At 69.0% G+C, this 51,302-nt stretch carries 64 protein-coding genes, 1 other RNA gene and 2 pseudogenes (2 of these 67 only partly in view); 32 read left to right on the top strand and 35 right to left on the bottom strand.

Features of this window, described 5'->3' with window-relative positions:
- Positions 1–324, top strand: partial view of a hypothetical protein gene (locus ACSVDD_RS17130; protein WP_448190587.1) — the 3' portion only. 30 nt of this gene lie to the left of the window's left edge; only the last 324 of its 354 coding nucleotides appear in the window; its start codon lies off the left edge, out of view; it ends in the stop codon at positions 322–324.
- A gap of 177 nt (positions 325–501) precedes the next feature.
- Complete coding sequence (locus ACSVDD_RS17125) at positions 502–984, top strand: hypothetical protein (protein ID WP_448190586.1); 483 nt, start codon at positions 502–504, stop codon at positions 982–984.
- A gap of 53 nt (positions 985–1,037) precedes the next feature.
- On the opposite strand, the gene ACSVDD_RS17120 is transcribed toward ACSVDD_RS17125, so the two are convergent.
- Positions 1,038–3,602 carry a TIGR02302 family protein gene (locus tag ACSVDD_RS17120; RefSeq protein WP_448190585.1) on the bottom strand — a complete coding sequence of 855 codons (2,565 nt, stop codon included), beginning with the start codon at positions 3,600–3,602 and terminating at the stop codon, positions 1,038–1,040.
- A 56-nt stretch (positions 3,603–3,658) separates the two neighbouring features.
- Positions 3,659–4,078: a bacteriohemerythrin gene (locus ACSVDD_RS17115; protein WP_448190584.1), complete on the bottom strand. Its 420-nt coding sequence runs from the start codon at positions 4,076–4,078 to the stop codon at positions 3,659–3,661.
- A 77-nt stretch (positions 4,079–4,155) separates the two neighbouring features.
- On the opposite strand from ACSVDD_RS17115, the gene ACSVDD_RS17110 reads away from it, so the two are divergent.
- Positions 4,156–4,644: a putative toxin-antitoxin system toxin component, PIN family gene (locus tag ACSVDD_RS17110; protein ID WP_448190583.1), complete on the top strand. Its 489-nt coding sequence runs from the start codon at positions 4,156–4,158 to the stop codon at positions 4,642–4,644.
- The gene (locus tag ACSVDD_RS17105) at positions 4,641–4,916 is read left to right on the top strand and encodes a toxin-antitoxin system HicB family antitoxin (protein ID WP_448190582.1); all 276 of its coding nucleotides are present in this window, start codon (positions 4,641–4,643) and stop codon (positions 4,914–4,916) included. Before ACSVDD_RS17110 ends, ACSVDD_RS17105 begins: the two co-directional genes overlap by 4 nt.
- A 3-nt stretch (positions 4,917–4,919) precedes the next feature.
- Here the strand turns inward: ACSVDD_RS17105 and lysA are convergent, their stop codons facing one another.
- The 3 genes from lysA to argH are packed head-to-tail and all read right to left on the bottom strand — an operon-like array spanning position 4,920 to position 7,800.
- A complete protein-coding gene (lysA, locus tag ACSVDD_RS17100; protein ID WP_448190581.1) occupies positions 4,920–6,185 on the bottom strand; it encodes a diaminopimelate decarboxylase in 1,266 nt (421 codons plus the stop codon).
- Positions 6,182–6,391 carry a hypothetical protein gene (locus ACSVDD_RS17095; RefSeq protein WP_448190580.1) on the bottom strand — a complete coding sequence of 70 codons (210 nt, stop codon included), beginning with the start codon at positions 6,389–6,391 and terminating at the stop codon, positions 6,182–6,184. Before ACSVDD_RS17095 ends, lysA begins: the two co-directional genes overlap by 4 nt.
- The gene (gene argH / locus ACSVDD_RS17090; RefSeq protein ID WP_448190579.1) at positions 6,388–7,800 is read right to left on the bottom strand and encodes an argininosuccinate lyase; all 1,413 of its coding nucleotides are present in this window, start codon (positions 7,798–7,800) and stop codon (positions 6,388–6,390) included. Before argH ends, ACSVDD_RS17095 begins: the two co-directional genes overlap by 4 nt.
- Before the next feature lie 39 nt (positions 7,801–7,839).
- Between argH and ACSVDD_RS17085 the strand changes: the two genes are divergently transcribed.
- Complete coding sequence (locus tag ACSVDD_RS17085; RefSeq protein WP_448190578.1) at positions 7,840–8,472, top strand: TlpA family protein disulfide reductase; 633 nt, start codon at positions 7,840–7,842, stop codon at positions 8,470–8,472.
- Positions 8,473–8,479: 7 nt separating this feature from the next.
- On the opposite strand, the gene ACSVDD_RS17080 is transcribed toward ACSVDD_RS17085, so the two are convergent.
- Positions 8,480–8,833: a type II toxin-antitoxin system PemK/MazF family toxin gene (locus ACSVDD_RS17080; RefSeq protein ID WP_448190577.1), complete on the bottom strand. Its 354-nt coding sequence runs from the start codon at positions 8,831–8,833 to the stop codon at positions 8,480–8,482.
- Between the two features lie 2 nt (positions 8,834–8,835).
- A complete protein-coding gene (locus tag ACSVDD_RS17075) occupies positions 8,836–9,075 on the bottom strand; it encodes a YlcI/YnfO family protein (RefSeq protein WP_448190576.1) in 240 nt (79 codons plus the stop codon).
- 253 nt (positions 9,076–9,328) lie between these two features.
- Here ACSVDD_RS17075 and ACSVDD_RS17070 point away from each other — a divergent pair, with 253 nt between their 5' ends.
- Positions 9,329–9,577, top strand: a complete 249-nt coding sequence (locus ACSVDD_RS17070; RefSeq protein ID WP_448190575.1) for a hypothetical protein — start codon at positions 9,329–9,331, stop codon at positions 9,575–9,577.
- 48 nt (positions 9,578–9,625) lie between these two features.
- On the opposite strand, the gene ACSVDD_RS17065 is transcribed toward ACSVDD_RS17070, so the two are convergent.
- The 7 genes from ACSVDD_RS17065 to ACSVDD_RS17035 form a co-directional block, all read right to left on the bottom strand.
- Positions 9,626–10,732, bottom strand: a complete 1,107-nt coding sequence (locus tag ACSVDD_RS17065; protein WP_448190574.1) for a TRAP transporter substrate-binding protein — start codon at positions 10,730–10,732, stop codon at positions 9,626–9,628.
- A 124-nt stretch (positions 10,733–10,856) separates the two neighbouring features.
- On the bottom strand, positions 10,857–11,426 hold the full coding sequence (locus tag ACSVDD_RS17060; RefSeq protein ID WP_448190573.1) for a DUF4142 domain-containing protein: 570 nt from the start codon (positions 11,424–11,426) through the stop codon (positions 10,857–10,859).
- A gap of 117 nt (positions 11,427–11,543) precedes the next feature.
- Entirely contained in the window at positions 11,544–12,422 is an 879-nt protein-coding gene (locus ACSVDD_RS17055; RefSeq protein ID WP_448190572.1) for a 3-hydroxybutyryl-CoA dehydrogenase, read from the bottom strand.
- Between the two features lie 47 nt (positions 12,423–12,469).
- Positions 12,470–13,408 carry an electron transfer flavoprotein subunit alpha/FixB family protein gene (locus ACSVDD_RS17050; protein ID WP_448190571.1) on the bottom strand — a complete coding sequence of 313 codons (939 nt, stop codon included), beginning with the start codon at positions 13,406–13,408 and terminating at the stop codon, positions 12,470–12,472.
- Position 13,409: 1 nt separating this feature from the next.
- Complete coding sequence (locus ACSVDD_RS17045) at positions 13,410–14,159, bottom strand: electron transfer flavoprotein subunit beta/FixA family protein (protein WP_448190570.1); 750 nt, start codon at positions 14,157–14,159, stop codon at positions 13,410–13,412.
- Between the two features lie 158 nt (positions 14,160–14,317).
- A complete protein-coding gene (locus tag ACSVDD_RS17040) occupies positions 14,318–14,887 on the bottom strand; it encodes a cob(I)yrinic acid a,c-diamide adenosyltransferase (protein WP_448190569.1) in 570 nt (189 codons plus the stop codon).
- Positions 14,888–14,889: 2 nt separating this feature from the next.
- On the bottom strand, positions 14,890–15,087 hold the full coding sequence (locus tag ACSVDD_RS17035) for a twin transmembrane helix small protein (protein ID WP_448190568.1): 198 nt from the start codon (positions 15,085–15,087) through the stop codon (positions 14,890–14,892).
- A 160-nt stretch (positions 15,088–15,247) separates the two neighbouring features.
- Here ACSVDD_RS17035 and ACSVDD_RS17030 point away from each other — a divergent pair, with 160 nt between their 5' ends.
- Positions 15,248–16,666, top strand: coding sequence for a GH1 family beta-glucosidase (locus tag ACSVDD_RS17030; RefSeq protein WP_448190567.1), 1,419 nt, complete (start codon positions 15,248–15,250; stop codon positions 16,664–16,666).
- Between the two features lie 4 nt (positions 16,667–16,670).
- On the opposite strand, the gene ACSVDD_RS17025 is transcribed toward ACSVDD_RS17030, so the two are convergent.
- Entirely contained in the window at positions 16,671–17,261 is a 591-nt protein-coding gene (locus ACSVDD_RS17025; RefSeq protein ID WP_448190566.1) for an NAD(P)H-dependent oxidoreductase, read from the bottom strand.
- Positions 17,262–17,364: 103 nt separating this feature from the next.
- On the opposite strand from ACSVDD_RS17025, the gene ACSVDD_RS17020 reads away from it, so the two are divergent.
- Positions 17,365–17,766 carry a hypothetical protein gene (locus ACSVDD_RS17020; protein ID WP_448190565.1) on the top strand — a complete coding sequence of 134 codons (402 nt, stop codon included), beginning with the start codon at positions 17,365–17,367 and terminating at the stop codon, positions 17,764–17,766.
- 7 nt (positions 17,767–17,773) lie between these two features.
- On the opposite strand, the gene ACSVDD_RS17015 is transcribed toward ACSVDD_RS17020, so the two are convergent.
- Positions 17,774–18,028 (bottom strand): hypothetical protein, encoded by a 255-nt coding sequence (locus ACSVDD_RS17015; RefSeq protein WP_448190564.1) that lies wholly within the window; start codon positions 18,026–18,028, stop codon positions 17,774–17,776.
- 212 nt (positions 18,029–18,240) lie between these two features.
- On the opposite strand from ACSVDD_RS17015, the gene ACSVDD_RS17010 reads away from it, so the two are divergent.
- Positions 18,241–19,107, top strand: a complete 867-nt coding sequence (locus ACSVDD_RS17010; RefSeq protein WP_448190563.1) for a peptidoglycan-binding domain-containing protein — start codon at positions 18,241–18,243, stop codon at positions 19,105–19,107.
- Here ACSVDD_RS17010 and ACSVDD_RS17005 read toward each other — a convergent pair whose 3' ends face one another.
- From ACSVDD_RS17005 to efp, 7 genes are all read right to left on the bottom strand, one after another.
- Positions 19,108–19,347 (bottom strand): DUF1178 family protein, encoded by a 240-nt coding sequence (locus tag ACSVDD_RS17005; RefSeq protein WP_448190562.1) that lies wholly within the window; start codon positions 19,345–19,347, stop codon positions 19,108–19,110.
- Between the two features lie 74 nt (positions 19,348–19,421).
- Positions 19,422–20,126 (bottom strand): endonuclease III domain-containing protein, encoded by a 705-nt coding sequence (locus ACSVDD_RS17000; protein ID WP_448190561.1) that lies wholly within the window; start codon positions 20,124–20,126, stop codon positions 19,422–19,424.
- 47 nt (positions 20,127–20,173) lie between these two features.
- Positions 20,174–21,451, bottom strand: coding sequence for a peptidoglycan -binding protein (locus tag ACSVDD_RS16995; RefSeq protein WP_448190560.1), 1,278 nt, complete (start codon positions 21,449–21,451; stop codon positions 20,174–20,176).
- Between the two features lie 3 nt (positions 21,452–21,454).
- Positions 21,455–22,615, bottom strand: a complete 1,161-nt coding sequence (locus ACSVDD_RS16990) for a flagellar motor protein MotA (protein ID WP_448190559.1) — start codon at positions 22,613–22,615, stop codon at positions 21,455–21,457.
- Between the two features lie 55 nt (positions 22,616–22,670).
- Positions 22,671–23,516 (bottom strand): OmpA family protein, encoded by an 846-nt coding sequence (locus tag ACSVDD_RS16985; RefSeq protein WP_448190558.1) that lies wholly within the window; start codon positions 23,514–23,516, stop codon positions 22,671–22,673.
- Positions 23,517–23,676: 160 nt separating this feature from the next.
- The gene (locus ACSVDD_RS16980) at positions 23,677–24,513 is read right to left on the bottom strand and encodes an inositol monophosphatase family protein (protein ID WP_448190557.1); all 837 of its coding nucleotides are present in this window, start codon (positions 24,511–24,513) and stop codon (positions 23,677–23,679) included.
- Positions 24,514–24,523: 10 nt separating this feature from the next.
- The gene (gene efp / locus ACSVDD_RS16975) at positions 24,524–25,090 is read right to left on the bottom strand and encodes an elongation factor P (RefSeq protein ID WP_448190556.1); all 567 of its coding nucleotides are present in this window, start codon (positions 25,088–25,090) and stop codon (positions 24,524–24,526) included.
- Between the two features lie 202 nt (positions 25,091–25,292).
- On the opposite strand from efp, the gene epmA reads away from it, so the two are divergent.
- Entirely contained in the window at positions 25,293–26,342 is a 1,050-nt protein-coding gene (gene epmA, locus ACSVDD_RS16970) for an EF-P lysine aminoacylase EpmA (RefSeq protein WP_448190555.1), read from the top strand.
- A 43-nt stretch (positions 26,343–26,385) separates the two neighbouring features.
- Here the strand turns inward: epmA and ACSVDD_RS16965 are convergent, their stop codons facing one another.
- The gene (locus ACSVDD_RS16965) at positions 26,386–27,381 is read right to left on the bottom strand and encodes an MDR family oxidoreductase (protein WP_448190554.1); all 996 of its coding nucleotides are present in this window, start codon (positions 27,379–27,381) and stop codon (positions 26,386–26,388) included.
- 133 nt (positions 27,382–27,514) lie between these two features.
- Positions 27,515–28,822, bottom strand: a complete 1,308-nt coding sequence (locus ACSVDD_RS16960; RefSeq protein ID WP_448190553.1) for an OmpP1/FadL family transporter — start codon at positions 28,820–28,822, stop codon at positions 27,515–27,517.
- Positions 28,823–29,038: 216 nt separating this feature from the next.
- On the opposite strand from ACSVDD_RS16960, the gene ACSVDD_RS16955 reads away from it, so the two are divergent.
- The gene (locus ACSVDD_RS16955) at positions 29,039–30,043 is read left to right on the top strand and encodes a sodium:calcium antiporter (RefSeq protein ID WP_448190552.1); all 1,005 of its coding nucleotides are present in this window, start codon (positions 29,039–29,041) and stop codon (positions 30,041–30,043) included.
- Positions 30,044–30,060: 17 nt separating this feature from the next.
- Positions 30,061–30,411: a hypothetical protein gene (locus ACSVDD_RS16950; RefSeq protein ID WP_448190551.1), complete on the top strand. Its 351-nt coding sequence runs from the start codon at positions 30,061–30,063 to the stop codon at positions 30,409–30,411.
- Here ACSVDD_RS16950 and ACSVDD_RS16945 read toward each other — a convergent pair.
- The 7 genes and pseudogenes from ACSVDD_RS16945 to ACSVDD_RS16915 form a co-directional block, all read right to left on the bottom strand.
- Entirely contained in the window at positions 30,408–31,214 is an 807-nt protein-coding gene (locus tag ACSVDD_RS16945; RefSeq protein ID WP_448190550.1) for a TSUP family transporter, read from the bottom strand. The genes ACSVDD_RS16950 and ACSVDD_RS16945 overlap by 4 nt on opposite strands.
- Before the next feature lie 4 nt (positions 31,215–31,218).
- Positions 31,219–31,872, bottom strand: a complete 654-nt coding sequence (gene thiE, locus ACSVDD_RS16940) for a thiamine phosphate synthase (RefSeq protein WP_448190549.1) — start codon at positions 31,870–31,872, stop codon at positions 31,219–31,221.
- A 2-nt stretch (positions 31,873–31,874) separates the two neighbouring features.
- Positions 31,875–32,804 (bottom strand): class I fructose-bisphosphate aldolase, encoded by a 930-nt coding sequence (locus ACSVDD_RS16935; RefSeq protein WP_448190548.1) that lies wholly within the window; start codon positions 32,802–32,804, stop codon positions 31,875–31,877.
- A gap of 147 nt (positions 32,805–32,951) precedes the next feature.
- A complete protein-coding gene (locus ACSVDD_RS16930; RefSeq protein WP_448190547.1) occupies positions 32,952–33,080 on the bottom strand; it encodes a type II toxin-antitoxin system RelE/ParE family toxin in 129 nt (42 codons plus the stop codon).
- Between the two features lie 16 nt (positions 33,081–33,096).
- Positions 33,097–33,246 (bottom strand): annotated as a pseudogene (locus ACSVDD_RS16925) (type II toxin-antitoxin system RelE/ParE family toxin); the annotation flags it as partial.
- 3 nt (positions 33,247–33,249) lie between these two features.
- The gene (locus ACSVDD_RS16920) at positions 33,250–33,522 is read right to left on the bottom strand and encodes a hypothetical protein (RefSeq protein ID WP_448190546.1); all 273 of its coding nucleotides are present in this window, start codon (positions 33,520–33,522) and stop codon (positions 33,250–33,252) included.
- A 49-nt stretch (positions 33,523–33,571) separates the two neighbouring features.
- A complete protein-coding gene (locus tag ACSVDD_RS16915; RefSeq protein ID WP_448190545.1) occupies positions 33,572–34,003 on the bottom strand; it encodes a hypothetical protein in 432 nt (143 codons plus the stop codon).
- A gap of 101 nt (positions 34,004–34,104) precedes the next feature.
- On the opposite strand from ACSVDD_RS16915, the gene ACSVDD_RS16910 reads away from it, so the two are divergent.
- Positions 34,105–34,467, top strand: a complete 363-nt coding sequence (locus tag ACSVDD_RS16910; RefSeq protein ID WP_448190544.1) for a type II toxin-antitoxin system HicB family antitoxin — start codon at positions 34,105–34,107, stop codon at positions 34,465–34,467.
- A 13-nt stretch (positions 34,468–34,480) separates the two neighbouring features.
- Here ACSVDD_RS16910 and ACSVDD_RS16905 read toward each other — a convergent pair whose 3' ends face one another.
- From ACSVDD_RS16905 to tkt, 3 genes are all read right to left on the bottom strand, one after another.
- Positions 34,481–35,056 (bottom strand): hypothetical protein, encoded by a 576-nt coding sequence (locus ACSVDD_RS16905; RefSeq protein WP_448190543.1) that lies wholly within the window; start codon positions 35,054–35,056, stop codon positions 34,481–34,483.
- A gap of 140 nt (positions 35,057–35,196) precedes the next feature.
- On the bottom strand, positions 35,197–36,204 hold the full coding sequence (gap, locus tag ACSVDD_RS16900; protein ID WP_448190542.1) for a type I glyceraldehyde-3-phosphate dehydrogenase: 1,008 nt from the start codon (positions 36,202–36,204) through the stop codon (positions 35,197–35,199).
- Between the two features lie 59 nt (positions 36,205–36,263).
- Positions 36,264–38,249: a transketolase gene (tkt, locus tag ACSVDD_RS16895; protein ID WP_448190541.1), complete on the bottom strand. Its 1,986-nt coding sequence runs from the start codon at positions 38,247–38,249 to the stop codon at positions 36,264–36,266.
- A gap of 276 nt (positions 38,250–38,525) precedes the next feature.
- Here tkt and ACSVDD_RS16890 point away from each other — a divergent pair, with 276 nt between their 5' ends.
- From ACSVDD_RS16890 to tilS, 19 genes and pseudogenes are all read left to right on the top strand, one after another.
- Positions 38,526–38,750 (top strand): hypothetical protein, encoded by a 225-nt coding sequence (locus tag ACSVDD_RS16890; RefSeq protein WP_448190540.1) that lies wholly within the window; start codon positions 38,526–38,528, stop codon positions 38,748–38,750.
- Positions 38,751–38,754: 4 nt separating this feature from the next.
- Positions 38,755–39,090, top strand: coding sequence for a cell division protein ZapA (locus ACSVDD_RS16885; protein ID WP_448190539.1), 336 nt, complete (start codon positions 38,755–38,757; stop codon positions 39,088–39,090).
- Between the two features lie 14 nt (positions 39,091–39,104).
- A non-coding RNA gene (gene ssrS / locus ACSVDD_RS16880) (6S RNA) lies at positions 39,105–39,268 on the top strand.
- A 49-nt stretch (positions 39,269–39,317) separates the two neighbouring features.
- Entirely contained in the window at positions 39,318–39,905 is a 588-nt protein-coding gene (locus ACSVDD_RS16875; protein WP_448190538.1) for a 5-formyltetrahydrofolate cyclo-ligase, read from the top strand.
- Positions 39,902–40,723, top strand: coding sequence for a TIGR00282 family metallophosphoesterase (locus ACSVDD_RS16870; RefSeq protein ID WP_448190537.1), 822 nt, complete (start codon positions 39,902–39,904; stop codon positions 40,721–40,723). The genes ACSVDD_RS16875 and ACSVDD_RS16870 overlap by 4 nt, the downstream gene beginning before the upstream one ends.
- A gap of 19 nt (positions 40,724–40,742) precedes the next feature.
- The gene (locus tag ACSVDD_RS16865; protein WP_448190536.1) at positions 40,743–41,222 is read left to right on the top strand and encodes a DUF29 domain-containing protein; all 480 of its coding nucleotides are present in this window, start codon (positions 40,743–40,745) and stop codon (positions 41,220–41,222) included.
- Between the two features lie 223 nt (positions 41,223–41,445).
- A complete protein-coding gene (locus ACSVDD_RS16860) occupies positions 41,446–42,195 on the top strand; it encodes a YebC/PmpR family DNA-binding transcriptional regulator (protein ID WP_448190535.1) in 750 nt (249 codons plus the stop codon).
- Positions 42,196–42,229: 34 nt separating this feature from the next.
- Positions 42,230–42,703, top strand: a pseudogene (gene ruvC, locus ACSVDD_RS16855) (crossover junction endodeoxyribonuclease RuvC); the annotation flags it as partial.
- A 9-nt stretch (positions 42,704–42,712) separates the two neighbouring features.
- The gene (locus ACSVDD_RS16850) at positions 42,713–43,267 is read left to right on the top strand and encodes an endonuclease domain-containing protein (protein ID WP_448190869.1); all 555 of its coding nucleotides are present in this window, start codon (positions 42,713–42,715) and stop codon (positions 43,265–43,267) included.
- A complete protein-coding gene (gene ruvA, locus ACSVDD_RS16845; RefSeq protein WP_448190534.1) occupies positions 43,264–43,893 on the top strand; it encodes a Holliday junction branch migration protein RuvA in 630 nt (209 codons plus the stop codon). Before ACSVDD_RS16850 ends, ruvA begins: the two co-directional genes overlap by 4 nt.
- Positions 43,890–44,963, top strand: coding sequence for a Holliday junction branch migration DNA helicase RuvB (ruvB, locus tag ACSVDD_RS16840; RefSeq protein ID WP_448190533.1), 1,074 nt, complete (start codon positions 43,890–43,892; stop codon positions 44,961–44,963). The genes ruvA and ruvB overlap by 4 nt, the downstream gene beginning before the upstream one ends.
- Positions 44,956–45,441 (top strand): tol-pal system-associated acyl-CoA thioesterase, encoded by a 486-nt coding sequence (gene ybgC / locus ACSVDD_RS16835; RefSeq protein ID WP_448190532.1) that lies wholly within the window; start codon positions 44,956–44,958, stop codon positions 45,439–45,441. Before ruvB ends, ybgC begins: the two co-directional genes overlap by 8 nt.
- Complete coding sequence (gene tolQ, locus ACSVDD_RS16830; protein WP_448190531.1) at positions 45,438–46,148, top strand: protein TolQ; 711 nt, start codon at positions 45,438–45,440, stop codon at positions 46,146–46,148. The genes ybgC and tolQ overlap by 4 nt, the downstream gene beginning before the upstream one ends.
- 1 nt (position 46,149) lies before the next feature.
- Positions 46,150–46,635 carry a protein TolR gene (gene tolR, locus ACSVDD_RS16825; protein ID WP_448190530.1) on the top strand — a complete coding sequence of 162 codons (486 nt, stop codon included), beginning with the start codon at positions 46,150–46,152 and terminating at the stop codon, positions 46,633–46,635.
- 16 nt (positions 46,636–46,651) lie between these two features.
- Positions 46,652–47,713: a cell envelope integrity protein TolA gene (gene tolA / locus ACSVDD_RS16820; RefSeq protein WP_448190529.1), complete on the top strand. Its 1,062-nt coding sequence runs from the start codon at positions 46,652–46,654 to the stop codon at positions 47,711–47,713.
- 2 nt (positions 47,714–47,715) lie between these two features.
- Positions 47,716–49,050, top strand: a complete 1,335-nt coding sequence (gene tolB, locus ACSVDD_RS16815; protein WP_448190528.1) for a Tol-Pal system beta propeller repeat protein TolB — start codon at positions 47,716–47,718, stop codon at positions 49,048–49,050.
- A gap of 163 nt (positions 49,051–49,213) precedes the next feature.
- Positions 49,214–49,681: a peptidoglycan-associated lipoprotein Pal gene (pal, locus tag ACSVDD_RS16810; RefSeq protein WP_448190527.1), complete on the top strand. Its 468-nt coding sequence runs from the start codon at positions 49,214–49,216 to the stop codon at positions 49,679–49,681.
- Positions 49,682–49,881: 200 nt separating this feature from the next.
- Positions 49,882–50,763 carry a tol-pal system protein YbgF gene (ybgF, locus tag ACSVDD_RS16805; RefSeq protein ID WP_448190526.1) on the top strand — a complete coding sequence of 294 codons (882 nt, stop codon included), beginning with the start codon at positions 49,882–49,884 and terminating at the stop codon, positions 50,761–50,763.
- A 32-nt stretch (positions 50,764–50,795) separates the two neighbouring features.
- Positions 50,796–51,302: the beginning of a tRNA lysidine(34) synthetase TilS gene (gene tilS / locus ACSVDD_RS16800; protein ID WP_448190525.1), read on the top strand. 774 nt of this gene lie beyond the right edge of the window; only the first 507 of its 1,281 coding nucleotides appear in the window; the start codon lies at positions 50,796–50,798; its stop codon lies off the right edge, out of view.

Here is a 51,302-nt window from a genome sequence, read left to right as displayed (position 1 = left end):
GTCACCGCCGCGCTGACCACAAGCGCACAGGCCCAGACGCTCAAGTTCTGGAACCTGACCTCGGACGTCATCACCGAACTCAAGCTCGCCAAGCCCGGCAGCAACGCGTGGGGCAAGAATCAGACGCTCAACGACAAGGACAAGACGGTCGAGCCCGACGAACGCCTGAAACTCAGCGACGTGACGCCCGGCACCTGGGATGTCAGCGTCAAGAACAAGAAGGGGCGGACGTGCATTCTCCGCAACGTCACCCTCTCGGGGACGGACGCGTACGCTTTCTCCATCGGCGAGGAAGACATGAAGGCATGTGCCCGAAAGCCGTAGGGATATCGGGGCGCCGCGGCGGTGCGTTTTTTCCTTGACGTTGAGCGATTACTTTGAATGACAGCTTTTCCGCTGTGATAAACCGTGCTTTTGCTCCGCTTGACTGGACGAAATCTGAATTATCACGTTATCGTCCCCGGGCGGGCAACAGGCTCGAACATTCTCTGGGAGATCAGCATGCGTGGACTCGTCGTTGGCACCCTGGGCGCGGTGGCGCTGATGCTGTCGAGCCCGGTTCAGGCCCAATCCACGATCGGCGTCTGGACGGTGGAACTCGGCAAGAAGTGCGCCATCACCCAGATGTGGAAGGGTGACACCAAGAACGATCTCGGGATCATGATCTCCTACCTGGCCAAGGGGCAGGCCCTCCTTCTCGCGTTCTACGACACCGACACGACGTTCAAGGACAAGGAAGAGTTCAAGGTCACGCTTGAGGTCGACAAGAAGTGGAAGGCGAAGGTTGACGGCTTCGGCGCCGACAAGAACACCGCCGGTGTCGTGTTGCCGGCCAGCTCCGACGCCGTCAACGCGCTGATGAACGGCAACTCCCTGTACATGGAAGTCGCCGACAAGCCGGACAATTACTCGGGCACCTACTCGCTGGACGACACGCGCAAGGCCATCGCCGCGCTCGACTCCTGCCGCGCCCAGGCCGACTGATCTTCGCCGCCGTCACGCGCGCCCCCCGGTTCCGCCGAGGGCGCGCGTGACGATCAGAACTGCCGCAACAGACGGTCGATGTACTCGCGCTCGAACTGCGGGCGGATGTACTGCTGGGAGCGGCGGCGCAGCTCGTCGAGGATCTCGCGCGAGCGTTGCAGATCGGCCTTTTCGGGGATCTTCGTGCCGTCCTGGCCCATGCTGTAGCCGCCCTCGCGGCCACGGTTCAGCGGGTCGCGGTTGCGGCCCGTGCGGCCCTGTTGCTGCTGGCCGCCGGGCTGCATCCCCTGCTGCATCCCCATCATCTGCTGCATGAGCTGCTCGGCGTAGCTCTGCAACCCCTGCTGCAACTCGTCCATCGCCTGCCCCTGCGACGGCAGCGCCGCGTCCGGCTGGCCCTGTTGCAGCGACTGGCCGGCGTCGCGCATGGCGCGCTCGGCACGGCCCAGCGGGCGGGGGATGTCGCCGTTCATCTCGCCCATGCGGCGCATCAGCTCACCCAACTGGCGGCGCAGCGCTTCCTGCTGCTCGCCCTGGCGCTGCATGGTCGGGCTGCCCCCCTGTCCCTGACCTTGCCCCTGCTGGCCCTGGCCCCGCTGCTGGCCGCGGCCGCGCGGGCTCTGCTGGCCGCCGGGCTGCTGCATGCCCTGCTGCCCCTGTTGGCCTTGCTGGCCCTGCTGCGACTGCTGGAAGGTCTGGTCCATGAGCTGCTGCTGCTGCTGCGACAGCTCCTGCAACTGGCGCATCATTTCCCAGGCCTGCTGGTTCTGACCCTGCTGGCCCTGCTGCGCCATGGTGCCGGCGCGCAGGTTCTCCAGCATCTGCTGAAGTTGCGAAAGCATCTGCCGGGCGGCGTCGCGCGAGCCGGTCTCCGCCATCTGCCGCATCTGCTCCATCATCTGCTGGAGATCCTCGCGGTCCATCATGCGGTTGGCCATCTCGGGCGGGATCTCGGGGATCTGCTCGCCGCGCTCCAGCGCCTGGCGCAGGTTCTGCTCCATCGCCTCGAAGAACTTGTCCATGGCCTGTTGCAGCTCGTCCATGAGCCGCTTCATCTCCTCGTCCGGGGCGTTGCGGTCCAGCGCCTCGGCCAGCCGGCGCTCGGCCTCGCGCAGGTCGCGCTCGGCCAGCGACAGGCCGCCGTCCTCGATGCGCAGCGCGGTTTCCCACAGCAGGCTTTGGATCTCCGGCACCGCGTCGTTGGTCTGGTCGAGCATCAGGCGGGCCAGCGCCGTGCGCAGCGCCATGAAGACGACGATGTCGTGGCCGTAGCTGCCCGGCCGGGAGGAGATCTCGGCCAGCGCCCGCGCCGCGTCGGTGTGGGCCTCGGGGTGCAGGGTGAGTTTCTTGCGCTCCTCGATGATGGCGCGGGCGACGGGGTGGGTGAACTGCCGCTCCGGCAGCACCATGGGGAAGTCCTCGCTGTGCCCGGTCTGGCCGGCGCCGTCCGTGGCGGTCAGCTGGATGGTCACCGGCAGGCCGGCCCAGGGGTGCGCCGTCAGGTCGTGGAAGCCGGCGTTGCGCGCCTCCTTCGGCCGCACGCCGGGCAGCGCCAGCGGCAGCTCGATGGGCGTGCGGTCGAGCGTCGGCGCGGCGTCCGGCGGGGCGGCGAGGCGCACCGTGGCGTTGGCGCCGGTCACGCCGTAGTCGTCGCGGGCAAGGTATTCCAGGCGCAGCGCGCCGCGCTCGCTCTTGGACGGCGGGGCGGGGTAGGCGATGGTCGGCGGCAGGTCGGGCACCACCGTGATCGGCCAGGACCCGAGCGTGTGGCTGCCCTGGGCGATGGTGATGCGGGTGCCGGATTCGATGGGGCGCTGGATCTGGAAGGTCGAGGCATCCACCGCGTCGAACGCGGCCGAGGTGCTGCCGATCTCCAGCGTGGGCGCGCCGTGACCGCCGTTGACGCGGGCCAGCGCCATGCTGCCTTTGGGCACCGTCACCGGAGCCTTGTCGGATGCGGGGGCGGTCTTCAGGAAGACCGGCGGCAGGCCGGTGTACTCCGGCGGGGTGATCCACAGATCGAGCGTCGCGGCGGCGGTGGCAGGTCCGCTCTCCAGATGGGGCGATAGCGCGGCGGCAAGGCGCGGGCGCCAGTCGCCCCAGGCGGCGATGCCGGCGACGATCAGCAGCAGCGCCACCAGGATGCGCAACGCGTGCGGATCGCGGGCGATGACGTTGGGGTGGGGCAGGGCGACGCGCAGCCGGCGCACGCTGGCGCGCATGCGTTCCTGGTGCAGCTCCCACAGCGCCTGGGCGGTGGCGTCGCCGCCGGCCACCCGGTCGCGCAGCACGTGCAGCGGGCGGTGGGGCAGGCCGGTGTCGCGCTCCAGCCGGCGCCGGGCGGCGTCCTCGTCGGGCACCGTGAAGCCGCGGAAACCGCGCCACAGCGAGATCGCAAAGGCGGCCAGCAGCAGGGCCAGCACGGCGGTGTGCAGCCAGCCGGGCAGCAGCGGCAGCAGGTTGGACAGCGCCAGCGCCAGGAAAGCGCCGGCCAGCGCCACCGGCACCCACAGCGCTGGCCACAGCCGTTCCCACAGCAGGGCGGCGCGCGCCTGGGTCAGGCGGAACGCCGGCTCCGGCCCACGGGCGCGCCTTTTCGGGGTCTCTGCGTCGGTCATGCCGCACTCCGCTGCCGTCGACACCGGCCGGAGGCTGTCGGCATGGCCGGGTCTCGTCAGGATATAGTCTGTCCGCCGGCGGTTTCCGCCGGAAGGTCGGCCAGCCACTCACCGAACCACTTGTCCATGACCAAAATATGGCCGCACAGCCAGACGGCCACGTAGCCGTGCAGGAAATGGATGTCCTCGTCGGACGGCTCCGGCCCGGCGGCCGTGGAGCGCACGTACCCGGCGAAGGCGTCGTGCATGCGCTTGTGCTTTTCGTAATCGGGGTAGTTGACCCGCCGCATCAGCCCTTCCTCGCGCCGGAAGTGCGTCTCCGAATAGTCGACGAGGTCGCCGAGAAAGCGCCCGACCTGCGCCCGGCTGTCGCCGGTGTTCACGGCGTCGCTGAAGCGGTTGTACAGCGCGAACAGGCGCTGGTGGTCCCCGTCCACCGGGTCGAGCCCGATGGCGTAGGCGATGTCCCAGTCCATGCGCGCGGCTCCCCCGATGGTGGTGCGCCGATTATGCACGAATCGCCGGGTTTGGCAGCCGGAGATTGTTCGGGGCGGTGGGCAAGATCGCGGGCATGCGTGTTGATATTGCCTGCGCTATCGAGCATGCTGGATTCATGCGAACAGTGCTCGACACGAACGTCTTTGTTGCTGCGTTGCGCTCGCAGTCGGGCGCGGCGCGGGTGGTGGTTCAGGCTGCCCTGCAACGCCGTGTTGCGCTGTTGGCCTCCCCCGCCGTGTTTCTCGAATACGAAGAGGTTTTGAAGCGACCCGAGCATTTGGCAGCCAGCGGGTTGGACATCGAGCGGATCGACCGCTTTCTGGCGGGTCTCGCTGTTGTGGTCGTTCCGGTCGACCTATCTTTTGCTTGGCGGCCGCAACTGAGCGATCCAGCGGACGAGATGTTTCTCGAAACGGCCATCAACGGCCGTGCAGACTTCATCGTCACATTCAACGGCCGGGATTTTCTGCCGGCGGCGACGCGGTTCGGCATCGCCGTTGCCGGCCCGGCGGCTCTGCTGCCGTATCTGGAGGAGACGCGATGAGGCGGAACAACTTTGCCCTGCGCCTGATGCCGTCGCTGATGGCCGAGCTTCGCAAGGCTGCGGCGGAAGACGGTGTCGCCATCAATCAGTACATCAACGTTGCGGTCGCCGAAAAACTGGCCACCCGGCGGACCGCCGAGGCGTTCTTCGCCGAGCGCGCACGGGGCGGTGACCCGCAGGACGCGCTCGACATTCTGCATTCGGCCGGGCGTGCCGCCGGGCCGGAGCCCGACGGAAGCTATGATCTTACCCTTCCCAGGAAGGCCAGTTGACGCCTACCTCCCCAGCCACTCCGGCATGCGGTCGAGGCTCAGCAGGTCCTCGATGGTCGGGCGGGGGCGGATCACGGCGAAGGAGTCGCCGCTGACCAGCACCTCGGGCGCCAGCGGGCGGGTGTTGTAGGTCGACGCCATCACCGCGCCATACGCCCCGGCCGAGCAGAAGGCGACCAGATCGTCGGCCTGCAAGGGCGGCAGCGGGCGTTGCAGCGCGAAGGTGTCGCCGCTCTCGCACACCGGGCCGACCACGTCGACGGTCACCGGCTTGACGGTCGGCGCCGGCTCCATCACCGGCTTGATGGCGTGGTAGGCGTCGTACAGCGACGGGCGGATCAGGTCGTTCATGGCTGCATCGACGATCAGGAACCGCCGTGCCAGCCCGTGCTTCAGGTAGACCACCTTGGAGACCAGGATGCCGGCGTTGCCGACCAGCGCGCGGCCGGGCTCCAGCGTCACGTGGCAGCCGAGGTTGCCGGTGATCGACCGCACCATGGCGGCGTAGTCGTTCAGCTCCGGCGGCGTCTCGTCGCGGTAGCGGATGCCGATGCCGCCGCCCAGATCCAGGCGCTGGATGTCGATGCCGTCGGCGCGCAACGCGTGCAGCAGCTCCACCACCCGCTCGAAGGCGGCGCGGAACGGGGCGAGGTCGGTCAGCTGGGAGCCGATGTGCACGGCGATGCCCAGCGGCTTGATGCCGGGAAGCGCCGCCGCCTTGGCGTAGATTTCGCGGGCGTGGTCCCAGTCGATGCCGAACTTGTTCTCTTTCTTGCCGGTGGCGATCTTGGCGTGCGTCTTGGCGTCCACGTCCGGGTTGACGCGGATGGCGATGGGCGCCTCGACGCCCAGGGACGCCGCGACCTCGCTCAGCGCCTCCAGCTCCGGCACCGACTCGACGTTCAGCTGGTAGATGCCGGCCTCCAGCGCCGCACGCATCTCCGAGCGCGTCTTGCCGACGCCGGAGAAGACGATGCGGTTCGCCGGCACGCCGGCGGCCAGCGCGCGGCGCATCTCGCCCTCCGACACCACGTCGGCGCCGGCGCCCTGCTGGGCCAGCGTGCGCACCACGGCGAGATTCGAGTTGGCCTTCAGTGCGTAGCAGACGCCGGCGTCCTGCCCCTCGAACGCACCGGCGTAGGCGCGGTAGTTGGCGACCAGCGCTTCGGTCGAATAGCAGTAGAACGGCGTGCCGACCTCGGCCGCGATCTTCGGCAGCGCAACGCCCTCGGCGTGCAGCATGCCGCCCTTGTAGACGAACGGGTTCATGGGAACTTCACCCCCGGCGACGGCTGACCCGGCTTCGGGTCGAGGTTGGGGTTCGGGTAAGTCTGCGGGAACGGAGGCCCGCCTTCGCCGGCCGGGGAATCCACCGTCTTCGGCTTCTTGCCGCAACCGCTCAGCGCCAGCGCCAGGGCGACGGCCAGCGCGCCCACCGCCAGCCCGACCGTGCGGGTGTGGTTGGGGGGCCTCACAGGAAGCGCTCCCGAGCCGCGGCGACGGCCTCGCGCACGCGGGTGGGCGCGGTGCCGCCGAAGCTCAGGCGGCTGGCGACGGACGCTTCGACGGTGAGCACCTGGAACACCTCGCTGGTGATGTGCGGCTCGATGGACTGCATGTCGTCCAGCGACAGCTCGGCCAGTTTGACGCCCTTGTCCTCGGCCAGCTTGACGGCGCGGCCGGTGACGTGGTGCGCCTCGCGGAACGGCATGCCCAGCACCCGCACCAGCCAGTCGGCCAGATCGGTAGCGGTGAGGAAGCCGCGCTCGGCCGCCTCGCGCATCGCCTCGGGCTTCGGGGTCATGTCGCGCACCATGCCCTCCATGGCGGCGACGCAGAGCGCCAGGGTGTCGTCGGTCTCGAAGACCGGCACCTTGTCCTCCTGCATGTCCTTGGAATAGGCCAGCGGCAGGCCCTTCATCACCATCAGCAGGCCGTTCAGGGCGCCCACCACGCGGCCGGCCTTGGCGCGCACCAACTCGGCGGCGTCGGGGTTCTTCTTCTGCGGCATGATGGACGAGCCGGTGGTGAAGGCGTCCGACAGCCGGATGAAGCGGAACTGGTCGGAGCACCACAGCACGATCTCCTCCGCGAAGCGGGTGAGGTGCACGGCGCAGATCGAGGCGGCGGCGAGGTATTCCAGCGCGAAGTCGCGGTCGGACACGCCGTCCAGCGAGTTGGCGGTCGGGCGGTCGAAGCCCAGGTCCTTCGCCGTGGCGTGCCGGTCGAGCGGGAAGGGCGTGCCGGCCAGCGCCGCCGAGCCCAGCGGGCACTCGTTCAGCCGGGCGCGGGCGTCGCGGAAGCGGCCGCGGTCACGGCCGAGCATCTCCACATAGGCCAGCAGATGGTGGCCGAAGGTCACCGGCTGGGCGGCCTGGAGATGGGTGAAGCCGGGCATCACCGTGTCAGTGTGCTTTTCCGCGAGGTCGATCAGCGCCGCCTGGAGGGCGGTGAGGCCGGCGTCCATGCGGTCCATGGCGTCGCGCACCCACAGCTTGAAGTCGGTCGCCACTTGGTCGTTGCGCGAGCGGCCGGTGTGCAGGCGCTTCGCGGGCTCGCCGACCAGTTCGGCCAGCCGCGCCTCGACGTTCATGTGGATATCCTCAAGCTCCGTCTTGAAGACGAAGGAGCCGGAGTCGATCTCTTGCTTCACCCGGTCGAGGCCGGCGCGGATCGCGTCGGCGTCGGCCTGCGTGATGATGCCTTGGCGAGCCAGCATGGCGGCGTGCGCCTTCGAGCCAGCGATGTCCTGGTCGGCAAGGCGCTTGTCGAAATCGATGGAGACGTTGATCTTCTCCATGATCGCGGCCGGACCGCGGGCGAAACGTCCGCCCCACATCTGGCTGGCGGCGGGAGCGGAGGTCTTGGGGCTGTCGGCGGTCATGGGTAGGATTGTTCGGCTGATGATGCGAGGACGGTAGTTATGCGGACTTTCGTGGCGGTCGCAATCTTTTGTGTGGTCCTCGGTGTCGCGGCCTGGGCAGGGCTGGGCCGCGCCGGGGTGAAGGCGCCGGATATCATCGTCCTCGGCGCAGAGCCGAAAGCCGCCCCGGCGGCCGGAATCGACCGCTTCAAAGGCAACGAGGCCAAGCCGATCAAGCCTTTCGCCTTCGTGGACGGGGTGGGCCGCAAGACCGAGCTGTCGGACTTCGCCGGGCGCGTGGTGCTGCTCAACCTGTGGGCGACGTGGTGCGTGCCGTGCGTCAAGGAGATGCCGTCGCTCGACCGCTTGCAGGCGGCGCTGGGCGGGCGCGACTTCCAGGTGGTGGCGCTGTCGGTGGACCGCGGCGGGCGCGACACGGTGGAACCGTTCCTGAAGAAGCTCGGCATCCAGAATCTGGAGGTCTACCTGGACCAGCCGAACGCGTCGATGAGCGCCCTGGGGCCGCGCGGGTTGCCGACGACTCTGCTGGTCGGCCCGGACGGCCAGGAACTGGGCCGCGTCGAGGGCGGCGTCGAATGGGACTCGCCGGAGGTCGTCGCCTTCCTGCGCAAGCAGATCGGCGGGCGGAGTGGGCCGGCGCGGGACAGCGGGATGGTGAAGACGGGCGGGTGAGGGGGGCTTACTCCAACCCGATGGTGATGGCGATCCGCTGGCGGATTTCCTCAAGTTGCCGGACGGTGATTCGTGAGTTGGTGCCCTGGATGCGGTTCTTTGACGTCGATGTCACGTGATGGGCGAGCGCGTACGACTGTTTTGTGCAGCCGTTCTCAGGTGTCGGCTCTATCTTGACGACAAGATCCTCGATGGCGATTTGCGGGTCGTCCGTCAAGGGAACCAGGACAAGGTTTGGATACGCAGGATCGAACAAGTCGCTGTCTTCGACGACCACCGCCGGCCGGATCTTGTTTGGTTCCTTCGGCAGAGCATCGCGCCAATCGACGATAACGATTTGTCCCGCCTTGAAGCTCTTCACGCCTAGGTCTCCGAGTTGGGGGTTCCCCAATCCTCGTAGAACGAGCGTGCTTCGGGGGATGCGGCGACATAGGCGCCAACGGCGCGGCTCTGTTCGCGGATGCGTTCGCGCCGGACGCGCCGGGCTTCCATCACAGCCAGTTCGCGCAAGTAGGTCGACAGGCCGACGCCGCGTTGCCGCGCTGCGGACTCAAGCGTTGCCTGGACATCGTCGTCAAGACGGACGGAAACGGGAGCGCCCATGTCTCACCTCCTGCTCAGCAAAGGTAACACGACGATGTAGTGCGCTCAAGTATGCGGTGGCGGTGGCTTTCGTCCTTGGTCCAGAACGGGCACTCCGTACCTGCGGCGTCGAGTCCCGTGGACTTTTCGGTCGAACGGACATTCAATCGCGAAGGGAATATCATTCAAGCTAAAAACGGCACAGTCGAATTTGCCGTGGCTTGTGCAAGCCAATCTGGCCGCTGCCGTACCGACCTGTGAGGAATACGATAGTATGACCGACATCACCTCGAACCAAAAGATTCACCTGGACGCCATCGAGTATCTGGAAAAGGCGATCATCCATCACCGCAAGGCGGTGAAGTACAAGGCGTGGGACGAGAGCAAGGGCAAGCCGCGGGACAACAACCACGCCGCGCACCATGCCGAGATCGCGCTGGCGAACACGCTGCTCGCTCTGGAAAAGTCCCACGAAGCCGCCAAGATCGAGGCGCACGAGTACGACAAGTCCAACGAAGCGTAAGCCGCGCTTCCCTCCCCCAGCCGCACGCCGGGGGAGGGAATCCGGGCGTCAGCCCTTCTTGCGGCTGCCGGCGACCTGCATGAAGTTGTCGTACGGCAACTCGGCGACGCGGAACCACAGTTCGGTTTCGTCGAGGAAGGGCTTCCAGCTCTCGTAGACCTTCTTGAACTGGGCATTCTTCCCGGAGATGTCGTCGTACAGCTCGTGGGCGTACTTGTGGGCGGCCTCCAGCATCTCGCGCGGGAAGGCGCGCAACTGCACGCCCTTGCCGACGAGGCGGCGCAGCGCTCGCGGGTTCTCGGCGTCATAGCGCGCCAGCATGGCGCCGTTGGCTTCGCCGCAGGCGCTCTCCAGGATGGACTGGTAGGCCTTCGGCAGCTTCTCGAACTCCTGGATGTTGACGTAGAGCGAGACCTGCGGACCGCCCTCCCACCAGCCGGGGTAGTAGTAGTACTTGGCGACCTGATGGAAGCCGAGCTTCTCGTCGTCGTACGGGCCGACGAATTCGGTGGCGTCGATGGTGCCCTTTTCCAGCGCCGGGTAGACGTCGCTGCCGGCGATCTGCGACGGGGTGACGCCCATCTTGGCCATAATCTGGCCGGTGATGCCGGCGATGCGCATCTTCAGGCCCTGGAGGTCGTCCATCGTCTTGACCTCCTTGCGGAACCAGCCGCCCATCTGGGCGCCGGTGTTGCCAGCCTGGAACTGGATGATGTTCTGGGTCTTGAAGAGTTCCCGCATCACCTCGCGGCCGCCGCCGTACTGGAACCAGGCGTTCTGCTGGCGGGCGTTGGGGCCGAAGGGAATCGCCGTGTCGAAGGCGAAGGTCGGGTCCTTGCCGACATAGTAATAGCCGCAGGTGTGGCCGCACTGGACGGTGCCGTTCGAAACCGCGTCCATGACCTGGAGCGGCGGCACGATCTCGCCGGGGGCGAAGACGCGGATCTGGAACTTGCCGTCGGTCGCTTCGGACACGCGGCGCGCGATCAGCTCCGACGTGCCGAACAGGATGTCGGTGCTCTTGGGGAAGCTCGACGCCAGACGCCATTGCACGGCCGGCTGGGTCTGCGCGATGGCCGGGGCGGCGATGGTGGCGACCGTTCCGGCGGCGGCAAGCCCCGCGCCGGTGGCCTTCAGGAGATCCCTGCGCCTCATGTCCCTTCTCCTCCTGCTGTGGTCCGGCCGTTTTTCGGACGGTCGGCCGTGATTATCGGGGCTTGGAGGCTAATCCCGCGGTTTCCGGCCGAGCAACGCCGCGCGGGGCATGGCGGGGTTGCGCTCACTGCGCGCGCTCCGGTTGCTCGGCCGATTGCGGGGCTTGGGTTTGCGGCTGCGCGCGGGCGAGGACGGCAGTCGCCGCTTCGATCATGCTGAGGTGGTCGTTCAGCATGCCGAGCGTCACCTCGGCGTAGTGGTGCAGCCCCTCGTCGCCGTCGTAGGCCGCCTGGGCGTCGAACAGCTTGATGGCGCGGCCGTGCGTTTCCTCCTGGAAGCCCAGGAAATAGCGGTCGAAGGCCGGGCCGGTGAAGGTCTGCATCTCGCCGATCTGCTGGCGCGTCGGCGCGTCCAGGTCGGGGGGCAGGGTGGTGCCGTGCTTCTGCGCGATGGCGCGCAGCCGTTCGTGCGCCGTGGCGTGCTGGTCGGCGATGCGGCGCGCGAGAGCGCGCACGGCCTTGCTGTCGGCCATGTCCTCGGCCAGCTTGCCGGCGTGCATCTCGGTGAGGTTGAGGATCGCCGCTTCGTTCAGGAAGTTGCGCTCGCGCAGGCTGAGGCCGGAGGATTCGGATGATCCGGCAAACGCGGGTGTGGCGCAGGCGAGCGCCAGAAACAGGGCGGCGGGGCGCCACATGGGCGTTTTCTCCTTGTGTGCAGGGCGAACAAGGAGACGGGCGCGTGGTTCCCGAAAACAGCGAACCCGCCCCGGTTGCCCGGAGCGGGTTCGCGTGAAAGCGCCGTACGGCCCGTATCAGCGGGTCGGGACCGGCGGGTTCTTCGAGTAGTCGTAGAAGCCGCGGCCGACCTTGCGGCCGACCCAGCCGGCCTCGACGTACTTCACCAGCAGCGGGCACGGGCGGTACTTCGAGTCGGCGAGACCCTCGTACAGCACCTGCATGACGGCGAGGCAGGTGTCCAGGCCGATGAAGTCGGCCAGCTCCAGCGGGCCCATCGGGTGGTTGGCGCCCAGCTTCAGCGCGGTGTCGATGCTCTGCACGTTGCCCACGCCCTCATACAGCGTGTAGACGGCCTCGTTGATCATCGGCAGCAGGATGCGGTTCACGATGAAGGCCGGGAAATCCTCGGCCACCGCGGCGGACTTGCCGATCTTGACGGTCAGCTCGTTGATCGCCGTGAAGGTCTCCTCGTCCGTGGCGATGCCGCGGATCAGCTCGACCAACTGCATCACCGGCACCGGGTTCATGAAGTGCATGCCCATGAACTTCGACGGCCGGTCGGTGGTGGCGGCCAGACGGGTGATGGAGATCGACGAGGTGTTGGTGGCGATGAGGGCGTCGGCCTTCAGGTTCGGCACCAGCTTCTTGAAGATCTCGCGCTTGACCGCCTCGTTCTCGGTGGCGGCCTCGATCACCAGATCGGCGTCCTTGAACACCGACAGGTCGGTGCCGGTCGAGATGCGGGCCAGCGCGGCGGCCTTGTCGGCCTCGGCCAGCTTACCCTTCTGGACCGCGCGGTCCATGTTCTTGGCGATGCCGGCGACGGACTTCTGGAGAAGTTCCTCGCTGAGGTCCGAGATGATGACGTCGAGGCCCGACTGCGCGCAGACGTGGGCGATGCCGCTGCCCATCTGGCCGGCGCCGATGATACCAATCTTCTTGATCGTGGCCATGGAATGTTCCCGCAGAGTCTAGGGGTTTTTCAGGGTGCCAGTCGGCGCTACTTGCTCAGCTCGGCCGTCAGCTCCGGCACCGCCTTGAAGAGGTCGGCGACGAGACCGTAATCGGCGATCTGGAAGATGGGCGCTTCCTCGTCCTTGTTGATGGCGACGATCACCTTGCTGTCCTTCATGCCGGCGAGGTGCTGGATCGCACCCGAGATGCCGACCGCGACGTACAGCTCGGGCGCCACGATCTTGCCGGTTTGCCCGACCTGGTAGTCGTTCGGCACGAAGCCCGCGTCGACCGCCGCCCGGCTGGCGCCGACGGCGCCGCCCAGCTGGTCGGCCAGGGCTTCCAGCAGCTTGAAGTTGTCGCCCGACTGCATGCCGCGTCCACCGGACACGACGACGCGGGCCGCGGTGAGTTCCGGGCGCTCCGACTTCGTCAGCTCCTGGCTGATGAACTTCGACGTGCCGTTGCCGGCGGCGGCGCCAAGCGACTCCACCGACGCCGAACCGCCTTGCGTCCCCGCGGCCTCGAAGCCGGTGGTGCGGACGGTGATGACCTTGATCGGGTCGGCCGACTGCACGGTGGCGATGGCGTTGCCGGCGTAGATCGGCCGGGTGAAGGTGTCCGCGCTCTCCACCGACAGGATGTCGGAGATCTGCGCCACGTCCAGCAGCGCCGCGACGCGCGGCAGGACGTTCTTGCCGACCGAGGTGGCGGGCGCCAGCACGTGGCTGTAGCCGCCCTTGGCGGCGTCGGCGACGAGCGGGGCCAGGGCTTCGGGAAGCTGATGCTCCAGCTCCGCCGATTCGGCCAGCAGCACCTTGGCGACGCCGGCGATCTTGGCGGCGGCGTCGGCCACCGCCTGGGCGCCCTTGCCGGCGACCAGGACGTGGATGTCGGAGCCGAGTTTGGAAGCGGCGGCCACGGTGTTCAGCGTGGCGGGCTTCAGGCGGGCGTTGTCGTGCTCCGCGATGACGAGGACGGCCATATCAGATCACCCGCGCTTCGTTCTTGAGCTTGTCCACCAGGGCGGCCACGTCGGCCACCTTGATGCCGGCCTTGCGCTTCGGCGGCTCGGCCACCTTCAGCGTCTTCAGCCGCGGCGTCACGTCCACGCCGAGATCGGCGGGCGTGGTGGTGTCCAGCGGCTTCTTCTTGGCCTTCATGATGTTCGGCAACGAGGCATAGCGCGGCTCGTTGAGGCGCAGGTCGGCGGTGACCACCGCCGGCAGCTTGAGCTCGACGGTCTCCAGACCGCCGTCGACCTCACGCGTGACCGTCAGCACGCCCTCGCCGGGAACCACCTTCGAGGCGAAGGTGCCCTGCGGCCAGCCGAGCAGCGCGGCCAGCATCTGGCCGGTCTGGTTGCAGTCGTCGTCGATGGCCTGCTTGCCGAGCAGCACCAGCTGCGGCTGCTCCTTGTCGACCAGCGCCTTCAGCGCCTTGGCGACCGCCAGGGGCTGCAACTCGGCGTCGGTCTGCACCAGGATGGCGCGGTCCGCCCCCATGGCCAGGGCCGTGCGCAGCGTCTCCTGCGCGGCCGTCGGGCCGAGCGAGACGACGACCACCTCGGTGGCCTTGCCACCTTCCTTCAGGCGAACCGCTTCTTCGACGGCAATCTCGTCGAAGGGGTTCATCGACATCTTGACGTTGGCGGTCTCCACACCCGAGCCGTCCGCCTTGACGCGGATCTTCACGTTGTAGTCGACCACCCGCTTCACCGGGACGAGGATTTTCATGTCCGACCCTTGATCTATACGGATCCGTACGGACCCCAAAAAACGGGCAGCTTTCGCAGTGCGGCGAACGATAGGGGCTGTTGATAGGGCTGTCAACGCCGCCTATGCCATAGGCAATACCGGGTTCGATTGTTTGTTTGCGTTCGAACGCCGGGCGCTCAGCGGTTGGCGCCGGGCACCCACAGAACGTCCGAAGCTCCGTTGCCGTTCAATCGGCGGCTGAGCACAAAAAGATGGTCAGACAAACGGTTGGCGTAGCGGATTGCTGCCGGAGTGACCGAATCGTGCAGGGCGAGTTCGGTCATCAGCCGCTCGGCGCGGCGGACCACGGTGCGGGCGAGGTGCAGGTGCGCCGCCGCCGGCGAACCGCCCGGCAGGATGAACGAGGTGAGCGGCTGGAGGTCTTCGTTCATCGAGTCGATCTCGCGTTCCAGCCGATCTACCTGCGAATCCTGGATGCGCAGCGGCGGGTATTTGGGCTCGGCCTGCTCGGGCGTGCAGAGGTCGGCGCCGAGGTCGAACAGGTCGTTCTGGATGCGCGCCAGCATGGAGTCGGCTTCCGCATCGCCCTGGGTGTGCAGGCGGGCGAGGCCAAGCACCGCGTTGGCCTCGTCCACCGTGCCGTAGGCGGCGACGCGCAGATCGTGCTTGGGCACGCGCTCGCCGTTGCCGAGCGAAGTCTCGCCCCGGTCGCCGCCGCGGGTGTAGATGCGCGTCAGGTGGACCATGGTCAGGACGCCTGCGTGATGATGGCGAGGATGAACAGCACGATGGCAAGGCCCTGCAAGCCGACGCGCAGGCGCATCAGGCGGTTGGAGTAGCGGCGGTTGGCCTCGCCGCCGCGTGCCATGAAGAACACGCCGGCCAGCAGCGACGCCAGCAGCGCCAGCATCGCAATGGCCATGAGGATGAGGAAGAAACCGCTCATGCACCGGATATAGCGTGGCCGTGCCGCCGCCACCAGTGCGGAAGGCGCGTTCCCTTCCCGGCGCGATGGCCCGGCGCGATGGCGGATGCCGCCCGCGCGGGGATGACGATTTCCGAAGCGCTGTTGCATAGTGCTGGCGGTGGAACGGGGAGGCGAGGCGATGCGGCGACGGACGTTTCTGAAGGCAGCGGCGGCGGGCGCGCTGGGCGCGCGGCTCGGGGCCGGCCCGGCGCAGGCGGCTGCCGAGGCGGTGCGATTCCCGGACGGCTTCCTGTGGGGCTGCTCGACCTCCGCGTACCAGATCGAGGGGGCGGCTGATGTGGACGGGCGCGGCCCGAGCGTGTGGGACCGCTTCAGCCGCACGCCCGGCAAGGTGCTGAACGGCGACACCGGCGACGTCGCCTGCGATCACTATCACCGCTGGCCGGAGGATGTGGACCTGATGGCGCGCGCCGGCATGCGCGCCTACCGCTTCTCGGTGGCGTGGCCGCGCGTGCTGCCGGGTGGCACCGGGGCGGCCAACGCGGCGGGGCTGGACTTCTACGACCGGCTGGTGGACGGGCTGCTCGGCCGGGGCATCGAGCCGTGGCCGTGCCTGTACCATTGGGACCTGCCGCAGGCCTTGCAGGACAAGGGCGGCTGGACCAACCGGGCGATCGCCGGCTGGTTCGCGGACTATGCGCAGGTGGTTGCCGGGCGACTCGGCGACCGGGTGAAGAACTGGGTGATGCTGAACGAGCCCTCGGTGGTCGCCATCTTCGGGCACGGCATGGGGACCCACGCGCCGGGGCTGACCGGGCGGGCCAATTGCGTGGCGGCGCTGCACCACCAGAATCTGGCGCAGGGCGCGGCGCTCCAGGCGTTGCGCGCGGCGGGGCGGGGCTGGAAGCTCGGCACCGTGCTCAGCCTCCAGCCGGTGCACCCGGTCGGCGGGCTGGAGGCCAACCGGCCGGCGGCGGCGCTGTGGGACGCGGTGTGGAACCGCTCCGGCCTCGACCCGCTGTTCCTCGGGCGTTACCCGGAGCTGCTGGCGCGGGACTTCGAGCCGCTGGTCAAGCCGGGCGACCTGGAGGCGATCCGCCAGCCCGTCGATTTCCTGGGCATCAACTATTACAGCCGGATGCACCAGCAGGCGGACCCCGGCGGGCTGTTCGGCACCGGCTTCGGCCCGCCGCCCGAGGGCGTAAAGCTTACCGGCATGGGCTGGCCGGTCGAGCCGGATGGATTGGTCGAGCAACTGCTGGACCTGCGCGACCGCTACGGCAACCCGCCCGTCTACGTCACCGAGAACGGCGCCGACTACTACGACTGGGTCGGGCCGGAGGGCAAGGCGGAGGACGGCGAGCGCATCTTCTTCATCCGCGACCATCTGCTGGCCGGGCACGAGGCGGTGCGCCGGGGGGCGAACCTGAAGGGCTGGTTCGCGTGGACGCTGCTGGACAATTTCGAATGGGCGGACGGCTACAGCCGGCATTTCGGCTTGGTCCAGGTGGACCGGCAGACCATGAAGCGCACGCCCAAGGCCAGCTATCACTGGTACGCCGACGCCATCCGGAGGAATGGGGTGGTGCAGGTGTAGGCGGTTAGAACGCCCGCATCTCGGCCTCGACTCTGGCGAGGTGCTGCGCGCGTTTCTCGGCGGTGGCCCGGTCCATGTCGTAGAGCGCCATGTAGGTCACCCGCGCCTGCGGCGCGCAGGCGCCGAGCAGGCCGGACTTGAGGATGCGCCGCGCCGGGTTGCGCATGTACAGCTCGGCCAGCCACCAGGGCGAGCCGAAGCTGGTCAGCACCGCGACCTTGCGCAGATCCTTCAGCAACGGCTCGATCCGTCCGCCGGCACGGTCGTGGCGGAAGGCGACGCCCGGCGCCCACACCCGGTCGAACCAGCCCTTGAGGATCGCCGGCGTGTCGAACCACCAGTGCGGGTAGGTCAGCACCAGCCCCTGCGAGGCCCGCAGCCGGCCGGCCAGCGGCTGAACCGCCGTGGTGTCGTAGTCCGGGTCGAAATAGGCGCCGCGCTCGGCGGCGGTCAGCGCCGGCTCGAACCCCTCGGCGTACAGGTCGGTTTCGGTCACGTCGTGTCCGGCGGTGCGCAGAGCGTCCACCGCCGTGCGGTGCACGGACGCGGCAAAGCTGTCGGGAAGCGGGTGGGCGAGGACCGCCTGAACGCGCACGGGGCTAACTCCGGTATCGGGCCGGTATCGGGGACCGCGGGACGATAACATGCGTCGCGGTTCCGCGCGTGCTAGAGTGCGGCCCTCGTCCAAAGGTTCGATCATGCCGCCCAACCTGCCGCCGCAACCCACCCGCTTCGCCATTCAGAAGGCGCGCGGCAAGGGCTGGAAGACGCTCGAAGTGGGCGAGGAACTGGCGCAGGCCGAGGCGCGCTTCGACCTGATGGTCAAGGTGAACCCCAGGGCGTATTTCCGGCTGATCCAGCTCGACTACAACCCCGAGGCCGCTTACGAGGGGATGGAGTTCAATTGGACGCTCATCCACCTCTACGACCCGACCGCGGACGGCAAAAGCCGGCCGGTCAAGGCGAAGGCCAAGCGACCTGGGGTGAAACGGCGCAAGGAGAGGGTGCCGCTGCCGCTGCGCTTCTATGTGGCGGTGGTGCTGGTGGGCGTGCTGGTCGGCGGGCTGGTCTATCTGCGCTACGGCTTGCCGGGGCGGTGAGCGGGTATCAGTCCGGCTCGTAGCCCTTGCGGCGCATGCAGGTGCCGAAGATCTCCTTGCGGTAGGCGAACTGCGGGGTTTCCGGCGAGGGCCGCAAGGGGTAGCCGCGCAGGCGCATGGTGGTGTCCACCTGATCCGTGCACTCGTCGAAGGCGATCTGGCCGACCTCGGCGTTGGCCGTCCACTCCCGGTAGCCCGGCTTGCTGCACGCGCCCAGCAGGAGTACGCTCGCCAGCATCACCGCTACGCCTGTCCGAGTCATCGCTCAGCCTCCGTCCGCTGGGTCCGGCCACGAAAATACCACAAATTTTATCTATCGTCCATGGACGGGCGGCATCGTGACGCGGAAGCCACGCTGTTCGACGCAGTGCGAATCGGGACCGGCGTGTCCGCATTTTCTCGCCCGAAAAATCGCGGGGATCTGCTAGCTAAACGGTTCACGGCATAGCTTTGGCACGGTCTGGAGGTTTGGAAATGGCTGGCGATTTCCGGCGGTCGCACCCGCAAGTCGTGCTGGCGCTGCTCGCGGGGCTGGCGGCTGGTGCCCTGTCGGCGGAGCCGGCGCTGGCGCAGCAGCCCTCGGCGGCCGACATCCAGTGGGCGCAGACAATCCTCAAGGAAAAGAACTACGACATCGGCGGCCGCCCCAACGGCCAGCTGACGCCGCAGACCAAGTCCGCGCTGTCCCGGTACCAGAAGGACCACGGCCTGCCGGCGACCGGCAACCTCGACCAGGGCACCGTCGCCAAGATGATGGGTGAGAACGCGGCCAAGCCGCAGGCCACCATGGGCAACCTCGCCCAGCAGAAGATCGGCGGCGGCGGTCCCGGCCAGGCGCCGCGCACCCCGCCCAAGGAGGTGGTGCCGCGCGCCGCGCAGCGCGGCGGCGACGTGGACAACATCGGCGGCGGCGAGGTGACGCTGGGGCCGGTGGTGCGCGGCGCGCCCAGCGAGGTCCCCATGCCCAGCAGCCGTTCGACCGCGCCGTCGGTGGCGCAGGGGGGCACGCACGCGGACGCTCCGGGTGTGCCGCAGGCGGCGCCGCGCGCCGCCGTCACCGCCGCCACGGCGGACGGCAAGGAAGTGCCGGTGACGGCGCTGTCCAAGGACGAGGACGGTTTCACGCCGCCGGGCTGGCTGCGCTATGTGGTGATGGGGGTGCTGGCCGGAACCCTGGGCTTCATCGGCCTGGGCTGGTGGCGCAGCGGCCGGCCGTCCAGCGCCCCGCCGGTGCGCGACGAGCCGCGCGAGGTGCGCCGCGAGCCCAGCTTCGCCGCACGGCGCGACGAGCTGACCACCGGTCCGCTGCCGCGCCTGTCGGGCGAGCGCCGCGGGCGCTGATCACATCATCGATTGCGCCATGGGGCACATGCTGTTGCCGCAACCCACCGGGTTGCAGGGGTGCGGCGGCTGGGCCGCCTGGGTCTTGCCGACGCGCGGGGCCATGATGGCCTTGGCGACCTCGTGCCCGCCGCAGGACGGGCAGGCCAGCGTGGAGCGCTGGGCGTCGTAGTCGGCCATGTTCTCGAACCACTGGTCGAACTCGTGGCCGCAGCCGCAGCGGAGCGCATAGAGAATCATCGCGTCGTAACCTCAGGTGCAGGAAAGACCGTATTCGGCGTGTATGTACCCGATTCGGCCGCCCTGCGCCACGCTCAACGACAGTCGGTCACGCCGACCTGCCGGCACATGGACAGCAGGGCACAGGTCGAGCATTTCGGCCGCTCGCCGGTGCAGATCCATTTGCCGAACGGCACCAAGCGCTCGTTGATCTTGATCCAGTAGCCTTGCGGCAGCGTCCGCTCCAGCGCCGCCATGGTGCGCTCCGGCGTGGTGGCGGCGACGTATCCCCAGCGGTTGGTCACCCGGTGCACGTGAACGTCCACCGCCACGGCCGGCTTCCCATAGCCGACGGCCAGGGTCAGCGCGGCGATCTTCGGCCCGACGCCGCGGAACGCCGTCAGCCCCTCCAACGTGTCCGGCACCTGCCCGCCGTGCTCCCCGGCGATGCGGCGGGACAGCTCGATCAGGTCGCGCGCTTTTGGTTCAGGGAAGGTGGCGCCGGCCAGCAGACCGGTCAGGGTGGTCTCGTCCAGCGCCGCCACCTGCTCGGGTGTGCAGGCGACGGCGAACAGGCGCTTGCAGACGGCGAGCGTCGTCTCGTCGCGGGTGCGGGCGGAGATCAGGCTGCCGACCAGTTGCTCGAACGGCGAAGCGTAGCCCTGGTCGCGCAAGTCGAACATGGCGGCCTTCGGGTATCCGGCGACGGCTTGGCGCAGGCGGCGGAACGCCTCGTCGATGTCGAAGGGTTCTTTCGCTCGGCGCGGGGCCGGGGTGCTGCGCGTGGCGGGAGCGGGCATGCGCGTGTCCTCCTCGCGCATGCAACAGTCCGCAACGGCGTATGGCGTTACCGCTGGTCGAACTTGATCTCGATGCGGCGGTTGCGGGCCAGGGCCTCTTCGCTGGTGCCCTGGTCGAGCGGCTGCCATTCGCCGAAGCCGGCGGCGACCAGACGCTCCGCCGGGATGCCCTGCTCGATGAGGAATTTCACCACTGCGATGGCGCGCGCCGCCGACAGCTCCCAGTTGGAGGCGAAGGTGCGGGTGATCGGGCGTATGTCGGTGTGGCCGTCCACGCGCAGCACCCAGTTGATGTCCGGCGGGATCGATTTGCCCAGCTCCAGCAGGGTGTGCGCCAGATCGGCCATGCGCTTCTTGCCGGCGTCCTGCAACTCGGCCGAGCCGGAGGGGAACAGCACGTCGGACTGGAAGACGAAGCGGTCGCCGACGATGCGGATGTCCTGCCGGGTGCCCAGCGCCTCGCGCATGCGCCCGAAGAACTCCGAGCGGTAGCGCGCCAGCTCCTGCACCTTGCTGGCGAGCGCCTGATTGAGCCGGGAGCCCAGATCGGCGATCTGCACCTGCTGCTCCGCCGATTTCTTCTCGGAGAGGTTCAGCGCCTCGCCGATGCGGGCGAGCTGGTCGCGCAACGCGGCGATCTGCCTGGACAGCGTGTCGATCTGCTGGTCGCGCTGGCCGATGTCCTTCTGCGCCTGCGTGGCCTTGTCGCCGGTCTCGGCAAGCTGTCTGGTCAGCGCGCCGATCTGCTGGTCGCGGAGCGCGATCTCCTTCTGCGCCAGCATGGTCTTGTCGCCGGCCTCGGCGAGCTTAGTTTCCAGTTCCTTCGAGCGGTCGCGCGCCGTGCCGAGTTGTGCCAACAGCGCCCGGCGCTGCTCGTCGGACAGGCGCAGCGCCGCCGCGCGCTCGGCCACCTCGCCCTCCAGGCGCTGGCGCATCTCGCGCAGCGCCTTGATGTCGTTCTGCAGCGACGCCGCCTCGCGCGCATTGGCGTCGCGTTCGTCCTTGAGCTGGCTTGCCGTCGCGCTCAGGTCTTCGCGCGCGGTGACGGAGGCCTGCAACTGGTCGGACATCTGCGCGATGTTGACGCGCAAGTCGGCGTTGGCGTCGCGCTCCATGGACAGCAGGTCGTTCATCTCGGCGACCTTGCGGCTCAGGCTCTGGAGCTGCTCGTCGCGGCCGGTGAGCGCGGTCGCCAGATAGAACTGCGCGACGACGAAGATCATCAGCAGGAAGATGACGACCATCACCAGCGACGACAGCGCATCGACCCAGCCGGGCCACGCGTTCAATTCCCGATTGCTGCCGCGCCGACTGAAGCTGGCCATGTGTTAACGCCCCTCGGCGCGTTCCGCTTCGTCGGCCAGCGCCGCGATGGTGCGGGTGAGGATCTTGATTTCGTTGCGGATCTCGCCCACCGCCTGGGTGCGGCCGTTGGCGGTCTCCTCCAGCAGACGGGCGAGGTAGAGGTCCATGTTGCGCAGGTGCGCCCGCGACGACTCGTCCAGCCCGCCGGCCGTGGCGTCGGCCAACCGGCCGAGCACCTGCTTCATCTCCATCTGGCTCTCGGTGAGCTTCAGCAGCAGCGCCTGCTCGGCGCGCATCTGGTCGGTCAGCGTGCTCAGCCGTTCGGTCAGCGCCATCAGGTTGGCGTTGGATGTGCGGCGGCTCTCCTCGCCGGTGGCGACGATGCGGTGCAGCCCGTCCAGGTTCTCGGCGGTCTGTTCGAGCAACGCCTGCACATAGACGGGGATCGACTGGTCGCCGCCTTCCAGATTGCCGGCGCCGGTCGACAGGCGCGTGGCGCTGGACAGCCAGTCCTCGACGTCCTGGAAGAAGCGGTGCTGTGCCTGCGTCGCCTGCAACTCCAGGAAACCCAGCACCAGCGAGCCGGCGAGGCCGAACAGGGAGCAGCTGAACGCCGTGCCCATGCCGGTCAGCGGCGCCTCCAGCCCTTGCTGGAGGCTGGTGAACATGGTGGCGACGTCGCCGCCGGTGACGCTCAGGTTGCCGATCACCGACCCCACCGAGCGCACGGTGTGCAGCAGCCCCCAGAAGGTGCCGAGCAGCCCCAGGAAGATCAGCAGGCTGATGAGATAGCGCGACAGCTCGCGCGATTCGTCGAGCCGCGCCGAGAGGCCGTCCAGCACCGTGCGCATGGACATGGCCGACAGCATCAGCCGGCCGCGCTTCTCGCCCAGCATGCGCGCCAGCGGGCCGAGCAGCACCGGTTCGGGGGCGGCCTCCATGGCGCCGGGGCGGTCGTGCTGGTGCTGCTGGTAGCTGTGCAGCCACGCGACCTCCGGCCGCAGGATCAGCACTTGGCGGAAGATGAAGACGATGCCCGTCAGCAGCGCCGTCATGATCAGCCCGTTCAGCGCCGGATTGGTCATGAAGGCGCTCTGCAACGCCGGAAACAGCAGCCCGACCACGGCCACCACGGCGACGAGGAAGAGGATCATCCGGGTCAGGAAGCGCTCCGGGCGCGTCATCGGAACCAACTCCTCCGGTTTGCGGGCGATTTGCGGGCGGCGGCGCTCGCCCCGGTCAGTTCATGAACTCCACGTCGATGCGATCGGGCGGCCCATCGGTCGCGCCGGCGCCCAGCGCGCGGATGTCGATGCGGGTGCTGCGGATGCCGAAGGCGGTCAACCGCTCGCGCAACGCCAGCGCGCGGGCCAGCGACAGCTGGCGCGCCTCGCGCGCCGTCTCCGGCGTGCCGCTGGCGTAGGAGCGCAGTTGCAGGCGCAGGGCTTCGTTGGCGCGCAGGCGCTCGGCCAGTTGGGTGACGGTCGCCTCGGCCGACTCCGGCACGTCGGCGGCGTCGCCCTCGAACACCACGCTCAGCGCGCCGCGCGATGGGGCCGGCGTGGCCGGCGGCGGCAGCGCCGCAGTCTGCGTGGGCGGAGCAGGGGCGGGCTTCGGCTGCGCAGCCACCGCGGGCGGTGGCGCTGCCGGCGGCCCGGCGGACGGGGCAGGGGGCGAAGCCGTGGGAGCCGGGGCCGCGGGGGCCGGAGCCGGAGCGGCGGGCCGGGCCTTGGCCTGCACCGGCGGCGCGCCGGCCGGCGCATTCGGCAGCGGCACCGGATTTCGCTCGGCGATGCTGGGCAGCGGCGGCGGCTCGATGGGCCGTGGCGCCACGAATTGCGGCGGCGCCTTGACGCTCTTCTGCGACGGCAGCTTCGGCGGCGGCGGCACCGGCATCGGCGCGGCGTTTTCCAGCGTCAGCTTGCTGGGTTCCACGGCGGCCTCGGCCGGCTTGGTGACCGTGACCTTGACCGGAGCCGGGACCTGCGCAACAGCCGGCGCCGCAGTCCCCACAAGGGCTGCGGTGACGGCCAGCGCGCGGAGCGGCAGCGGCCACCCCACGCGCGCGTTGCGAACTCGGTTCATGCGACCGGTACACCCTCTGGTGAACAGCGTGGCTTAACCCTTACACGGGTTTCACGCCCCACCATAGCCCATCGATCGGTGTAGCGACAATTCCCGACGCAGGGGGAGAACGGTTCTCCCCCAACGGTGTAGCGTAGGCCCTGGTAGAACGGACGGTCGATCACGCGGGTGCGGTGCCACCGGCGGGGGGCGTCGCCTGCTTGCGCTCGACCCCGCGCAGCAGCGTGGCGAGCGGCAGGTTCAAGTGCGAGTTGGCGGCCAGGATGGTGCCGCCGTACACCGGGTTGCGCCCGCCGCCGATCTCGCCGACGAAGCCGCCGGCCTCGGTGACCAGCAGCACGCCCGCCGCCACGTCCCACGGCGACAGCCCGCGCTCCCAATAGCCGTCGTAGCGGCCCGCCGCCACGTAGGCGAGGTCGAGCGACGCGGCGCCGAAGCGGCGGATGCCCGCCACCTCGGTCATCACCTTCTCGGCCTCGGCGAGGAACTGCTGGTGGCCGGGGCGTCCCTTGAAGGGAATGCCCGTGGCGAGCACCGAATCCTCCAGCTTCCGGCGCGCCGAGACGCGCAGGCGCTGGTGGTTGAGGAAGGCGCCGGCACCCTTCTCCGCCCAGAACATCTGGTCGTGCACCGGCTCGTACACCACGCCGGCAACGATCTCGCCGGCCTTTTCCACCGCGATGGAGATCGCCCAGTGCGGCAGGCCGTGCAGGAAGTTGGTGGTGCCGTCGAGCGGATCGACGATCCAGCGCGTGGTGTCGTCCTTGCCCTTGGAGGTCCCGGACTCCTCCATGAGGAAGCCGTATTCGGGACGGACCTTCTGCAATTCTTCGCGCAGCGTCTTTTCGGCCTTCATGTCGGCGGCCGACACGAAGTCCGCCGGTCCCTTGCGGGAGACCTGGAGCTGCTCGACTTCGCCAAAGTCGCGCACGAGGGCCCGCCCCGCCTTTTCGGCGGCGCGGACCATCACGTTGATGAGGGCGGAACGGGTTGCCATGAGGAGGGGATCAGTCCTTAGCGCGCTCGACGTATTCGCCGGATTGGGTGTCGACGACGACCCGCGTGCCCGCCTCGATGTGCGGCGGCACCAGGATGGAGACGCCGTTCTCCAGCTTGGCCGGCTTGTAGGAGGACGAGGCCGTCTGGCCCTTGACGACCGGGTCGGCCTCGAGGATCTGCAGCGTGACCTTGCCGGGGATCTCGACGCCCAGCGGCGTGCCCTCGTGCGATTCCACGGTGACTTCCATGCCGTCCTGCAGGAAGACGGCCTGATCGCCGATGATCTCGCGCGGGATGGTGACCTGCTCGAAGCTTTCCTTGTCCATGAAGGTGAAGGCGTCGCCGTCGGCGAACAGGAAAGTCATCTCGTGCTGGTCCAGGCGGGCGCGTTCGACCGTCTCCTGGGTGCGGAAGCGTTCGATGATCTTGGTGCCGGAGCGGACGTCCTTGGCTTCGATCTGGATGAAGGCGCCGCCCTTGCCGGGCTGCACGATCTGGGTCTTCTGTACGACGTAGAGCTTGCCGTTTTGCTCCAGCACATGGCCGGCGCGCATCGTGTTGGCGTTGACCTTCATAGGACGATTCCGTGATTTCCAAGAAGCGGGCGGCGCGGAACCTAGCAGCTTGCCGGGCGCGAGGCAACGCCGGGCGGAGTCCTACGCCGGGGGGCTGGGGTGCGCGGGGGTGAAGGTCACACGGGCGAGCCGCGTTTGCGCGGGCTTTCCCGACGTGCGAATGGTTTGCTAAGCAGCGCCGTCGCGCACGAGAGGACCGCCCATGCCCACCACGCTCCCCTTCTGGCACCCCGACGCCTTCGCCCGCCGCCGGCCGCACCTCGCGGTGCGGGGGCGCGTGCTGGGGGCGGTGCGGCGCTTCTTCGAGGAACGCGCCTTCGTCGAGGTGGAGACGCCTTGCCTCCAGGTGTCGCCGGGCATGGAGCCGCACCTGCACGCCTTCGCCACCGAACTGGTCGGCCCGCACCCCGACGACCGGCGCCGGTTGCACCTGCACACCAGCCCCGAGTTCGCCATGAAGAAGCTGCTGGTGGCCGGGCTGCCGCGGCTGTTTCAGATGGCGCGCGTCTTCCGCAACGCTGAGCGCTCGGCCACCCACCACCCCGAGTTCACCATGCTGGAATGGTACCGGGCGGGGGAGGGCTATCAAACGCTGGTGCAGGACTGCGTCGATCTCGTGCGCGCGGCGGCGGAGGCGGCGGGGCGGCGGCGCTTCGCGTTCCGTGGGCTGGAGTGCGATCCGTTCGAGCACTGGCGGGTGCTGACCGTGCAGGACGCCTTCGCGGAGTACGCCGGCATCGATCTGCTGGCGACCTACGACGGCACGCACGAGCCCGACCCGGCGGCGCTGGCGGCAGAGGCCGCGCGCATCGGCATCCGCACGGGCGAGGGCGACCGCTGGGAGGACGTGTTCTTCCGCATCATGTTCGAGCGCATCGAACCGCACCTCGGCGCCGGTGTGCCGTGCGTGCTGACCGACTATCCGGTGTGCATGGCGGCGCTGTCGCGCCCCAAGCCGGAGGATTCGCGGCTGGCCGAGCGCTTCGAGCTGTACGCCTGCGGGCTGGAACTGGCGAACGCCTTCGGCGAACTGACCGACGCGGCGGCGCAGCGCGCCCGCTTCGAGGCGGACATGGACTTGAAGGAGCGCCTGTACGGCGAGCGCTTCCCGGTGGACGAGGATTTCCTGACGGCTCTGGAGCACGGCATGCCGGAGAGCAGCGGCATCGCGCTGGGCTTCGACCGGCTGGTGATGCTGTGCAGCGGGGCGGAGAGCATCGACGAGGTGCTGTGGGCGCCGGTGGCGGGATAGCGCAAAAGCCCTCCCCCGCCTCCGGCGGGGGAGGGACTTGGCCTTATCTCCCGATCTCCACCACCACCCGGCCGCGGACCTGCCCGGCGAGGATCTTGGTCGCCAGCTCCGGCAGCTCCGCGAACGGCTTCACCTCGTACATCGCCTTCAGCTTGTCCTTGTCGAGGTCGCGGGCCAGCCGCGCCCAGGCGGCGTTGCGGCGGTCCTGCGGGGCCGCGACGGAATCGATGCCCAGCAGCGTCACGCTGCGCAGGATGTGCGGCAGCACCGTCGCCGGCAGGTCCGCCGACCCGGCCAGACCGCACGCCGCGATGGCGCCGCCCCAGACGGTCTGCGACAGCGCGTTGACCAGCGTCTGGCCGCCCACCGAATCGACGCCGCCGGCCCAGCGCTCCTTCTGCAAGGGCGGCCCCTTCTCCAGCAGCGCCGCGCGGTCGATGAAGTCCGTGGCGCCGAGCCCGCGCAGGTACTGGTGCGTCTCCGGCCGGCCGGTGGAGGCCACCACCGTGTAGCCGCGCTTGGCGAGCAGCGCCACCGCCACCGAGCCGACGCCGCCGGCCGCGCCGGTGACCAGCACCTCCTTGCCGCCGGGCTGGATGACGCCCCATTTCTCCAGCGCCTCGACGCACAGCGCCGCGGTGTAGCCGGCGGTGCCGATGCCCATGGCCTCTTCCGGCGAGAAAGCGTCGGGCAGGCGGGTCAGCCACTCGGGCTTCAGGCGCTGATAGCGGGTGTAGCCGCCCCACACCGTCTCCGACATGCCCCAGCCGTTGGCGACCACCTTGTCGCCGGGCTTCCAGTCGGGCGAGCGGGACTCGACCACCGTGCCGGCGAGGTCGATGCCGGCCACCATCGGCAGCTTGCGGGCGATGCGCCCCTTGCCGCTGACCGCGAGGCCGTCCTTGTAGTTGACCGTGGAGTAGGCGACCTCGACCAGCACGTCGTTGTCCGGCAGGTCGGCCAGCGTGAGCTGCTTGAAACCGCCCTTGGGCTTGCCGTCGGCGTCCTCGATGACGAACGCGGTGAAGCTGTCGGCCATGTCTCTCGATCCTCCCGATGGTCGCGCTTTTCGTGAACTATGACACGCCGGGGCCGTGCCGCAACCCGCCCCCAACGAAAAAACGCCGCCGGAGGGGAACTCCGGCGGCGTTTTTCGTCTCGAACAAGCCCGATCAGAAGGAGAAACGGGCCTGGACGCCGATGATGTCGATGCTGCCCTTGTACTTGGCGGTCAGGTTGCCGCGCGAGCCGGTGTCGGTCAGGGCGATGTCGGCGCTCGGCACGAAGACGTGGCTGTAGGCCGCGTCGATCTGCAACGCCTCGGTCACCTTGTAGCCGGCGCCGATCGACACCCAATAGCGGTCCTGTTCCGGGATGCGCGGGGTGCGGAACTCGGTGTCGACCGAGCCCTTGTCGAAGGCCACGCCGGTGCGCAGCGTCAGCGCGTCGTTCACCTTGTACGTGGTGCCCAGCGCGTAGAACCACGTGTCGTGCCAGTGCTCCTCGGTCGTCGAGCTGAAGGCCGGGTTGGCGGCGTTGATGCGCAGCGTGCCGAAGCGCGACCAGTTGGTCCACTGGACGTCGGCCATCACCGCCCAATCGGGCGTGATGTCCTGGACGAGGCCGAACCCGGCGACCTCCGGCGTGACCAGCTTGGACGTGATCTTCTGCGTCTGGAACTGCGCGGCCAGCGCCCCCGGCGTGCCCGGCGCGGTGGAGAAGGAGAGGTCGCCCTCCAGCATGTGCTTGACGGCCGAGCGGTAGGACAGGCCGATGCGGGTGCCCTTCATCGGCTCGACCAGCGCGCCGGCGGTGAAGCCCCAGCCCCAGTCGTCGCCGACCGCGTCGCCGATGGCGTCGAAGGCGCCCGGCCGGCGCACGCCGGCCCCGGCGTCGATGGCCGACGACAGCTTGGCCTTGGCGTACTGGATCTGCACCCCGGCGCCCAGGGTCAGCATCGGGTTCACCTGATAGGACACCGTCGGCGTGAAATTGTAGGTCCTCAGGTCCGAGCGGATGCCGTGATAGCGGCCCACCCAGTTCTCGGGATAGTCGGTGACCAGACCCCACGGGCCGTTCGCCGACAGGCCGACCTTCAGCGCGTCGCTGATCGAGTAGACGATGTAGCCGGACGGGACGATCGCATCCTGCGCGATGTCGCTGTCGGACGCCACGCCGCTGATATTCGTGCCGCCCAGCGCGCGGGAGCGCGTGCCGCTGGCGCTCTCCAGCTTGGACCGCGGCAGCACGCCGGTGACGGTCTGGACGAATTGCCCGCCCTTCACCAGGCCCATGGCGGCCGGGTTGTAGAACATGGCGCTGGCGTCGCCGTTGCCGCCGGCGGTGACGCCGGCGAATGAGGTGCCCTGGCCCGAGACGCTCTGCTCCTTCAACTGGAATCCCGCGGCATGCACCGACATGGGGGCGGCAATGGCGGCGACGGCGACCAGCAGGCTCGTCTTTAAGGACTTCCGGGTCATGCGTTTCTCCCTGTGAGCGCTTTGTTCGTTATGCCCGTACTTTCGCGGAAAGACTGGTTGACGTAAAGGGCAACCTGCCGGAAAACTTACTCCGATCGTCATATCCGCGGACGGTCTGTGTCCCGGTGTGTCATTTCGGCAAAGCCGCGTCGCCGCGGTCGGCGCAACCCGGTGGTGCGGCAACGTTGGCCGCCGTCCGGTGTTGGTAGGCGCGTCATGAAAGCCGCTCTTTCCCTCATCCTGATTCTCGCCGGCATCGCGCTGATGCAGTGGGGGTCGCAGCGCGTCTGCTCGCTGCTGGGCGACTTGCGCCGGCATTGGGGAATTGCCGAGGTCGGCGCCGGGGCGCTGATCGGCCTCGCCACCGCCAGCCCGGAGATCTCCGTGAACATCGCCAGCGTGGTGCTGGGCTGGCCGGACATCGGGTTGGGCACGGCGCTGGGCTCGAACGTGCCGGCGCTGCCGCTGATCTTCGCCATCGCCTACCTGTCCACCCGCTGGCACCGCGAGGACGCGCTGGCCGAGCGCCGCGCCGACCCCGCGCACGTGCCGCCGCCCAAGCCGGTGCCCGAGGTGAAGGAGCAGGCGGTGTGGGTGCAGGTGCTGCCCTATCTGGCGGTGGTGGCGCTGTTGGCGGTGCTGACGCTGACGCCCGGATGGGAGGGGTTGCAGCCGGTGGACGGGCTGCTGCTCGCGGGGGCTTGCGCGGCCTATCTGGTGCGGGCGCTCCGGCACGCGCGGGTGGCGCCCGAACCGATGGCCGGCGCCCGGCGCCGCATCCTGCGCACGCTGCCGGGCATCGCCGCCATCGCCGTGGGGGCGCTGCTGGCGGTGCTGTCGTCCAGGCGCCTCAACGAGGCGCTGGGCATTTCCGATCTGGTGGGCGGGCTGTTCATCACCGGGTTGCTGTGCGCGCTGCCCGAAAGCTTCAGCGCGTGGCGGCTGTCGCGCTCCGGGCGGGCGACGGCGGCGGTCTCGGCGGCGGTGGCCGACGGCATCTTCTCGCTCACGTTGGCGCTGGTGCCGCTGGCGCTGACCGGGGCCAGGGTGGGGGACGTGGCGCTCTACGCGCTGAACCTGGGGTTCCTGGGCGCGGTGCTGCTGGGCTACATGGCGCTGCACGAGAAGGGGGCGGGCAGCCTGCTGACGCCGGCCAAGGTGCTGCTGTTTTCCGCGGGGTACGGCGCCTATCTGGTGGCGGCGGTGAACATGGTGGCCTGACCGCGCGTTATGGCGGCATGCGCGGACGACTCCTCCCTATCCTTGGGCCCATCCTCGCGGCGCTTACCCTGCTGGCGGGCTGTGCGAGCTACGACCCGAGCAACCCGCTCAACGGGCGCTGGTCGTTGCAGGCCCCCATCGGCGCCGGCTTCACGCTGGGCACCTACAGTTTATACCGGGACAGCGCCGAGATCCTGGGCGTCGAGCAGGAGGTGGATTACGTCATCGACGGCGACCGCATCCAGGTCATCCCGCGCGGCTTCGGCCCGACGCTGACCATCCGCATGATCGACGCCAACACCGCCGAACTGCGCGACCCGCTGACCGGCTCGCTGCTGAAACTGCGGCGCCTGCGCGCGGGGTCTTAAGCGAACAGCCCCAGCACCCAGGCGATGGCGTGGCGCATGGGGTGTTCGGGGTCGCTCCACACCAGCTTGGCGGTGATGGCAAGCGAGGCTACCACCAGCATCGGCCGGACGATGCCGGCGCCGTTGCGGATCACCATATGGGCGCCCATCTGTGCGCCCGCGTAGGCCCCGACCGCCATGGTCAGCCCCACCGTCCAGACGATGGACCCGCCGGCCAGGAAGCCCAGCAGCGAGGCGATGTTGCTGGTGAAGTTCAGCACCTTGGTGTGGGCCGTCGCCCTGCGCAGGTTGAAGCCCAGCAGCGCCACGAAGGCCATGGCGAAGAAGGTCCCGGTGCCCGGCCCGAAGATGCCGTCGTAGAAGCCGATCCCCGTGCAGGCCAGCAGCGCGAACGCGCCTTCCCCAATCCGGCGGTGCGCGTCGATGTCGCCGGCCTTGGGCGACAGCAGCAGATACAGCGCGATGCCGACCAGCAGGAACGGGATGGCATCCTTCAGCACGCTGGCGTCCACCACCTGAAGCACGGCGGCCCCGGCCAACCCGCCGACCAGCGCGCAGGCGATCATGCCGCGCATGGCGCGCGGGTCCACCTCGCCCTCGCGGACGAACCTCACGGTGGCCGAGAGGGAGCCGAAGCTGGCTTGCAGCTTGTTGGTGGCGATGGCCGCGGCCGGCGGCAGACCGGCCCACAGCAGCGCCGGCACCGTCAGCAGCCCGCCGCCCCCGGCGATGGAATCGACGAAGCCCGCCAGCAGGCTGACGCCGAACAGCGCCGCCAGAACATCGAGGCCGATGGCGTCCAAAGCCTCAGCCCGCCAGGGCGTCGGCGATCGCCTTGTTGTAGGCCCGCACGGCGGCGCCGGACCCCTGGGGGTGGTTCCACACGCCGGTGACCACGGCGATGAAGTCGGCGCCGGCCTGGACCAGCGGCGTGCAGTTCTCCGGCGTGATTCCGCCGATGGCGACGCACGGCACCTCCATCATCTCGGCCCACCATTGCAGCAGGTCGGGGGTGGGGCGGTAGTCGGAGGGCTTGGTGGTGGTCGGGTAGAAGGCGCCGAAGGCGACGTAGTCGGCCCCCGCCTCGCCGGCTTCCATGGCGAGGTGGCGGCTGTCGTGGCAGGTGACGCCGACGATGGCGTCCTTGCCGACGATCTGCCGGGCCTTGGCGTAGGGCGTGTCGCCCTGGCCGACGTGCACGCCGTCGCAGCCGGTCTCCTTGGCGAGATCCGGGCGGTCGTTGAGGATGAACGCCACCTCGCGCTCCTGCGCCACCGGGCGCAGCACGTCGCAGGCGCGGCGGATGGCGTCGTCCGAGCAGTCCTTGAGGCGGAGCTGCACGCACGCCACGTCGCCGGCGTCGAGCGCCTCGGCCAACGGAACGGCGAACGCCGCCGGATCGAGAGCCGGCGGCGTCACCAGATACAGGCGGCAGGCGGGTTGTTGGGTCGGCTGGGGCACCGTCACTCCTTGCCCTGGTAGATCTTCATGACCCGGTCGAGCAGGGCCAGGGCCTCCTCGCGCGGGCGTTGGAACGAGTTGCGGCCGATGATCGAGCCGCTGCCGCCGCCGTCGCGGATGGCGCGGGCATCCTCGAACACCGCATCCTCGCCCTTGGCCGCACCGCCTGAGAACACCACGATGCGGCGGCCGTTGAAGGCGCACTGCATGATGTGGCGCACGCGCTCGGCCTGGGTGGCGATGGGGATCCGCTTGGATTCGTAGATCTTCTTCGCCTCGGCCTGCTCCAGGTAGGAGGTCGGCAGCTTCACCTTGATGATGTGGGCGCCGAGCAGCGCCGCCATGTGGGCGGCGTAGCCGATGACGTCCATCGCCAGCTCGCCTTCCTTGGAGATGTCGCCGCCGCGCGGGTACGACCAGATCACCGAGGCGAGGCCGACCGACTTGGCCTCCGCCGACAGGTCGCGGATCTCCTCGTACTGCTCGTACATGGCGTCCGAGCCGGGGTAGATCGTGAAGCCGATGGCCGACGCGCCGAGCCGCAGCGCGTCCCTGACCGACGCGGTGACCGCCTGATCCGCACCTTCCTTCTGGCGCGACAGGCTGTTGGCGCTGTTCATCTTGAGGATCAGCGGGATCGACCCGGCGAAGGTCGAGGCCCCCGCCTCCAGAGACCCCAACGGCGCCGCATAGGCGTTGCAGCCCGCGTCGATGGCCAGTTGATAGTGGTAGTGCGGATCGTACCCCGCCTCGTTCGGCGCGAAGGAGCGTGCCGGGCCGTGCTCGAAGCCCTGATCGACGGGCAGAATGACCAGCTTTCCGGTGCCGCCCAGCTTGCCTTCCATGAGGATGCGGGCAAGGTTGGCCTTGACGCCCGGAGTGTCGCTCTCGTAGTTCGCGAGGATCTCTTTGACGCGGCGGGTGAGCTTCATGGCGGCACGTCTCCCTCAAGCGTGATCAGGGAAGATAGCGCCCTCATAGCCCAGCCAGGACCGCTTTGCAACGGCGGCCGGGCGCCGAATTCCGCCGCCATACCGATGATTTGCGCCGTAATCCGGGCGGATGAGGCGGGGGAGCGGCTATTCGGTGAACGTGGCGTCGATGTCGCGGGCACCGTGCAGGACACGCACGATCTCGATGCCGTCGCCGAGGGGGCGGTAGAAGATGACGTAGTTGCCGTGTGGATGGCTGCGCAGGTTGGGCCGCAAGGGGGGCTTGGCTGCGCCCCATCATCGGCCGCTCAGCAAGGAGCCGGCACGTCGCTTCGATGCGTGCGAGCAGGCGCCCGGCGGCCTTAGGGTTGTCCCGGCCGATGAAGTCGGTAATTTCCGAGAGGTCGATGGCCGCCCGTCTAGCAAAATGAACGCGCGGCACCGTTTAGTTCGCGTCCGGATACTTGGCGCGCAGTTCGGCGAACAACGCGTCACCGTCAATTACCCGTCCCGCCTCCAGATCGGCGATGCCTTCATCAAGGTCGCGCAGCAGGGCTTCGCGCTTGGCATCCTGATCGTCCACCGGCTCGACGGTGACTTGGTAGGGCATGCCAGGGATGAGGGTTTCCTTCAGGCGCGCCTTGATGCTGTCGGGCAGCTCTTCGGCCCGCATCTGGACGGTGATCTTCTCCGGCATGGCGCGCTTGCTCTGGGTCATGGGCACACTCTAGCAGAACGCGCGGCGGGGCGCACGGGTCCGGTCGGGGTCAGCCATCGGCCAGCCACGCTTGGCAGGCCCGCTGCGGATCGCGCTCGCCCCGCAGATCCAGCGCCGGGGCCAGTGCCGGCAGCACCACGGCGCCGCTCCGCGCTGCGATGTCCGCGAGCCGCGCCGCGACCTCCGGCGGTCCGCTGAACAGCACGTGCCGCACCCCGGCGGCCAGCGCGCCCTGCGCATCGCCGGCACGGTCGGCGCAGTCGAGGACGGCTTCAGCCTCGGCACCGGGAACGGCGGCGCGCGCCGCCTCCACCATGCGGGCGAACCACAGCGCACCACCGCCGGGCGGACCGACGAGCACCACCGGACGGCCGAGCGCCGCGGCGGCCATCAGCGCGGCGCGCGCGTCGCCGATGCCATGCACGCGCACCGGCCGCGCGGCGCCGGGGAGGGTGGGGGACGGGGGAAGGGGGGTAGTCATGCTTGAAACCATACTTCGCGAAGGAGAATTGAGGCAGGTCAAACCGTCTCACCCAAAGGAAGGGTATGTTCCGCGCACCGCTTCCCCGAGGGACGCCGCCGATGATGGAATATAAGGGCTACAAGGCCCAAATCGACTTCGACGCCGACGCCGGCATATTCGTCGGTCAGGTCATCAACACGCGCGACGGCATCACCTTTTCCGGCCGCTCGGTGGATGAGCTGACGGCGGCATTTCACCGCGCGGTCGAAGACTATCTCGAACTGTCGAGCGACATGGGCGCCAACGCCGACCGGCCGTTTTCCGGCAAGATCTCCGTGCGCGTGAACCCGATCCTGCACCGCGCCATCGCCAGCTGCGCCCAGCGCGAGGGCAAGACGGTCGGCGCCTGGGTCGCCGACCGTCTGGGCGAAGCCGCGGGCATCGCCCGCTGCACGCGGACCAACTGCTCGCGGGCTTCCTGAGCCGCACTTCCCGTCAGATCACCGGCACCTCGTGCACGTGCACCCGCTTGGCCCGGCACTTGTCCAGGGTCTTCATCGCGCACTGCTCCTGATCGGGGGAGTGCAGGTTGACCCACAGCACGATGCCGCCGTGCCGGACCTGATCGTGGATCGCGCCCACATAGCGCCGGTGCACGCTGCCCCGCAGGTACAGGCCGACCGCCCCGGTCAGCGCCGCCGTGATGGCGACCGCCAGGATGGTGCCGACCATGCCCGCGCCGGACGACGCGGCGACGCCCGCGGCGATCACCGCGCCGAGGTACACCGCACCGCCGATCAGCACGCCCTCGGCGTCGCCGACCGACGCCTTGGAGACGAACACCGTGCGAGGCACCTTGGGGTTGTCCTCGATTTCCCGCGCGTCGTCGTAGGCGATGCCGAGTTTCTGGCAACGCGCCCCGTCGGCGATGCTCAGGTCGGCCCGGTTGAAGCCGCACTGCTGCAACTCCGCCACCGCGGCGTCCAGGCTTTCGGGATCGTCGAACACCGCCACCGCTTCCCGCACGCGTCCCGCGGGAGCCGTGGAGCCGCTCGTTTCCTGCGCCACCATGACGTCCTCCTTTGGTGTTGGAGGTAAGATTTAGCGGCATCCCAGCCGGGCACAGCCCAATACCCCGAAAGAGAACCGAAACGAAAAAGGCCGCCCCCGAGGGAGCGGCCTTTTCGTCTCAGCTCGGAACGAGCGTAGGCTTACTTCGCGTTCACCATGGCGATGGCGGTATCGCTCATGCGGTTCGAGAAGCCCCACTCGTTGTCGTACCAGGTCATGATGCGCACGAAGGTGCCGTCGATGACCTTGGTCTCCTCCAGCGCGAAGATCGAGCTGTTCGGGTCGTGGTTGAAGTCGGTCGAGACCAGCGGCTCGTCGTAGCAGCCCAGGATGCCCTTCAGCGGGCCGGCGGCGGCCTCCTTGATGGCCTTCTGGATCTCTTCCACCGTGGTGGCGCGCTTGGCGACGAACTTGAAGTCGACCACCGAGACGTTCGGCGTCGGCACGCGGATGGCGGTGCCGTCCAGCTTGCCCTTCAGTTCCGGCAGAACCTTGCCGACCGCCTTGGCCGCACCGGTCGAGGTCGGGATCATGTTCAGGGCCGCCGCGCGGGCGCGGTGCAGGTCCTTGTGCATGGTGTCGACGACGCGCTGGTCACCCGTGTAGGAGTGGATCGTCGTCATGAAGCCGTGGTCGATGCCGATCAGGTTGTTCAGCACATAGGCGACCGGCGCCAGGCAGTTGGTCGTGCACGAGGCGTTCGAGACGATGCGGTGCTCGGCCTTCAGCTGATCGCTGTTCACGCCGTAGACGACGGTGATGTCCTCGTCGGTGGCGGGGGCGGAGATCAGCACCTTCTCGGCGCCGGCTTCCAGGTGCTTGGCGGCGTCGGCGCGCTTGGTGAAGATGCCCGAGCACTCCATGGCGACCTGAACCTTCAGCGCGCCCCACGGCAGCTTGGTCGGGTCACGCTCCTGGACGACCTTGATGACGTGGCCGTTGACGACGAGGTTGCCGTCCTTGGCCTCGACGGTGCCGGGGAAGCGGCCGTGCACGCTGTCGTACTTGAGGAGGTGCACGTTGGTGTCGAGATCGGCGAGGTCGTTGATCGCCACCACCTCGACGTCCTTGCGGCCGCTCTCGTAGATCGCCCGCAGCACCAGACGGCCGATGCGGCCGAACCCGTTGATCGCAACCCGAACTGCCATGACTTCCTCCAGTGTGTCGTTACGGCCCCGAGGAACGCCCTCGGGGTCCCGCTACCGGTTTAAAGACGCGCCTTCGCGGCGCTCACAACGGCTTCGGCGGTGATGCCGAAGTGCTTGTACAGTTCCTGGTACGGCGCCGACTCGCCGAAGCCGGTCATGCCGACGAAGGCGCCGTTCGCCCCCAGCCAGCGGTCCCAGCCCAGCCGCGCCGCGGCCTCGACGGCCACCCGCACGCCGGTGCCCAGCACCTGCGCCTGATACTCGGCGCCCTGGCGCTCGAACAGCTCCCACGACGGCATGGAAACCACCGCGGTGCCGATGCCCTCGGCCTGGAGCGCCGCGCGGGCCTCCATGGCCAGCGACACTTCCGATCCGGTGGCGAGCAGCGTCACCTTGCGCTCACCCTCGGCCTCGGCCAGCACGTAGGCGCCGCGGCCGGAGAGGTTTTCGGCGGTGTGCTGCGCGCGCAGGGTCGGCACGTTCTGGCGGGTCAGCGCCAGCACCGACGGACCGTCTGCGCGCTCCAGCGCCAACTGCCAGCACTCGGCGGTTTCCACCGCATCGCCCGGCCGCAGCACGAGAAGATTGGGGATCGCCCGCAGCGCGGCAAGATGCTCGACCGGCTGGTGCGTCGGCCCGTCCTCGCCCAACCCGATGGAGTCGTGCGTCATCACGAAGATGCTGCGCTGCTTCATCAGGGCGGCCAGACGGATGGCCGGGCGGCAATAGTCAGCGAACTGCATGAAGGTGCCGCCGTAGGGGATGACACCCCGGTGCAGCGCCATGCCGTTCATCACCGTCGCCATGCCGTGCTCGCGCACGCCGTAGCGGACGTAGCGGCCGTTGAACTCACCCGCACCCTTCACGTCGGCGGTGTTCTTGGCCTTGGTGTTGTTGGACGGCGTCAGGTCGGCGGAGCCGCCGATCATCTCCGGCACCGCCGGCACCAGCACGTCCAGCACGTTGCCGGACGCGACACGGGTGGCCCAGCTCGGCTTGTCCTCGGAGACCTTGCGCTTGAACGCCTCGATCAGCGACGGCAGCTCGGCCGGGACGGCGCCGGACATGGCGGCGTCGAAGGCGGCGCGCTGCGACGCGTCCAGCGCCTCGCGGCGGGCGGCCCAATCCTTGTACGCACCCTGCGCGCGTCGGCCGGCGGCCTTCCAGGCGTCGGCGACCTCGGCCGGGATGACGAACGGCTCGTGCGTCCAGCCCAGCGCCGCGCGGGTGGCGGCCACCTCGTCGGCGCCCAGCGGCGAGCCGTGGCAGCCGTGCGTGTTCTGCTTGTTGGGGGCGCCCTTGCCGATGATGGTGCGGCAGGCGATCAGCGACGGCGTGTCGGTCTTCTGCGCCGCCTCGATGGCCTTGGCGACGGCGTCCGCGTCATGGCCGTCGACGCTCTGCACGTCCCAGCCATAGGCGCGGAAGCGGGCCGGCGTGTCGTCGGTGAAGCTGAGGTCGGTCGAGCCGTCGATGGAGATGTGGTTGTCGTCCCACAGCACGATCAGGCGCGACAGCTTGAGGTGTCCGGCCAGCGAGCACGCCTCGTGGCTGACGCCCTCCTGCAGGTCGCCGTCCGAGGCGATGACGTAGGTGGTGTGGTCGATCAGCGCGTCGCCGAAGCGGGCGTTGGTGATGCGCTCGGCCAGCGCCATGCCGACCGCGGTGGAGATGCCCTGGCCGAGCGGGCCGGTGGTCATCTCGATGCCCATCTCCGGGTCCACCTCGGGGTGGCCGGGGGTGAGGCTGCCCAGCTGGCGGAAGCGCTTCAGCTGGTCGATGGTCATGCGCTCGTAACCCGTCAGGTGGGCCAGCGCGTAGATCAGCATCGAGCCGTGGCCGGCCGACAGCACGAACCGGTCGCGGTCCGGCCAGGTCGGGTGCGTCGGGTCGAACTTCAGGAAGCGGGTGAACAGCACCGTGGCGGCGTCGGCCATGCCCATGGGCATGCCGGGGTGACCGGACTTGGCGGCCTCGACGGCATCCATGGCAAGGGCGCGGATGGCGTTCGCCATGGTCTGCTGGGAAACGGCGGGAGCTGACATCGATGAGGGTTCCTGCGGCGTGCGCGCGACAATCGAGAATAGCCGGCCGCGCGCGAAGCCCAGGAGGGCCTCCCGGCGGATCGGCGCAACATGCAGATCCACCGCCCATAGGTCAACACGCGATTGGGGCGGATCGGGTGTGCGTGGATGCGGGGGGGGAGGGGCATGCGGCGTCGCCCCGTGTCACCGCCTTTTCGGTTGACGGCGCAAACGAAGCAGCCCAACTGTAGCGAAGCGCAATATAGTGCGCTTGCTAAGCGACGGCCGGTATCCCCCATGGAAAACTTGAAATCCGCGCTCGAACATTTGGGCAAGGCCGTCGATCGGCTGGAGATCGCCGCCGCCGCGCGCGAAACGCGGGCGTTCCGCCGCGAGCAGGAATTGAACGAGGGGCTGCGCCAAGCCCGTCTCGACGAGGCGCGCGCCGTGCAGAACGCCGAAGCGGTGTCGCAACGTCTGGCCGCCGCCATCGGCCGGCTGGAAAACGTGCTGGAGACCTGAAGCCATGGCGCGCGTCGACATCGAGGTCAACGACCGGCTCTACCAGATCAACTGCGAGGACGGGCAGGAACAGCGCCTGCGCGACCTTGCCGGCTACCTGGACGGGCGGCTCAAGCAGGTCACCGGCGGCGGGCGTTCGGGGTCGGACGCGCAGATGCTGGTGCTGACCGCGCTGGTGCTGGCGGACGAGTTGCAGGAGGCCATGGCCGGCCGCGGCCTGTCCGTGCCCATCCCCGGCCCCACTCCCGACCCCTCGGGGGAGGAGGCGGAGGTGGCCGCCGCCATCGATGCCATCGCCCGCCGCATCGAAGAGGTTGCCGCGCGTCTCGAACACGCCTAGTTATATGAACAGGAAGGCTGCTGCCTGGTTCGTCAGGTCGCATTATCCCCAGGGCCGATAACCCTAAACCTCTTGGGAGCTGTCCCTTCCGGGACCGTGGTCTCGGTACATGGCGCCCACCTGCACTGGCAGGCCGTGGAGGATAGGCAACATGGCCAACGGCCAAGGCGGCACCTTCCACCTGTTTTTCCCGGCCACCTGTTTTTTCCCGCACTCCCGACGAGACGATGACCGACCCGCGCGAGGCCAAGGACGCCGCCAGATTGCGCGCCCGAGCCCTGCGCGACGCCGTCAGCGACCCCGATGAGCGGGGCCGCGCCTCGCACGCCGTGCGCGAACGCGTGCTGGCCGAGGTGCCGCTGCCCGATGGGCCGGCGGCGGGGTACTGGCCGCTGGGCTCGGAACTCGACGTTCGGCCGCTGCTTCTCCATCTCCATGATTCGGGACGTATCGCGGCGCTGCCGGTGTCGGGGCCGAAAGGGACACCGCTGACGTTTCGTGCCTGGGGGCCGGAGACGGCGCTGCGCGAAGGCCGCTTCGGCATCCGCGAGCCGGACGACGGCGCGCCCGTGGTGGTGCCTGCGGTGTTGTTCGTGCCGCTGCTGGCCTTCGACCGGGGCGGGCACCGGCTGGGTTATGGGGCCGGATACTACGACCGGACGCTGGCGGGGCTGCGCGCGGGCGGCGGCCCGGTGCTGGCGGTCGGCGTCGGGTTCGCCGGCCAGGAGGTGGACGCTGTGCCGCACGGACCGTACGACCAGCCGCTCGACTGGATCGTGACCGAGCGTTTTTCGATGAAGGTGGTGGGACCATGAGGCTTCTGTTTCTCGGCGACGTGGTGGGGCGCAGCGGGCGCGACGCGGTGATCGCACAGCTGCCCCGCATCAAGGCCGAGCTGGATCCCGACCTGACCGTGGTGAACGGCGAGAACGCCGCCGGCGGCTTCGGCATCACCGTCAAGATCGCCGAGGAGTTCTTCGAGGCGGGCGTCGACGCCATCACGCTCGGCAACCACACCTGGGACCAGAAGGATCTGGTCGGCCAGATCGACCAGCAGCCGCGCATCCTGCGCCCGCTCAACTACCCGGAGGGCACGCCGGGGCGCGGCTTCGTGCTGTTGCAGGCGCGCGGTGGGCGCAAGGTGCTGGTGATGAACGTCCTGCTGCGCCTGTTCATGGAACCGCAGGACGACCCCTTCGCGGCGGTCGAGCGCGTGGTGCGGGCGCACCGGCTGGGGCCGGGCGGGGTGGACGCCATCCTGGTGGACGTGCACGGAGAGGCGACCTCCGAGAAGATGATCATGGGCCACCACCTGGACGGCCGCGTCTCGCTGGTGGTCGGCACGCACAGCCATGTGCCGACCTCCGACCACGTGATCCTCAAGGGCGGCACCGCCTATCAGACCGATGCCGGCATGTGCGGCGACTACGACAGCGCCATCGGCATGAAGAAGGAGGTCGCCATGGCGAAGCTGATCCGCAAGCTGCCGACCGAGCGCCTGAGCCCCGCCGAGGGCGAGGCGACGGTGTGCGGCTGCTACGTCGAGACCGACGACCGCACCGGGCTGGCCACCCGCATCGAGCCGTTGCGCCTGGGCGGGCGTTTGAGCCAGCATATGCCGGTGCGGAGCTGACCGCCGCGGGAGGGCACCCATGGGCCACAGCGCAAAGTACGACGAGGATTTCTACGCCTGGACGATGGAGCAGGCGACCCGGCTGCGCGACGCCGCGGCGTCGGGCGCCAACCTGCCGCTGGACTGGGAGAACCTCGCCGAGGAGATCGAGAGCATGGGGCGCAGCGATCGGCACAGACTGGAAAGTCATCTGGGTCGGATCATCGAGCACCTGCTGAAGCTGGAATTCTCACCGGCGGAGTATCCGCGGCGGGTGTGGAAGGTTTCGGTCGAGAATCATCGCCGAGAGGTTCGAAAAGCCCTGAAGGGCAGCCCGAGCTTGAAGGCCAAGGTGGATGAAGCTCTGGCCGATGCTTGGAACGATGCCCGGCGTATGGGGCTGACCGGTCTGGATGAGGATGGTGTGTCCTACAGGGATGTTCCCACGGAGTGCCCTTATACCGCTGAACAGGTGCAAGACTTCGACTGGTGGCCGGCCAACCACCACGGCCTGACCTGACGTTCGCCACCTTGGCCGTTGCCGTTGCGCAACGGTCGGTCGAGTGCCACGGTGCCGCCGGGGACTCGCCGCATTCTCGCCATATTGACTTTCTAAGTGGTTGGGTGTCGTCTGCGCCGCAAACCGGCGCGGGCGCATGGGATTTGGGCACCAGATCTGCGCGTCGCTTCCCGCCGGTCTCACAAAACCTTGTCCGCACCGCACCCTGAGGCTCGTTCGACGCATGGCCGGTCATTCACAGTTCAAGAACATCATGCACCGCAAGGGCGCGCAGGACGCCAAGCGGTCGAAGATCTTCAACAAATTGGCGCGCGAGATCACCGTCGCCGCCAAGTCGGGTCTGCCGGACCCGGCCGCCAACCCGCGCCTGCGCGCGGCGATCCTGGCGGCGCGCGGGCAGAACATGCCGCGCGACCGCATCGACCGCGCCATCAAGCAGGGCACGCCGGGCGGCGACGACGCCAACTACGAAGAGGTGCGGTACGAGGGCTACGGCCCCGGCGGCGTGGCGCTGATCGTCGAGGCGCTGACCGACAACCGCAACCGCACTGCCGCCGAGGTGCGTTCCGCCTTCACCAAGTACGGCGGCTCGCTGGGCGAGACCAACTCGGTGAGCTTCATGTTCAACCGGGTGGGCTCCATCTACTACCCGGCCACGGCTGCCGATGCCGACGCCATGTTCGAGGCGGCGCTGGAGGCCGGCGCCGACGAGGTGGAATCGGACGCGGACGGCCACGAGGTGACGACCTCGATGGAGAGCTTCATCGGCGTGCGCGACGCGCTGGAAGCGAAGTTCGGCGCGCCGGAGAGCGCCCGTCTGATGTGGAAGCCGAACATGACCGTCAGCCCGGACGAGGCTGCGGCGACGACGCTGCTGAAGCTGCTGGACGTGCTGGAGGACAACGACGACGTCCAGGTGGTCGACGGCAACTTCGACATCGCCGCCGATCTCATGGAGCGGCTGACCGCGTGAGGATGATGGGGTGGGCGCCGCCGACGGCACGGGCATGGGGACGGTAAGGCTGCTGGGGCTCGATCCCGGGCTGCGGCACACCGGCTGGGGCGTCATCGACGTATCCGGCAATCGTCTCACCCACGTCGCCGACGGCGCCGTCCATTCCAAGGACGCCAGCCCGCTGGCCGAGCGCCTGTGCCAGCTGCACGACGCTCTGACCAAGGTGCTGGAGTGCTACCGGCCCGACGAGGCCGCGGTGGAGGAGACCTTCGTCAACACCAACGCGGTCTCGACGCTGAAGCTGGGGCAGGCGCGGGCGGTGTCGCTGCTGGTGCCGGCGCAGGCCGGGCTGCCGGTGGCCGAGTACACCAACAATATGGTGAAGAAGGCCGTCGTCGGGGCGGGGCGGGCTGACAAGGTGCAGGTGCAGACGATGGTGCGGATGCTGCTGCCCGGCTGCGCGATCACCACGGCGGACGCCGCCGACGCCCTGGCCGTGGCGATCTGCCACGCGCATCATCGCAGCACGTGGACGATGTGGCGGAAGGGCATGGAATCCCTCTCCCCTCCGGGGAGAGGGAGGGACCCGCTCGCAGAGCGGGAGGGTGAGGGTCTTGCGTTGCTCGACCCCGCCAAACAAGCAAAGCGCGTTGCGACTCCCCAGGAGACGGAAAGAGCCCGCATCCTGCGGCGCGACTCCACGGACGTGGAGAAGGTGCTGTGGCAGAAGCTGCGCAACGCGCAGATGGGTGCCAAGTTCAGGCGGCAGGAGCCGATCTTCGGCTACACGGTGGATTTCGTCTCGCACGACCACCGGCTGATCATCGAACTGGACGGCGGACAGCACGCCGATCGGGCCGGGCCGGACCAGCGCCGCACGCGTCTGCTGGAGCAGGCGGGGTTCCGCGTGGTCCGGTTCTGGAACACCGACGTGAACGACAATCTGAACGGCGTGCTGGAAACCATCCGCGCACGCCTTGAGGAAACCACAGTGGTGAGGCGGCCTGTCGCTGTGGCGGCACCCTCACCCGGCCCTGCGGGCCACCCTCTCCCGGGGCGGGAGAGGGATAAGAGCGGAGGCTCCGAATGATCGCCAAGCTTACCGGCGTCGTGGATTCGGTCGGCACCGATTGGGTGGTGATCGACGTGGGCGGGGTGGGGTACCAGCTCACCTGCTCAGGCCGCACACTGGCGCGCCTGGCCGGCGGCGACCGCGCGTCCATGGTCGTCGAGACCTTCGTGCGCGACGACCGCATCGTGCTGTACGGCTTCGCCGACGCGGGCGAGCGCGACTGGTTCCGCCTGCTCACCACCATCCAGGGCGTGGGATCGCGCCTCGCGCTGTCCATCCTCGGCGTGCTCGACGCCGACCAGCTCACCCGCGCCATCGCCGCGCAGGACAAGACCGCGCTCTCCCGCGCCGACGGCGTCGGCCCCAAGGTCGCCACGCGCATCGTCAACGAGCTGAAGGACAAGGTCGGCAACCTAGCCCTCGGCGCCTCCGCCGCCGTGGGCGCCCCGACCGCCAAGGGCGCCGCCCCGGCCGGCCCGAGCCCGGACAACACCGCCATGGCGGACGCGGTCTCCGCGCTGGTCAACCTCGGCTACGGCCGTTCGGAGGCGTTCGGCGCGGTGGTCGCTGCCGGGCGCAACGCGGGCGACGGCGCCAAGGTCGCCGACCTGATCCGCCTCGGCCTCAAGGAGCTTAGCCAGTGAACGACTCCCCCGAAAGGGATCGTCTGGTCCAGCCGGGCCAAGCCGCGGGCGACGGCACGGAATCGTCGATCCGTCCGCTGTCGCTGGCCGAGTTCATCGGCCAGCGACAGGCGCGCGAGAATTTGTCGATCTTCATCCAGGCCGCCCGCGCCCGCGGCGAGGCGCTGGACCACGTGCTGCTGTTCGGCCCGCCGGGCCTGGGCAAGACGACGCTCGCCCAGATCGTCTCGCGTGAACTGGGCGTCGGCTTCCGCGCCACCTCCGGCCCGGTGATCGCGCGGGCCGGCGATCTGGCGGCGCTGCTGACCAACCTTCAGCCGCACGACGTGCTGTTCATCGACGAGATCCACCGCCTCAACCCCGCGGTCGAGGAAATCCTCTACCCGGCCATGGAGGACTACCAGCTCGACCTAATCATCGGCGAGGGGCCGGCGGCGCGCTCGATCCGCATCGATTTGCCGCCGTTCACGCTGGTCGGCGCCACCACGCGCTCGGGCCTGATCACCCGGCCGCTGCGCGAGCGCTTCGGCATTCCCGTGCGCCTGCAATTCTACGAGCCGGACGAGCTGGAGCTGATCGTCAGCCGCGCCGCCCGCGTGCTCAACATGGCCATCACGCCGGAGGGTGCGCGCGAGGTCGCCAACCGCTCGCGCGGGACGCCACGCGTCGCCGGGCGGCTGCTGCGCCGGGTGCGCGACGTCGCCGCCGTGGCCGGCGTGCCGGAAGTGGACGCCCGCATCGCCGACTCAGCCCTTTCCCGGCTGGAGGTCGACCGCCTCGGCCTCGACAGCATGGACCGACGCTATCTGGGCATCATCGCGCAGAACTACGGCGGCGGGCCGGTCGGCGTCGAGACGCTGGGCGCCGCGCTCGGCGAACAGCGCGACGTGCTGGAGGAGGTGGTCGAGCCTTACCTGATCCAGCAGGGCTTCCTGCAACGCACGCCGCGCGGGCGCATGCTGACCGACCAGGGGTTCCGCTACCTGGGCCTCAACCCGCCGGCCCAGCCGACACGGCAGTTCGACCTGCTCGACAAGCTGGGCGAGAGCGACGAGGCCGCCGATGGCTGACCTGTCAGGATATCTCGACGAAAACGGCGTGCACCGCTTCCCGGTCCGTGTCTACTACGAGGACACGGACGCCGGAAACATTGTCTACCACGCCAACTATCTCCGCTTCATCGAGCGTGCGCGTACGGAAATGCTGCGTCTGCTGGGTTGGGATCACACGGGACTTCTTCAGGACCAAGGTGTGTCATTTGCGGTACGCAGGTGCGAGATCGATTTTGTCGCTCCCGCCCGGCTCGACGATACGCTTGAAGTGGAGACGCGAATCATCGATATCGGCGGCGCTTCCTTCGCCGTTGAACAGATCATTCGCCGCGACGGCAAGGAACTGGCGCGCGCGGATGTGAAAGTGGCAACGCTGAATCGGGCCGGCCGGCCCGCCCGCCTGTCGGCGGGGGTTCGCGCGGTGCTCAAGGACCTACAGGAACGGCAAATGCTGAACGATCCTCGGCAGAACGAACATCGAAGGAGCACGCGATGAATGCGGCCGGTGCGGTAGCCACGGCACACCAGATCACGATCTGGGGCCTGTTCTGGCAGGCTGACCTGCTGGTGAAGCTGGTCATGCTGCTGTTGCTGGCGGCCTCGGTGTGGTGCTGGGCCATCATCATCGAGAAGATCATGCGCATCCGCCGGCTGAACGCCCAGGCGGACGCCTTCGAGGAGAGCTTCTGGTCGGGCGGTTCGCTGGACGCGCTGTTCGACCGCGTCGGCAAGCGGCCGGAGGACCCGATGTCGGCGACCTTCGCCGCCGGCATGCGCGAATGGCGGCACGCCGCCGACCGCGGCCTGGGCGCCCCGATGAAGACCTCGCTGCAGCAGCGCGTCGAGCGCGTCATGTCGGTGACCATCGGCCGCGAGATGGCGCGCGCCGAGCGCTACATGACGCTGCTGGCCTCGGTCGGTTCGACGGCGCCGTTCATCGGGCTGTTCGGCACGGTGTGGGGCATCATGAACTCGTTCACCTCCATCGCCGCGTCCAACAACACCAGCCTCGCCGTGGTGGCGCCGGGCATCGCCGAGGCGCTGTTCGCCACCGCCATGGGCCTGCTGGCCGCCATTCCCGCGGTGATCGCCTACAACAAGTTCTCCACCGACCTGTCGCGCTACGCCGACCGCCTGGAGACCTTCTCCGGCGAGTTCGCCGCCATCCTGTCCCGCCACCTCGAGGAACGGGGAGCCGCCTGACATGGCCGCGCAGCTCGCAGGCAAGGGGGGCGGCCGCGGCCGCAAGCGCGGTTACCGCGCCATGGCCGAGATCAACATGACGCCGTTCATCGACGTCATGCTGGTGCTGCTGATCGTCTTCATGGTGGCCGCACCCATGCTCACGGTGGGCGTGCCGGTCGATCTGCCGAAGACCAACGCCGCCCCGCTGGAGGCGCAGAAGGACCCGCTGTTCGTCACCGTGCAGTCGGACGGCACCGTGTTCGTGCAGGAGCAGCGCACCGACACCGCCAACCTCGTGCCGCTGCTGGTCGCCATCACCCAGTCCAACGCGGACGCCCGCATCTTCGTGCGCGGCGACGCCAAGATCGCCTACGGCAAGATGCTGGAAGTCATGGGCACCATGAGCGCCGCCGGGTTCAAGAAGGTCGGCCTCGTCGCCGAGCTGCCGAACACCGCCGGTGGTCCGGTCGTGCCGGCCGTCCGCCCCACGTCCGCCAAGCGCTGAGACGAGCCTAGCCGCCATGCGCCAACCTCTGATCGCCTCGGGAGTGCTGCACGTCGCGCTGGTCGCGCTGATCGTGCTCGGCCTGCCGCCCAGCGATCGCAAGCTGGACATCCCCGCCTCGATCCCCATCGAGATCGTCGACATCGGCGAGGTGACCGAGGCCGCGCGCGTCGAGAAGGGCGAGCCCAAGCCGGAGCCGCCCAAGCCGCCGATGCCGGAGTCCAAGCCGACGCCGCCCGCCCCGCCGCCGCCCGAGCCGGTGGTGGAGACCCCGCCGCCTCCGCCGCCGCCCAAGGCGCCGGAGCCGCCCAAGGTCGCCCAGCTTCCGCCCCCGCCCCCGCGCGAGCCGGAGCCGCCGAAGCGCGAACCGCCGCCGCCCCCTCCGCCGCCGGATCCGACTCCGCAGCCGGTTCCCAAGCCGCCGCCGCCCCGGCCCGAGCCACCAAAGCCCGAGCCGCCCAAGCCTGAGCCTCCGAAACCGGAGCCGCCCAAGCCTGAGCCGCCGAAGCCGGAACCCCCGAAGCCCGAGCCGCCCAAACCGGAGCCGCCGAAGCCCGAGCCGGCCAAGCCGAAGCCGCCCGAGAAGCAGCCCGAGAAGGTGGACCCGCTGGCGAGCCTGCTGAAGGACGTGGCGAAGCTGAAGCCGTCGGACCAGAAGTCCGACGCCAAGCAGCCGCCGTCCACGCAGTCGGCCTCGGCGCAGGCCGCTCCCACGGGGCCGAAGTCCATCGCCGGGCCGGACAAGGCGTTCAAGCCGTCCGGCAGGGCGATCGACGCGATCCGCGGGCAGGTCAGCAAGAACTGGAACTTCGATCCGGGTCGCAAGGACTCGTCGTCGATGGTGGTCCAACTGCGGATCGACGTGGCGCTCGACGGCACCATCATCAAGGCGGATTTCGAGCCGGACACCCGCGCCCGCATGGGGTCCGACAAGTATTTCCGCTCGGCTGCCGAGGCCGCGCTGCGTGCCGTATTGCGGACACAAAAGCTGGATCTACTGACCGGCGAATTCACGCCGGACACCTACGACAAATGGCGAACCATCGTATTCACCTTCGATCCGAGGGACATGTTCTGACCATGAAGACGAAGTTTCTGCTGCGGCTCGCGGGCTTTGCCGGGGCTGTGATGCTGGCTGTCGGCCTGGCCGCGCCGGCGCACGCCGAGCTGCGCATCGACATCACCAAGGGCGTCATCGAGCCGCTGCCCATCGCCATCACCAGCTTCTACGGCGCGGGTGGGCGCGAGGCGCAGATCGGCAACGACATGTCGCGCGTCATCTCCGCCGACCTGGAGCGTTCGGGGCTGTTCAAGCCGGTCAACCCGGCCGCCTTCCTGCAAACGCCGCAGCAGTTGCAGACCGGCGACCCGCGCTACGCCGACTGGCGCGCCATCGGCGCCCAGGCGCTGGTGGCCGGCGGCGTGCAGAGCACCCCGGACGGCCGCATGAAGGTGGATTTCCGCCTGTGGGACGTCAGCGCCAGCCAGTACATGGCCGGCCTGTCCTACACGGCCACCAACGACAGCTGGCGGCGCATCGCGCACATCATCGCCGACGCCATCTACAAGCGCCTCACCGGCGAGGACGGCTATTTCGACACCCGCATCGTCTACATCTCCGAGTCGGGGCCGGCGAACGCGCGTCAGAAGCGCCTCGCCATCATGGACCAGGACGGCGAGAACCATCAGTTCCTCACCGACGGGCAGGCGCTGGTGCTGACCCCGCGCTTCTCGCCGACGGCGCAGGAAATCACGTACATGTCGTTCTTCGGCAAGAAGCCGCGCGTGTACATCTTCAACATCGACACCGGCCGCCAGGAGGTCCTCGGCGACTTCCCCGGCATGACCTTCGCCCCGCGCTTCTCGCCGGACGGCAAGAAGGTCGTCATGTCCATGGCGCAGAACGGCAATACCGATATCTACACCCTCGACCTGCGCACGCGCCGCCAGACGCAGCTGACCGACAGCCCGGGCATCGACACCGCCCCCAGCTACTCGCCGGACGGACAGCGCATCGTCTTCGAGTCGGACCGGGGGGGCAGCCAGCAGCTCTACATCATGGGTGCCGATGGGTCGGGCGTGAAGCGCCTGTCCTTTGGCGAGGGCCGTTACGGCACGCCGGTCTGGTCGCCGCGCGGCGACCTGATCGCCTTCACCCGGCAGCGTGGCGCGAACTTCGCCGTCGGCGTGATCCGCCCGGACGGCACCGGTGAGCGCATCCTCAGCGAGGGTTATCACGTGGAAGGCCCGACCTGGGCGCCCAACGGCCGCGTCCTGATGTTCTTCAAGGATCTGCCCAGCGGCAACGGCCGGAGCGCCAAGCTCTACTCCATCGACGTGACCGGCTTCAACGAGCGCCGTGTGTCGACCCCGCTCGACGCGTCGGACCCCGCATGGTCGCCCTTGATTCCCTAGAGGAGTAGTCCTATTTTGCGCGGCGCGCGTATGGCACTTCGGTCGGGGTACCCAGACTCCTGGCCGGAGTGCCGTCTTCCGTCGGGGCTGGCGGATGTCCAACGCGTTCCCGCGTCTTCTTCCCAGACTAAAAACCGACTGTGCATTAGGGGGTCCTAGTACAATGAATCTCAAGATCGTGAGCCTCTGCGCCGCCCTGGCTCTTCTCTCCGCTTGCGAAACCGCTCCGAAGGATGCCGGTGGCTCGAACGTCGGTGGCCAGACCACCATCCGTCCGGGTTCGCAGGAAGACCTCGTCGTCAACGTCGGCGACCGCGTTTTCTACGGCTTCAACCGCTATGACCTGACCCCGGAGGCTCGCGCCACCCTCGACCGTCAGGCCGCCTGGCTGAAGCAGTACCCGAACGTCACCGTGACCGTCGAAGGCCACGCCGACGAGCGCGGCACCCGCGAGTACAACCTGGCGCTCGGCGAGCGTCGCGCCAACTCGGCCAAGAACTACCTCGTCGCGAAGGGCACCAACCCGTCGCGCGTCAAGGTCATCTCGTACGGCAAGGAGCGCCCGGCGGTGCTCGGCTCGACCGAGGCGGCCTGGGCTCAGAACCGTCGTGGCGTGACCGTCGTCGACTAAGTCGGCCGGTTTCGCGACCCCACAGGTTTTCTTGTGGCGGGTCTCGTTTGGAACGCCGCTCCGGGCAACCGGGGCGGCGTTTCGCGTTTCGGCGCCTGCACAATGCCGCTTTCTTTTACCGGCCCACCGCCATATTTTCGCCCGGTTGCGACGGCAAAGGCTTCCCGGCGCGCTGGCGCGGGTCAAGGTGGGCATCTGCGATGAAGACGACGACGAGTTTGGCCGCCCTGGTGCTGGGCGGGGTGTTCTGGTTCGGCCCCGCGCACGCGGAAGGCGGCGACATGGCCGGGCGCCTGGAGCGGCTGGAGTCGCAACTGGGCCTGCCCGTGCAGGTGGCGGAGTCCACGCAGGTGGCGCAGGCCGGCGGCATGGCGCCGTCGCTCGCCGCCGACTTCGAGGTGCGCTTGCAGCGCCTGGAGCATACCATCTCCGAGCTGACCGGCCGCTATGAAGAGAGCACCTACCATGTGAGCCAGCTCAAGGACCGGCTGGAACGCCTGAACGCCGACATCGACTTCCGCCTCCAGCAGCTCGAGAAGGGCGGTGTCGGCGGTGCCGGCCCCGGAAGCGCCGCTCCCGTCGCCGAGGCGCCGGAGAAGCCGACCGCCGCCGCTCCCGCCGCCGGCCAGCTCGGCAGCACCAAGCCCTCGGAGAAGCTGTCGGACAAGGCGCAGGTCGCGTCGCTGCCGCCCGGCTCCAGCCCCGACAAGCAGTACGAGCACGCCTTCGAGCTGCTGCGCAACGGCAGCTACGATCAGGCGGAGAAGGAGTTCTCCACCTTCGTCGCCAAGAACAAGACCCACACCCTGGCCGGCAGCGCGCAGTACTGGCTGGGCGAGAGCTATTACGTCCGCAACCGCTTCGGCGAGGCGGCGGCGAGCTTCGGCGAGGTGCTGCAAAAGTATCCGAAGGGCAACAAGGCGCCGGACGCGCTGCTGAAGCTCGGCCTGTCGCTGGCGTCGCTCAACAAGAAGACCGAGGCGTGCACGGCGCTGGGCCAGCTGAACAAGATGTACCCCGAGGCCGCCCCCAGCGTGAAGCGCCGCTCGGAAACCGAGCGCAAGAAGCTCAACTGCCACTGACCTCGCTCACACCAGCGGATTTCGCCGCCCGCATGGCGCGGCTGGGTGGCTTCGAGGCCGCCCCCCGACTCGCCATCGGCGTGTCCGGCGGTGCCGACAGCATGGCGCTGGCGGTGCTGGCGGGAGCCTGGGCGGCCGGGCAGGGCGGGGCGGTGCTGGCGCTGACCGTCGACCATGGCCTGCGCGCCGATTCGGCCGACGAGGCCGCGCGCGTCGCCGCCTGGATGGCCGGGCGCGGCATCCCGCACGCCACCTTGCGCTGGGAGGGCGACAAGCCCGCCACCGGCATCCAGACCGCCGCGCGCGACGCCCGCCACCGCCTGCTCGCCGAGCGCTGTCGGGCCGAGGGCATCCTGCATTTGGCACTCGCCCACCACGCCGACGATCAGGCTGAGACGGTGCTGCTGCGCCTTGCCCGCGGCAGCGGCGTGGACGGCCTCGCCGGCATGGCGCCGGTGCGCTGGGAGCCGCACGTGCGCATCATCCGCCCGCTGCTCGACGTGCCGCACGGCCGGCTGGTCGCGACCTGCCGCGCGCTG

The organism is Azospirillum terrae, from assembly GCF_053470425.1.
The sequence above is the reverse complement of the archived record's forward strand: the minus strand, read 5'-3'. Positions and strand labels throughout refer to the sequence as shown.

What these genes read in the sequence shown, in the direction of transcription:
- ACSVDD_RS17125 (WP_448190586.1), top strand. Translation starts at nt 502, where the DNA reads ATGCGTGGACTCGTCGTTGGCACCCTGGGCGCGGTGGCGCTGATGCTG.
- ACSVDD_RS17120 (WP_448190585.1), bottom strand. Translation starts at nt 3,602, where the DNA reads ATGACCGACGCAGAGACCCCGAAAAGGCGCGCCCGTGGGCCGGAGCCG.
- ACSVDD_RS17115 (WP_448190584.1), bottom strand. Translation starts at nt 4,078, where the DNA reads ATGGACTGGGACATCGCCTACGCCATCGGGCTCGACCCGGTGGACGGG.
- ACSVDD_RS17105 (WP_448190582.1), top strand. Translation starts at nt 4,641, where the DNA reads ATGAGGCGGAACAACTTTGCCCTGCGCCTGATGCCGTCGCTGATGGCC.
- lysA (WP_448190581.1), bottom strand. Translation starts at nt 6,185, where the DNA reads ATGAACCCGTTCGTCTACAAGGGCGGCATGCTGCACGCCGAGGGCGTT.
- argH (WP_448190579.1), bottom strand. Translation starts at nt 7,800, where the DNA reads ATGACCGCCGACAGCCCCAAGACCTCCGCTCCCGCCGCCAGCCAGATG.
- ACSVDD_RS17085 (WP_448190578.1), top strand. Translation starts at nt 7,840, where the DNA reads ATGCGGACTTTCGTGGCGGTCGCAATCTTTTGTGTGGTCCTCGGTGTC.
- ACSVDD_RS17075 (WP_448190576.1), bottom strand. Translation starts at nt 9,075, where the DNA reads ATGGGCGCTCCCGTTTCCGTCCGTCTTGACGACGATGTCCAGGCAACG.
- ACSVDD_RS17070 (WP_448190575.1), top strand. Translation starts at nt 9,329, where the DNA reads ATGACCGACATCACCTCGAACCAAAAGATTCACCTGGACGCCATCGAG.
- ACSVDD_RS17065 (WP_448190574.1), bottom strand. Translation starts at nt 10,732, where the DNA reads ATGAGGCGCAGGGATCTCCTGAAGGCCACCGGCGCGGGGCTTGCCGCC.
- ACSVDD_RS17060 (WP_448190573.1), bottom strand. Translation starts at nt 11,426, where the DNA reads ATGTGGCGCCCCGCCGCCCTGTTTCTGGCGCTCGCCTGCGCCACACCC.
- ACSVDD_RS17055 (WP_448190572.1), bottom strand. Translation starts at nt 12,422, where the DNA reads ATGGCCACGATCAAGAAGATTGGTATCATCGGCGCCGGCCAGATGGGC.
- ACSVDD_RS17050 (WP_448190571.1), bottom strand. Translation starts at nt 13,408, where the DNA reads ATGGCCGTCCTCGTCATCGCGGAGCACGACAACGCCCGCCTGAAGCCC.
- ACSVDD_RS17045 (WP_448190570.1), bottom strand. Translation starts at nt 14,159, where the DNA reads ATGAAAATCCTCGTCCCGGTGAAGCGGGTGGTCGACTACAACGTGAAG.
- ACSVDD_RS17040 (WP_448190569.1), bottom strand. Translation starts at nt 14,887, where the DNA reads ATGGTCCACCTGACGCGCATCTACACCCGCGGCGGCGACCGGGGCGAG.
- ACSVDD_RS17035 (WP_448190568.1), bottom strand. Translation starts at nt 15,087, where the DNA reads ATGAGCGGTTTCTTCCTCATCCTCATGGCCATTGCGATGCTGGCGCTG.
- ACSVDD_RS17030 (WP_448190567.1), top strand. Translation starts at nt 15,248, where the DNA reads ATGCGGCGACGGACGTTTCTGAAGGCAGCGGCGGCGGGCGCGCTGGGC.
- ACSVDD_RS17020 (WP_448190565.1), top strand. Translation starts at nt 17,365, where the DNA reads ATGCCGCCCAACCTGCCGCCGCAACCCACCCGCTTCGCCATTCAGAAG.
- ACSVDD_RS17015 (WP_448190564.1), bottom strand. Translation starts at nt 18,028, where the DNA reads ATGACTCGGACAGGCGTAGCGGTGATGCTGGCGAGCGTACTCCTGCTG.
- ACSVDD_RS17010 (WP_448190563.1), top strand. Translation starts at nt 18,241, where the DNA reads ATGGCTGGCGATTTCCGGCGGTCGCACCCGCAAGTCGTGCTGGCGCTG.
- ACSVDD_RS17005 (WP_448190562.1), bottom strand. Translation starts at nt 19,347, where the DNA reads ATGATTCTCTATGCGCTCCGCTGCGGCTGCGGCCACGAGTTCGACCAG.
- ACSVDD_RS17000 (WP_448190561.1), bottom strand. Translation starts at nt 20,126, where the DNA reads ATGCCCGCTCCCGCCACGCGCAGCACCCCGGCCCCGCGCCGAGCGAAA.
- ACSVDD_RS16995 (WP_448190560.1), bottom strand. Translation starts at nt 21,451, where the DNA reads ATGGCCAGCTTCAGTCGGCGCGGCAGCAATCGGGAATTGAACGCGTGG.
- ACSVDD_RS16990 (WP_448190559.1), bottom strand. Translation starts at nt 22,615, where the DNA reads ATGACGCGCCCGGAGCGCTTCCTGACCCGGATGATCCTCTTCCTCGTC.
- ACSVDD_RS16985 (WP_448190558.1), bottom strand. Translation starts at nt 23,516, where the DNA reads ATGAACCGAGTTCGCAACGCGCGCGTGGGGTGGCCGCTGCCGCTCCGC.
- ACSVDD_RS16980 (WP_448190557.1), bottom strand. Translation starts at nt 24,513, where the DNA reads ATGGCAACCCGTTCCGCCCTCATCAACGTGATGGTCCGCGCCGCCGAA.
- efp (WP_448190556.1), bottom strand. Translation starts at nt 25,090, where the DNA reads ATGAAGGTCAACGCCAACACGATGCGCGCCGGCCATGTGCTGGAGCAA.
- epmA (WP_448190555.1), top strand. Translation starts at nt 25,293, where the DNA reads ATGCCCACCACGCTCCCCTTCTGGCACCCCGACGCCTTCGCCCGCCGC.
- ACSVDD_RS16965 (WP_448190554.1), bottom strand. Translation starts at nt 27,381, where the DNA reads ATGGCCGACAGCTTCACCGCGTTCGTCATCGAGGACGCCGACGGCAAG.
- ACSVDD_RS16960 (WP_448190553.1), bottom strand. Translation starts at nt 28,822, where the DNA reads ATGACCCGGAAGTCCTTAAAGACGAGCCTGCTGGTCGCCGTCGCCGCC.
- ACSVDD_RS16955 (WP_448190552.1), top strand. Translation starts at nt 29,039, where the DNA reads ATGAAAGCCGCTCTTTCCCTCATCCTGATTCTCGCCGGCATCGCGCTG.
- ACSVDD_RS16950 (WP_448190551.1), top strand. Translation starts at nt 30,061, where the DNA reads ATGCGCGGACGACTCCTCCCTATCCTTGGGCCCATCCTCGCGGCGCTT.
- ACSVDD_RS16935 (WP_448190548.1), bottom strand. Translation starts at nt 32,804, where the DNA reads ATGAAGCTCACCCGCCGCGTCAAAGAGATCCTCGCGAACTACGAGAGC.
- ACSVDD_RS16920 (WP_448190546.1), bottom strand. Translation starts at nt 33,522, where the DNA reads ATGACCCAGAGCAAGCGCGCCATGCCGGAGAAGATCACCGTCCAGATG.
- ACSVDD_RS16915 (WP_448190545.1), bottom strand. Translation starts at nt 34,003, where the DNA reads ATGACTACCCCCCTTCCCCCGTCCCCCACCCTCCCCGGCGCCGCGCGG.
- ACSVDD_RS16910 (WP_448190544.1), top strand. Translation starts at nt 34,105, where the DNA reads ATGATGGAATATAAGGGCTACAAGGCCCAAATCGACTTCGACGCCGAC.
- ACSVDD_RS16905 (WP_448190543.1), bottom strand. Translation starts at nt 35,056, where the DNA reads ATGGTGGCGCAGGAAACGAGCGGCTCCACGGCTCCCGCGGGACGCGTG.
- gap (WP_448190542.1), bottom strand. Translation starts at nt 36,204, where the DNA reads ATGGCAGTTCGGGTTGCGATCAACGGGTTCGGCCGCATCGGCCGTCTG.
- tkt (WP_448190541.1), bottom strand. Translation starts at nt 38,249, where the DNA reads ATGTCAGCTCCCGCCGTTTCCCAGCAGACCATGGCGAACGCCATCCGC.
- ACSVDD_RS16890 (WP_448190540.1), top strand. Translation starts at nt 38,526, where the DNA reads ATGGAAAACTTGAAATCCGCGCTCGAACATTTGGGCAAGGCCGTCGAT.
- ACSVDD_RS16885 (WP_448190539.1), top strand. Translation starts at nt 38,755, where the DNA reads ATGGCGCGCGTCGACATCGAGGTCAACGACCGGCTCTACCAGATCAAC.
- ACSVDD_RS16875 (WP_448190538.1), top strand. Translation starts at nt 39,318, where the DNA reads ATGACCGACCCGCGCGAGGCCAAGGACGCCGCCAGATTGCGCGCCCGA.
- ACSVDD_RS16870 (WP_448190537.1), top strand. Translation starts at nt 39,902, where the DNA reads ATGAGGCTTCTGTTTCTCGGCGACGTGGTGGGGCGCAGCGGGCGCGAC.
- ACSVDD_RS16865 (WP_448190536.1), top strand. Translation starts at nt 40,743, where the DNA reads ATGGGCCACAGCGCAAAGTACGACGAGGATTTCTACGCCTGGACGATG.
- ACSVDD_RS16860 (WP_448190535.1), top strand. Translation starts at nt 41,446, where the DNA reads ATGGCCGGTCATTCACAGTTCAAGAACATCATGCACCGCAAGGGCGCG.
- ACSVDD_RS16850 (WP_448190869.1), top strand. Translation starts at nt 42,713, where the DNA reads ATGTGGCGGAAGGGCATGGAATCCCTCTCCCCTCCGGGGAGAGGGAGG.
- ruvA (WP_448190534.1), top strand. Translation starts at nt 43,264, where the DNA reads ATGATCGCCAAGCTTACCGGCGTCGTGGATTCGGTCGGCACCGATTGG.
- ybgC (WP_448190532.1), top strand. Translation starts at nt 44,956, where the DNA reads ATGGCTGACCTGTCAGGATATCTCGACGAAAACGGCGTGCACCGCTTC.
- tolQ (WP_448190531.1), top strand. Translation starts at nt 45,438, where the DNA reads ATGAATGCGGCCGGTGCGGTAGCCACGGCACACCAGATCACGATCTGG.
- tolR (WP_448190530.1), top strand. Translation starts at nt 46,150, where the DNA reads ATGGCCGCGCAGCTCGCAGGCAAGGGGGGCGGCCGCGGCCGCAAGCGC.
- tolA (WP_448190529.1), top strand. Translation starts at nt 46,652, where the DNA reads ATGCGCCAACCTCTGATCGCCTCGGGAGTGCTGCACGTCGCGCTGGTC.
- tolB (WP_448190528.1), top strand. Translation starts at nt 47,716, where the DNA reads ATGAAGACGAAGTTTCTGCTGCGGCTCGCGGGCTTTGCCGGGGCTGTG.
- pal (WP_448190527.1), top strand. Translation starts at nt 49,214, where the DNA reads ATGAATCTCAAGATCGTGAGCCTCTGCGCCGCCCTGGCTCTTCTCTCC.
- ybgF (WP_448190526.1), top strand. Translation starts at nt 49,882, where the DNA reads ATGAAGACGACGACGAGTTTGGCCGCCCTGGTGCTGGGCGGGGTGTTC.